The 55,323-nt window shown below is 69.5% G+C and carries 51 protein-coding genes (1 of these 51 cut by a window edge); 23 read left to right on the top strand and 28 right to left on the bottom strand.

The genetic code is table 11. The annotated features are described in order from the left end of the window. Window positions 1-1,960, bottom strand: the 5' portion of a protein-coding gene (locus ABTV91_RS00540) for a membrane-bound PQQ-dependent dehydrogenase, glucose/quinate/shikimate family (protein WP_433852706.1). It extends 395 nt beyond the left edge of the window; only the first 1,960 of its 2,355 coding nucleotides appear in the window; the start codon lies at window positions 1,958-1,960; its stop codon lies beyond the left edge, outside the window. 279 nt (window positions 1,961-2,239) lie between these two features. Here ABTV91_RS00540 and ABTV91_RS00535 point away from each other — a divergent pair, with 279 nt between their 5' ends. Next, complete coding sequence (locus ABTV91_RS00535) at window positions 2,240-2,368, top strand: hypothetical protein (protein ID WP_433852705.1); 129 nt, start codon at window positions 2,240-2,242, stop codon at window positions 2,366-2,368. A gap of 72 nt (window positions 2,369-2,440) precedes the next feature. On the opposite strand, the gene ABTV91_RS00530 is transcribed toward ABTV91_RS00535, so the two are convergent. Beyond that, window positions 2,441-2,830 (bottom strand): DUF6165 family protein, encoded by a 390-nt coding sequence (locus ABTV91_RS00530; RefSeq protein ID WP_343199434.1) that lies wholly within the window; start codon window positions 2,828-2,830, stop codon window positions 2,441-2,443. A gap of 147 nt (window positions 2,831-2,977) precedes the next feature. Here ABTV91_RS00530 and ABTV91_RS00525 point away from each other — a divergent pair, with 147 nt between their 5' ends. Further along, window positions 2,978-3,403 carry a hypothetical protein gene (locus ABTV91_RS00525; RefSeq protein WP_433852704.1) on the top strand — a complete coding sequence of 142 codons (426 nt, stop codon included), beginning with the start codon at window positions 2,978-2,980 and terminating at the stop codon, window positions 3,401-3,403. An 89-nt stretch (window positions 3,404-3,492) separates the two neighbouring features. Here ABTV91_RS00525 and ABTV91_RS00520 read toward each other — a convergent pair whose 3' ends face one another. Then, a complete protein-coding gene (locus tag ABTV91_RS00520) occupies window positions 3,493-3,690 on the bottom strand; it encodes a heavy-metal-associated domain-containing protein (RefSeq protein ID WP_433852703.1) in 198 nt (65 codons plus the stop codon). 254 nt (window positions 3,691-3,944) lie between these two features. Here ABTV91_RS00520 and ABTV91_RS00515 point away from each other — a divergent pair, with 254 nt between their 5' ends. From ABTV91_RS00515 to ABTV91_RS00505, 3 genes are all read left to right on the top strand, one after another. Next, complete coding sequence (locus ABTV91_RS00515; RefSeq protein ID WP_433852702.1) at window positions 3,945-6,452, top strand: heavy metal translocating P-type ATPase; 2,508 nt, start codon at window positions 3,945-3,947, stop codon at window positions 6,450-6,452. Window positions 6,453-6,534: 82 nt separating this feature from the next. Beyond that, entirely contained in the window at window positions 6,535-7,017 is a 483-nt protein-coding gene (gene cueR / locus ABTV91_RS00510; protein WP_433852701.1) for a Cu(I)-responsive transcriptional regulator, read from the top strand. Between the two features lie 134 nt (window positions 7,018-7,151). Continuing rightward, entirely contained in the window at window positions 7,152-7,727 is a 576-nt protein-coding gene (locus ABTV91_RS00505; RefSeq protein WP_433852700.1) for an OmpO family porin, read from the top strand. A 297-nt stretch (window positions 7,728-8,024) separates the two neighbouring features. Here ABTV91_RS00505 and ABTV91_RS00500 read toward each other — a convergent pair whose 3' ends face one another. Next, window positions 8,025-8,495: a DUF1456 family protein gene (locus tag ABTV91_RS00500; RefSeq protein WP_433852699.1), complete on the bottom strand. Its 471-nt coding sequence runs from the start codon at window positions 8,493-8,495 to the stop codon at window positions 8,025-8,027. A 108-nt stretch (window positions 8,496-8,603) separates the two neighbouring features. Between ABTV91_RS00500 and ABTV91_RS00495 the strand changes: the two genes are divergently transcribed. Beyond that, window positions 8,604-9,650: an NAD(P)-dependent alcohol dehydrogenase gene (locus ABTV91_RS00495; protein ID WP_433852698.1), complete on the top strand. Its 1,047-nt coding sequence runs from the start codon at window positions 8,604-8,606 to the stop codon at window positions 9,648-9,650. A gap of 5 nt (window positions 9,651-9,655) precedes the next feature. Next, entirely contained in the window at window positions 9,656-9,979 is a 324-nt protein-coding gene (locus ABTV91_RS00490; protein ID WP_433852697.1) for a DUF6122 family protein, read from the top strand. A 34-nt stretch (window positions 9,980-10,013) separates the two neighbouring features. On the opposite strand, the gene ABTV91_RS00485 is transcribed toward ABTV91_RS00490, so the two are convergent. From ABTV91_RS00485 to ABTV91_RS00475, 3 genes are all read right to left on the bottom strand, one after another. Next, window positions 10,014-10,448 carry a hypothetical protein gene (locus ABTV91_RS00485; protein ID WP_433852696.1) on the bottom strand — a complete coding sequence of 145 codons (435 nt, stop codon included), beginning with the start codon at window positions 10,446-10,448 and terminating at the stop codon, window positions 10,014-10,016. Between the two features lie 98 nt (window positions 10,449-10,546). Then, complete coding sequence (locus ABTV91_RS00480) at window positions 10,547-11,758, bottom strand: NAD(P)/FAD-dependent oxidoreductase (protein ID WP_433852695.1); 1,212 nt, start codon at window positions 11,756-11,758, stop codon at window positions 10,547-10,549. Window positions 11,759-11,779: 21 nt separating this feature from the next. After that, window positions 11,780-12,271 (bottom strand): lipocalin family protein, encoded by a 492-nt coding sequence (locus ABTV91_RS00475; RefSeq protein WP_433852694.1) that lies wholly within the window; start codon window positions 12,269-12,271, stop codon window positions 11,780-11,782. A 132-nt stretch (window positions 12,272-12,403) separates the two neighbouring features. Between ABTV91_RS00475 and ABTV91_RS00470 the strand changes: the two genes are divergently transcribed. Next, window positions 12,404-12,652 carry a hypothetical protein gene (locus ABTV91_RS00470; protein ID WP_433852693.1) on the top strand — a complete coding sequence of 83 codons (249 nt, stop codon included), beginning with the start codon at window positions 12,404-12,406 and terminating at the stop codon, window positions 12,650-12,652. Between the two features lie 126 nt (window positions 12,653-12,778). Then, window positions 12,779-15,226, top strand: a complete 2,448-nt coding sequence (locus ABTV91_RS00465) for a DUF3772 domain-containing protein (RefSeq protein ID WP_433852692.1) — start codon at window positions 12,779-12,781, stop codon at window positions 15,224-15,226. A gap of 347 nt (window positions 15,227-15,573) precedes the next feature. On the opposite strand, the gene ABTV91_RS00460 is transcribed toward ABTV91_RS00465, so the two are convergent. Beyond that, entirely contained in the window at window positions 15,574-17,676 is a 2,103-nt protein-coding gene (locus ABTV91_RS00460) for a phosphoglycerol transferase I (RefSeq protein WP_433852691.1), read from the bottom strand. A 310-nt stretch (window positions 17,677-17,986) separates the two neighbouring features. Beyond that, entirely contained in the window at window positions 17,987-19,708 is a 1,722-nt protein-coding gene (locus ABTV91_RS00455) for an ABC1 kinase family protein (RefSeq protein ID WP_433852690.1), read from the bottom strand. A gap of 110 nt (window positions 19,709-19,818) precedes the next feature. Here ABTV91_RS00455 and ABTV91_RS00450 point away from each other — a divergent pair, with 110 nt between their 5' ends. Beyond that, window positions 19,819-20,727, top strand: a complete 909-nt coding sequence (locus ABTV91_RS00450; RefSeq protein ID WP_433852689.1) for a DUF808 domain-containing protein — start codon at window positions 19,819-19,821, stop codon at window positions 20,725-20,727. A 56-nt stretch (window positions 20,728-20,783) separates the two neighbouring features. Here ABTV91_RS00450 and ABTV91_RS00445 read toward each other — a convergent pair whose 3' ends face one another. Next, the gene (locus tag ABTV91_RS00445) at window positions 20,784-21,149 is read right to left on the bottom strand and encodes a helix-turn-helix transcriptional regulator (protein WP_433852688.1); all 366 of its coding nucleotides are present in this window, start codon (window positions 21,147-21,149) and stop codon (window positions 20,784-20,786) included. Between the two features lie 286 nt (window positions 21,150-21,435). Between ABTV91_RS00445 and ABTV91_RS00440 the strand changes: the two genes are divergently transcribed. From ABTV91_RS00440 to ABTV91_RS00425, 4 genes are all read left to right on the top strand, one after another. Beyond that, window positions 21,436-22,701 (top strand): HlyD family secretion protein, encoded by a 1,266-nt coding sequence (locus ABTV91_RS00440; RefSeq protein ID WP_433852687.1) that lies wholly within the window; start codon window positions 21,436-21,438, stop codon window positions 22,699-22,701. 338 nt (window positions 22,702-23,039) lie between these two features. Beyond that, the gene (locus ABTV91_RS00435) at window positions 23,040-23,993 is read left to right on the top strand and encodes a M23 family metallopeptidase (RefSeq protein WP_433852686.1); all 954 of its coding nucleotides are present in this window, start codon (window positions 23,040-23,042) and stop codon (window positions 23,991-23,993) included. Between the two features lie 41 nt (window positions 23,994-24,034). Next, window positions 24,035-26,161: a peptidase domain-containing ABC transporter gene (locus ABTV91_RS00430; protein WP_433852685.1), complete on the top strand. Its 2,127-nt coding sequence runs from the start codon at window positions 24,035-24,037 to the stop codon at window positions 26,159-26,161. 304 nt (window positions 26,162-26,465) lie between these two features. Continuing rightward, window positions 26,466-29,162 carry a M16 family metallopeptidase gene (locus ABTV91_RS00425; RefSeq protein ID WP_433852684.1) on the top strand — a complete coding sequence of 899 codons (2,697 nt, stop codon included), beginning with the start codon at window positions 26,466-26,468 and terminating at the stop codon, window positions 29,160-29,162. Between the two features lie 99 nt (window positions 29,163-29,261). On the opposite strand, the gene ABTV91_RS00420 is transcribed toward ABTV91_RS00425, so the two are convergent. Beyond that, window positions 29,262-30,854, bottom strand: a complete 1,593-nt coding sequence (locus tag ABTV91_RS00420) for a diguanylate cyclase domain-containing protein (protein ID WP_433852683.1) — start codon at window positions 30,852-30,854, stop codon at window positions 29,262-29,264. A gap of 111 nt (window positions 30,855-30,965) precedes the next feature. On the opposite strand from ABTV91_RS00420, the gene ABTV91_RS00415 reads away from it, so the two are divergent. Then, window positions 30,966-31,598, top strand: coding sequence for an NAD-dependent dehydratase (locus ABTV91_RS00415; RefSeq protein WP_433852682.1), 633 nt, complete (start codon window positions 30,966-30,968; stop codon window positions 31,596-31,598). Window positions 31,599-31,649: 51 nt separating this feature from the next. Here ABTV91_RS00415 and ABTV91_RS00410 read toward each other — a convergent pair whose 3' ends face one another. Beyond that, complete coding sequence (locus ABTV91_RS00410; protein WP_433852681.1) at window positions 31,650-32,408, bottom strand: SDR family NAD(P)-dependent oxidoreductase; 759 nt, start codon at window positions 32,406-32,408, stop codon at window positions 31,650-31,652. 487 nt (window positions 32,409-32,895) lie between these two features. On the opposite strand from ABTV91_RS00410, the gene ABTV91_RS00405 reads away from it, so the two are divergent. After that, window positions 32,896-33,276 carry a hypothetical protein gene (locus ABTV91_RS00405; RefSeq protein WP_433852680.1) on the top strand — a complete coding sequence of 127 codons (381 nt, stop codon included), beginning with the start codon at window positions 32,896-32,898 and terminating at the stop codon, window positions 33,274-33,276. Between the two features lie 345 nt (window positions 33,277-33,621). On the opposite strand, the gene ABTV91_RS00400 is transcribed toward ABTV91_RS00405, so the two are convergent. The 7 genes from ABTV91_RS00400 to pdhA all read right to left on the bottom strand — a co-directional run bounded on the left by ABTV91_RS00400 (window position 33,622) and on the right by pdhA (window position 39,222). Continuing rightward, the gene (locus ABTV91_RS00400) at window positions 33,622-34,008 is read right to left on the bottom strand and encodes a VOC family protein (protein ID WP_433852679.1); all 387 of its coding nucleotides are present in this window, start codon (window positions 34,006-34,008) and stop codon (window positions 33,622-33,624) included. Between the two features lie 30 nt (window positions 34,009-34,038). Then, on the bottom strand, window positions 34,039-34,671 hold the full coding sequence (locus tag ABTV91_RS00395) for a DUF998 domain-containing protein (RefSeq protein WP_433852678.1): 633 nt from the start codon (window positions 34,669-34,671) through the stop codon (window positions 34,039-34,041). Between the two features lie 31 nt (window positions 34,672-34,702). Next, the gene (locus ABTV91_RS00390; protein WP_433852677.1) at window positions 34,703-35,041 is read right to left on the bottom strand and encodes a hypothetical protein; all 339 of its coding nucleotides are present in this window, start codon (window positions 35,039-35,041) and stop codon (window positions 34,703-34,705) included. Between the two features lie 266 nt (window positions 35,042-35,307). Continuing rightward, window positions 35,308-36,711 (bottom strand): dihydrolipoamide acetyltransferase family protein, encoded by a 1,404-nt coding sequence (locus ABTV91_RS00385; protein ID WP_433852676.1) that lies wholly within the window; start codon window positions 36,709-36,711, stop codon window positions 35,308-35,310. 1 nt (window position 36,712) lies between these two features. Next, window positions 36,713-37,063, bottom strand: coding sequence for an SH3 domain-containing protein (locus ABTV91_RS00380; RefSeq protein WP_433852675.1), 351 nt, complete (start codon window positions 37,061-37,063; stop codon window positions 36,713-36,715). 1 nt (window position 37,064) lies between these two features. Further along, window positions 37,065-38,141, bottom strand: a complete 1,077-nt coding sequence (locus ABTV91_RS00375; RefSeq protein ID WP_433852674.1) for an alpha-ketoacid dehydrogenase subunit beta — start codon at window positions 38,139-38,141, stop codon at window positions 37,065-37,067. Continuing rightward, window positions 38,134-39,222, bottom strand: coding sequence for a pyruvate dehydrogenase (acetyl-transferring) E1 component subunit alpha (gene pdhA, locus ABTV91_RS00370; RefSeq protein WP_433852673.1), 1,089 nt, complete (start codon window positions 39,220-39,222; stop codon window positions 38,134-38,136). Before pdhA ends, ABTV91_RS00375 begins: the two co-directional genes overlap by 8 nt. Before the next feature lie 280 nt (window positions 39,223-39,502). Here pdhA and ABTV91_RS00365 point away from each other — a divergent pair, with 280 nt between their 5' ends. Beyond that, a complete protein-coding gene (locus tag ABTV91_RS00365; protein ID WP_433852672.1) occupies window positions 39,503-40,360 on the top strand; it encodes a tryptophan 2,3-dioxygenase in 858 nt (285 codons plus the stop codon). Between the two features lie 309 nt (window positions 40,361-40,669). Here the strand turns inward: ABTV91_RS00365 and ABTV91_RS00360 are convergent, their stop codons facing one another. Then, window positions 40,670-41,614, bottom strand: coding sequence for a GGDEF domain-containing protein (locus tag ABTV91_RS00360; RefSeq protein ID WP_433852671.1), 945 nt, complete (start codon window positions 41,612-41,614; stop codon window positions 40,670-40,672). A 205-nt stretch (window positions 41,615-41,819) separates the two neighbouring features. Between ABTV91_RS00360 and ABTV91_RS00355 the strand changes: the two genes are divergently transcribed. The 3 genes from ABTV91_RS00355 (at window position 41,820) to ABTV91_RS00345 (ending at window position 45,150) form a co-directional block, all read left to right on the top strand. Continuing rightward, window positions 41,820-43,310 carry a peptide MFS transporter gene (locus ABTV91_RS00355; protein ID WP_433852670.1) on the top strand — a complete coding sequence of 497 codons (1,491 nt, stop codon included), beginning with the start codon at window positions 41,820-41,822 and terminating at the stop codon, window positions 43,308-43,310. Window positions 43,311-43,320: 10 nt separating this feature from the next. Further along, window positions 43,321-43,917 carry a thioredoxin family protein gene (locus ABTV91_RS00350; protein WP_433852669.1) on the top strand — a complete coding sequence of 199 codons (597 nt, stop codon included), beginning with the start codon at window positions 43,321-43,323 and terminating at the stop codon, window positions 43,915-43,917. 114 nt (window positions 43,918-44,031) lie between these two features. Next, on the top strand, window positions 44,032-45,150 hold the full coding sequence (locus tag ABTV91_RS00345; RefSeq protein ID WP_433852668.1) for a hypothetical protein: 1,119 nt from the start codon (window positions 44,032-44,034) through the stop codon (window positions 45,148-45,150). 81 nt (window positions 45,151-45,231) lie between these two features. Here the strand turns inward: ABTV91_RS00345 and ABTV91_RS00340 are convergent, their stop codons facing one another. Beyond that, window positions 45,232-45,726, bottom strand: a complete 495-nt coding sequence (locus ABTV91_RS00340; RefSeq protein WP_433852667.1) for a MarR family winged helix-turn-helix transcriptional regulator — start codon at window positions 45,724-45,726, stop codon at window positions 45,232-45,234. A 126-nt stretch (window positions 45,727-45,852) separates the two neighbouring features. Between ABTV91_RS00340 and hppD the strand changes: the two genes are divergently transcribed. The 3 genes from hppD (at window position 45,853) to hmgA (ending at window position 48,776) form a co-directional block, all read left to right on the top strand. Continuing rightward, window positions 45,853-46,968, top strand: coding sequence for a 4-hydroxyphenylpyruvate dioxygenase (gene hppD, locus ABTV91_RS00335; RefSeq protein ID WP_433852666.1), 1,116 nt, complete (start codon window positions 45,853-45,855; stop codon window positions 46,966-46,968). Window positions 46,969-47,053: 85 nt separating this feature from the next. Continuing rightward, window positions 47,054-47,452: an endonuclease domain-containing protein gene (locus ABTV91_RS00330; RefSeq protein WP_433852665.1), complete on the top strand. Its 399-nt coding sequence runs from the start codon at window positions 47,054-47,056 to the stop codon at window positions 47,450-47,452. 25 nt (window positions 47,453-47,477) lie between these two features. After that, entirely contained in the window at window positions 47,478-48,776 is a 1,299-nt protein-coding gene (gene hmgA / locus ABTV91_RS00325; protein WP_433852664.1) for a homogentisate 1,2-dioxygenase, read from the top strand. Window position 48,777: 1 nt separating this feature from the next. On the opposite strand, the gene ABTV91_RS00320 is transcribed toward hmgA, so the two are convergent. From ABTV91_RS00320 to ABTV91_RS00290, 7 genes are all read right to left on the bottom strand, one after another. Continuing rightward, complete coding sequence (locus tag ABTV91_RS00320; protein ID WP_433852663.1) at window positions 48,778-49,275, bottom strand: hypothetical protein; 498 nt, start codon at window positions 49,273-49,275, stop codon at window positions 48,778-48,780. A 109-nt stretch (window positions 49,276-49,384) separates the two neighbouring features. Then, on the bottom strand, window positions 49,385-49,756 hold the full coding sequence (locus tag ABTV91_RS00315; protein WP_433852662.1) for a Na+/H+ antiporter subunit G: 372 nt from the start codon (window positions 49,754-49,756) through the stop codon (window positions 49,385-49,387). Then, complete coding sequence (locus ABTV91_RS00310; RefSeq protein WP_433854223.1) at window positions 49,753-49,995, bottom strand: K+/H+ antiporter subunit F; 243 nt, start codon at window positions 49,993-49,995, stop codon at window positions 49,753-49,755. Before ABTV91_RS00310 ends, ABTV91_RS00315 begins: the two co-directional genes overlap by 4 nt. 38 nt (window positions 49,996-50,033) lie before the next feature. Continuing rightward, entirely contained in the window at window positions 50,034-50,540 is a 507-nt protein-coding gene (locus ABTV91_RS00305) for a Na+/H+ antiporter subunit E (RefSeq protein ID WP_433852661.1), read from the bottom strand. Further along, window positions 50,537-52,081, bottom strand: a complete 1,545-nt coding sequence (locus ABTV91_RS00300; protein ID WP_433852660.1) for a monovalent cation/H+ antiporter subunit D — start codon at window positions 52,079-52,081, stop codon at window positions 50,537-50,539. Before ABTV91_RS00300 ends, ABTV91_RS00305 begins: the two co-directional genes overlap by 4 nt. Beyond that, a complete protein-coding gene (locus tag ABTV91_RS00295) occupies window positions 52,078-52,440 on the bottom strand; it encodes a Na+/H+ antiporter subunit C (RefSeq protein WP_055766408.1) in 363 nt (120 codons plus the stop codon). The genes ABTV91_RS00300 and ABTV91_RS00295 overlap by 4 nt, the downstream gene beginning before the upstream one ends. Next, window positions 52,440-55,268, bottom strand: a complete 2,829-nt coding sequence (locus tag ABTV91_RS00290) for a monovalent cation/H+ antiporter subunit A (RefSeq protein WP_433852659.1) — start codon at window positions 55,266-55,268, stop codon at window positions 52,440-52,442. Before ABTV91_RS00290 ends, ABTV91_RS00295 begins: the two co-directional genes overlap by 1 nt. Window positions 55,269-55,323: the final 55 nt, after the last annotated feature.

Raw genomic sequence — 55,323 nt, 5'->3', positions numbered from 1 at the left:
GCACCTGGCAGGGCACGCCCAGCGGCGACAGGAACGGCTTGAGCTCCACCGCGTAGTCGGCGCCCCTGTTCTCGTTCAGGCCGTGCTCGCCGGTGTTCATCGCCTGCCCCTCCTGGAGCTGTGCCTTGGGCACCAGGGTGGAGACGAAGGCCAGGTAGGTCGGCATGCCGAACATCACCTGGCGCTGTGGGTCCACCGCCACGCCGCCCCAGTTGAACGTGCCGAAGTTGCCGGGGTAAACCAGCGAACCGCGCAGCGACGGCGGGGTATAGCGGCCCTCGTAGCGCAGGCGGCGGAACTGGATGCGGCACAGCATCTGGTCGACCAGGCTGGCGCCCCACATGTCGGCCTCGCGCAGCGGCGGCGGCTCGAAGCTGAGCGTCGAGTACGGCTGCCGCGCGGCCACGCTCTGGCAGGGAATCTCGGTGCCCTGCGGTGCGGCGCGTTCGCCGTCCGGCAGCAGCGCGCGCCCGTCGCGGCGGTCGAGCACGTATACGTCGCCCTGCTTGGTCGGTATCACCAGCGCCGGCGTGCGCCCCTGCGGCAGGTCCAGGTCCAGCAGCGACGGCTGCGCCGGCGTATCCATGTCCCATAGATCGTGGTGCACGAACTGGTGCACCCAGCGCAGCTGGCCGCTGGCCAGGTCCAGCGCGACCACGGAAGACGCGTACTTTTCCTCGGCCGGGCTGCGGTACATGCCGAGCTGGTCCGGGGTACGGTTGCCCATCGGGAAGTACGCCAGCCCCAGCGCCTCGTCGGCGCTGGCCACCGCCCAGCTGTTGGGCGAACTGGCGGTGTAGACCTGCGTTGGATCGGCCGGATCCAGCGGCGCGGTGCGCGCCGGGTCGCCCGAATCCCAGTTCCACAGCAGCCTGCCGCTGCGCGCGTCGTAGGCGCGGATCACGCCGGACGGCGAATCCACCGCGTAGTTGTCGTTGACCGCGCCGGCCACGATCACCTTGCCGGCGGCCACCAGCGGCGGCGAGGTCGAGTAGTAATAGCCGGCTTGTTTGAACGGCATGTTGTGGGTCAGGTCGAGCACGCCGTGGTCGGCGAAATCCTCGCAATGGCGGCCGGTGGCCGCATCCAAGGCATGCAGCCTGGCATCGGCGCTGGCCAGGAACACGCGCGTGGCGCAGGCGCTGCCGCCGGCGGCGGCCGGTTCGGCGAACCAGGACAGCCCGCGGCAGCTCTGGTGCTGGCGCTGCGGCTCCATGCCCGCGCCCGGATCGAAACGCCAGCGCACCTTGCCGGTATCCGCGTCCAGCGCCAGCGCCCAGCTGTGCGGCGTGCACAGGTACAGCATGTCGCCGATCTTCAGCGGCGTGGCCTCGTAGGTGGTCTCGCCCACGTCCTGCGGCAGGCGCATGTCGCCGGTGCGCATCTGCCACGCCAGCTGCAGCCGGCCGACGTTGGCCGGAGTGATCTGCGCCAGCGGCGAATAGCGCTGGCCGTAATCGCTGCGGCCGTAAGCGCGCCATTCGCCGGGCGGCGGCGCGTCGTCGCCCAGCCGCGGCGCCGCGGCGACGGCGGCCATCGGCAGGGTGCCGTGGATTTCGTGCAGGTGGCGCGGAATGCCGGCCAGCGCCACCGCCGTCAGCAGCAGCGAGGCCGCCAGCACCGGCCAGCCGGCCGGGCCGGTGTAGCCGCGTGGCGCCGAGCGGCGCGCCGCCGGCAGCGACAGCAGCAGGCCGAGCAGCACCGGTACGCCCAGCCGGGTCGCCAGCGGCCACCAGTACAGCCCGGCTTCCCACAGCGACCAGGCCAGCAGCACCAGCAGCCACGCCGCGTACAGCCAGCTCGCCCAGCGGCGGTGTCGCCACAGGCCCCAGGCCACCCACAGCAGCACCAGCCCGCTGGGCAGGTAGAACGCGCTGCCGCGCAGCGCCAGCAGCCAGCCACCGCCGACGGCCAGCGCCAGGCCGAACAGCACGATCAGGCACAGAGTCAACACGCGCATGGCGCACCCGCATGCCACGGAAAGTGCGGCCATGGTGCGCGCGGCGATGTCTGCGCCGCGTCACGCGCCGGTGGGGCGCAGGCGCCCGCCGCTGGCATGCGGCGCGCGCCGCGGAGGCCTGAAAAACGGCAGGACAGCCGTTTTCACGGCGAAGCCGCCCGAAGCGCGGCGCAAGGGATGCGCGTCTTGAAAAAGCGGGTTGGCGCCGCGATATTGCAGGATCGGACAACGATCAAGAGAGGGCTCATGGAAGCCATCACGACTGGAATGGTCCAGTGCATGAAGTGCAATACGGTGTACCAACCCGCGATCAAGGTGCTGGAGAGCGTCTGCCCGATGTGCCTGTCGATCAAGACCGCACCGGTGCCGGCCGAACGCGCGCGCGACGCCGCGGCCACCCTGCGCTGAACCACCTCCACGCATGCAACCCCGCGGGCCAGGTCATCGACCTGGCCTTTTCATTGCGCGCGGCCGGGCGGCCTATTCGCCCTGGTACTGCTTTTCCTCGACCAGCGCCGAGCCGGCGACGCGGTTGATCTCGTTCTTGACCGCCACGCGCTCGCCGTTGGTGCCGTAGACACCGCGCGCCAGGGCGATGAAGCCATCGCCGAAATCCTGCGCGGTCTCCTTGGCGCGCAGCTGGTCCTGGATGTCCCACATGCGCTCGTTGATCGCCTTGAGCTGCTGCTTGAGCGCGGCCAGTTCCGGGCGCGCGGCCTGCTGCTGCAGCCACAGCGGCCACAGGCCGTCCAGCTCGGTGCGCACGTTGCCCAGCTTGGCCGCGTCGGCGATGCGTTCGGCCTTGATTTCGAGGATGGTGATCTTGTCGATCAGTTCGCCGATCGATACCGGGGTAAGGATGGTCTGCACGCGCGTGTCGCCGGGGAAGAGTGGCGGCCATGATACCGCCCCGCCGCGCGTGCCCCGGCAGTGCGCCGGAAAGTTGCCGATGAACCGGTGCTGGTGGCGCCGTGCCGCGGCCGCGCACAATGCCGCGTCCCCACACAGGAGAGCTCCATGCCGATACGCCCGTCCCTGCGCCTGCTTGCCGCCACGCTGCTGTGCGCCGGTTCCATCTTTGCCGCCGGCGCCGCCGACCTGTCGCGCCTGCAGGGCGCCTGGCAGCTGCAGTCGGGCGAGTCCGTCGACGGCGACGGCGCGCGCGTGGATTACGCCAGCCGCGGCCTGGCCGGCACCAAGGTGCTGGCCGATGGCCGCTTCGCCTTCACCACCACCAGCAACGGCGTGTTCTGGGCCGGCGGTTCGGGCACCTACGAGGGCGATGGTTCGCGCTACGTGGAGCGGCCGCTGATGGCGTCCTACCCGCTGGAGAACGGCGGCAGCTACGAATTCCGCTACACGCTGGAAGGCGATGTCTGGACGCTCGAGCGCTGGGAGGGCGGACGCCGTGTCGAGCGCGAGGTGTGGAAGCGCCTGCCGTAACCCGGATCGATCCGGTGCCGGTCGGTAGATGCGCGGCTTGCCGCGCATGGGACGTCACCGGGAAAGCGTCATGTGGGGCAGGCCCGCCGTTACGGGTCCTGCCGCGCCGGGAAGCCGGCGTCGTCCAGCGCCTGGGTGAAGCGCTCGGCCGGCTGCGCCGATTCGATGCGCACGCGCTTGCCGGGCAGGTCGATCTCGACCGTCGCGGCCGGGTCCACGTCCTTGACCGTGGCGGTGACGCTGCGCGCGCAGCCGCCGCAGGTCATGTTCTCGATATGCAGGTTCATGGCGGATTCTCCTTGAGGGGAGGGCAGTCTGGAGCTTGCCATGGTGGCAAGGTCAAGGAGCCGGAGGCCGGAGACCAGAGACCAGAGACCAGAGGCCGGAGGTCAGAGGTCAGAGGTCAGAGGTCAGAGGCGAAGGGCCGGGAACATGGAAGGCAAAGCAGGGGCCATGCGCTCCCACTACGTTTCTGGTTCCTGTCCTCTGGTTCCCACCCTGTTGACCTTCCCACGATGGGAAGCTTCAAGATGCCGCCATCATGGACAACCCAGGTGAGCCGGCGATGCGCCAGAACAGCCAGAATCCCGCCCACGACGGCGGACAGACGCAGGATCTCGCGGTCGTGGGCATGACCTGCGCCTCGTGCGTGGGTCGGGTGGAACGCGCGCTGGCCGCCGTGCCCGGCGTGGCCAGCGCCGCGGTGAACCTGGCCACCGGCCGCGCCACGGTGCGCGGCGACGGCGTGGACCGGCAGGCGCTGGTGCGGGCGGTGGAGAAGGCCGGTTACGAAGTGCCCGCGCCGGCGCCGCTGGAGCTGGGCATCGACGGCATGACCTGCGCTTCGTGCGTGGGCCGCGTCGAGCGCGCGCTGGCCAAGGTGCCGGGCGTGCGCTCGGCCAGCGTCAACCTCGCCACCGGCCGTGCGCAGGTGCAGGGCGAAGCCGCGCTGGACACTGCCGCGCTGCTCGCCGCGGTCACCAGGGCCGGCTACGAGGCGCGCGTGCTGGAAGCGGCCGTGGACGGCGACCGCGAAGCGCAGCGCCGCGAAGAAGAACTGCGCGGGCTCCGGCGCGACCTGCTGCTGGCCGCGGCGCTGACCCTGCCGGTGTTCGTGCTGGAAATGGGCGCGCACCTGGTGCCGGCCTTTCATCACGCCATCGCCCGCACGCTGGGCACGCACAACAGCTGGCTGCTGCAGTTCGCGCTGACCACGCTGGTGCTGGCGATCCCCGGCCGCCGCTTCTACCGCGCCGGCATCCCCGCGCTGCTGCGCGCCGCGCCGGACATGAACTCGCTGGTCGCGGTCGGCACGCTGGCCGCCTACGGTTTCTCGCTGGTGGCGACCTTCCTGCCGCGGCTGCTGCCGGCCGGCACCGTCAACGTGTATTACGAAGCGGCGGCGGTCATCGTCACCCTGATCCTGCTCGGGCGCATGCTCGAGGCGCGCGCCAAGGGCCGCACCTCCGAGGCGATCAAGCGCCTGCTCAAGCTGCAGGCCAGGACCGCGCGCGTGCGCCGCGACGGCGGCGCGGTGGAGGTGCCGCTGGCGCAGGTGGCGGCCGGCGACGTGATCGACGTGCGCCCCGGCGAGCGCATCGCCGTCGATGGCGAGGTGGTCGATGGCGACAGCTACGTGGACGAATCGATGATCACCGGCGAACCGGTGCCGGTGGCCAAGGCGGCCGGCGCGCGCGTGGTCGGCGGCACCGTCAACCAGACCGGCACGCTCGGCGTGCGCGCCACCGCCGTTGGTGGCGCCACCGTGCTGGCGCAGATCATCCGCCTGGTAGAACAGGCGCAGGGCGCCAAGCTGCCGATCCAGGGCCTGGTGGACCGCATCACGATGTGGTTCGTGCCGGTGGTGATGGGCCTGGCGCTGCTGACCTTCGCCGCGTGGTGGTGGTTCGGCCCGTCGCCGGCGCTGACCTTCGCCCTGGTCAACGCGGTGGCCGTGCTGATCATCGCCTGCCCGTGCGCGATGGGCCTGGCGACGCCGACCTCGATCATGGTCGGCACCGGCCGCGGCGCCGAACTGGGCGTGCTGTTCCGCAAGGGCGAGGCGCTGCAACTGCTGAAGGAAGCGGCGGTGGTGGCGGTGGACAAGACCGGCACGCTCACCGAAGGCCGGCCGCTGCTGACCGACCTGCACGTGGCCGGCGGCTTCGACCGCGCGCGCGTGCTCGCGCAGGTGGCCGCGGTGGAAGACCGCTCCGAGCATCCGATCGCGCGCGCGATCGTGGGTGCCGCGCAGGCCGAAGGCCTGTCGCTGCCGCCGGTGCAGGCCTTCGAATCGGTCACCGGCCATGGCGTGCGCGCGCAGGTGGACGGCGCGCGCGTGGACGTGGGCGCGGACCGCTTCATGAGCTCGCTCGGACTGGACGTGGCGCCGTTCGCCGAAGTCGCCGCGCGGCTTGGCGAGGACGGCAAGACGCCGCTGTATGCCGCCATCGACGGCCGGCTGGCCGCGGTGATCGCCGTGTCCGATCCGATCAAGGCAGACACCGCCGCGGCCATCGCCCACCTGCACGCGCTGGGGCTGAAGGTGGCGATGATCACCGGCGACAACCGCCGCACCGCCGAGGCCATCGCGCGCCAGTTGGGCATCGACGAGGTCGTGGCCGAAGTGCTGCCGGAAGGCAAGGTCGATGCGGTGAAGCGGCTGAAGGCCGGATACGGCCGCCTGGCCTACGTGGGCGACGGCATCAACGACGCGCCGGCGCTGGCCGCGGCCGACGTCGGCCTGGCGATCGGCACCGGCACCGACGTGGCGATCGAGGCCGCCGACGTGGTGCTGATGTCCGGCAGCCTGCAGGGCGTGCCCAACGCCATCGCGCTGAGCCAGGCGACGATGCGCAACATCGGCCAGAACCTGTTCTGGGCGTTCGCCTACAACACCGCGCTGATCCCGGTGGCGGCCGGCGTGCTGTATCCGTTGTGGGGCGTGCTGCTGTCGCCGGTGTTCGCCGCCGGGGCGATGGCGCTGTCCTCGGTGTTCGTGCTGGGCAATGCGCTGCGGCTGCGGCGCTTCACCCCGGCCAACCCATAGCCGCCGGGTGCCGCCCGGCGGGACAATCGGGGCGTTCGGCAACGTTCCGGCGGGCAGGCCCCGCCGCTGCGAGGAGAAAGCGATGGAAGACGCCATGAACATCGGCCAGGCGGCCCGGGCCACCGGCATCTCGGCCAAGATGATCCGCTACTACGAGGACAGCGGCCTGATCGGCCCGGTGGCGCGCACCCAGGCCGGCTACCGCGTCTACGGTCCGCGCGACATCCACACCCTGGGCTTCATCAAGCGCTCGCGCGACATGGGCTTCAGCGTGGAGCGCATTGGCGAACTGCTGCAGTTGTGGCGTGATCGTTCGCGCCACAGCGCCGACGTCAAGCGCATGGCGCTGGAACACGTGGCGGTGCTGCAGCAGCGCATCGCCGAACTGCAGGACATGGTGACCACGGTCCGCACCTTGGCCGACTGCTGCGCCGGCGACGAGCGGCCGGACTGCCCGATCCTGAGCGACATCGCCACAGGCGCGCCGCTGCATCGCCCGGCCGGGAAAAGCCCGATGAAGGAAAAACGTGTCAAGCCGCGCGCGTGCCAGAAAACGCCTGAATAAAGGCCTAAAAACGCCGTTGGTGGGGCGGCGGAACTTCAGGAAGGGTTGAGCTGGATAACGGAAAAATTACATCCGGACGCAGGCAGCCGCACGAGCCGCCGCGCCACAGACAGTAATTTTGAAGGTGTACCCCCATGAAGACTTCCCCGATTGCCCTGGCCCTGGCGGCCGCCCTCCCGTTCGCCGCTTCCGCTGCCGACAACCTTTCCTACAACTATGTCGAAGGCGACTACGTCAAGACCGACGTGTCCGGCCCCGACGCCGACGGCTGGGCGCTGAAGGGCTCCTGGGCCTTCCACCCGAACTTCCACGTGTTCGGCGACTTCACCCAGCAGAAGGTCGACCACACCGACGCCAAGTTCGACCAGTGGCGCATCGGCGCCGGCTACAACCGCGCCATCGCCACGAGCACCGACCTGGTCGCGCGCGTGGGCTACCAGAAGTTCGACCCGCACCACAGCAACCTGGACTTCGACGGCTACAACGCCGAAGTGGGCCTGCGCAACGCGTTCGGCGAACACGCCGAGGTGTATGCCTTCGCCGGCTACCAGGACTACACCAAGAAGCACGGCGTCAACCCGGACGGCGCCTTCTACGGCCGCCTGGGCGGCCAGGTGAAGTTGAACCAGAACTGGGGCATCAACGGCGACATCAAGATGGACCGCCACGGCAACAAGGAATGGTCGGTCGGCCCGCGCTTCAGCTGGTAAGCAGCCCGCGCGTGTCGAAACGCAGAAAGCCCGGCAATGCCGGGCTTTTTCTTGCATCCGTAGAGGCGGGCTCACCCCGCACGAGGCTCGACCGGCGACACCATGGCCGCCGCTACCTTGGCCCCCGGCTCATCGTTCCCCACACATCCCACGCGCCTGTCGGCGCGCCCCCTTGACTCAAGGGAGGCTCTTCGTCGGTCGCACATGGCGCCATGTCATCGCTCCTACGGAAGGGTGAGGCACATCGGCGTCCAGCCGATCGGATTACGTGGCGATGCGCCGGTTGGCGCGGTTGCTTCACGCGGCGCGCAGGCGCGCGGTCAAGCCCTTGAGGAAGTTGCGCAGCAGCTGGTCGCCGCAGGCGCGGTAGTTCTTGTGGTCCGGCTGGCGGAACAGCGCCGACAGCTCCGGCTTGGACAACGGCAGGCCGGCGGCGGCGAAGATCGCGTGCATGTCCACGTCCTTGAGCTGGAAGGCCACGCGCAGCTTCTTCAACACCAGGTTGTTGGTGATGCGCGTTTCAGGCGCGCGCTGCGGCTGCGATTCGTCGCGGCCGCGGAAGTGGTAGATCAGGCCGTCGAGGAAACGCGCCAGCACGGCGTCCGGGCAGGCCTCGAACAGCGGCTCGTCGTCGCGGCGCAGGAAGTCGTGCACCTGCGCCTGGTCCACGTCGAACGCCGGGTCGGCCAGCTGGATCAGGTCCACCACGTGCCTGTCGCCCAGGTCGAGCATGTAGCGGATGCTGCGCAGTACGTCGTTGTTGATCATCACCACTCCGGAACGGCCGCGGCGCGACTGCCCGGCAGGCGCACAGTGTAACGCCGCCGCCGGGTGCGGCCGGTACAATCCGCTGCGATCCATCCCCCGGGACATGCCATGCACACCCCCGCCTACGCCGCGCTTTCGGCCGGCGCGCCGCTGCAACCCCTGGCCATCGAACGCCGCGCGCTGCGCCCGGACGACGTGGCCATCGACATCCTGTACTGCGGCGTCTGCCACTCGGACCTGCACCAGGTCCGCAACGACTGGGGCGGTTCGCGTTACCCGATGGTGCCGGGCCACGAGATCATCGGCCGGGTGCGCGCGGTGGGCAGCGCCGTCGCGCGGCTGAAGGTGGGCGACGCGGTGGGCGTGGGCTGCATGGTCGACAGCTGCCGGCAGTGCGACCAGTGCGCGCACGGCGAGGAGCAGTTCTGCCGGCAGGGGCCGACGATGACCTACAACGGCCGCGACCGCATCAGCGGCGAGACCACCCAGGGCGGTTATTCGCGCATGATCGTGGTGCGCGAGGAGTTCGCCATCGGACTTTCGCCGCAGCTGGACCTGGCGCGCGCCGCGCCGCTGCTGTGTGCCGGCATCACCACCTGGTCGCCGCTGCGCCATTACGGCGCCGGTCCCGGCACGCGGCTGGGCGTGGTCGGCCTGGGCGGGCTGGGGCACATGGCGGTCAAGCTCGGCGTGGCGCTGGGCTGCGAGGTCACCCTGGTGACCGGCAGCGCGGCCAAGGCCGACGACGCGCGCGCGCTCGGCGCGCACCGGGTGCTGTTGTCGCGCGATGCCGAGGCGATGAAGGCGGCCGCCTCGTCGATGGACCTGATCATCGACACGGTGCCGGTGGCGCACGAGCTGGACCCCTACGTGCGCCTGCTCGACGTGGAAGGCCGCATCGTCGTGGTCGGCGCGCTGGAGCAGATGCCGGTCAACGCCGCGGCGCTGATGCGCGGCCGCCGGCAGGTGTCCGGCTCGCTGATCGGCGGCATCGCGCAGACCCGCGAACTGCTGGAATTCTGCGCCGCGCGCGGCGTCTACCCGGAGTGCGAGTCGATCCCGATCCAGCGCATCGACGAGGCCTTCGCGCGCATGGAGCGTTCGGACGTGAAGTACCGCTTCGTCATCGACATGGCCTCGCTGGCCGGCGCCTGAGCGGCATGGGACTGCGCGCGATCCTGCATCTGTGCCTGCACGCGGCGGTGCCGGCGCTGCTCGCCTGGCTGTTCTGGCGGCCGCGGTTCACCCGCGCCTGGCTGCTGATGCTGCTGGGCTGGGTGATCGACCTGGACCACCTGTTGGCCGATCCGGTCTATGCGCCGGACCGCTGCAGCATCGGCTTCCACCCGCTGCACACCGCGCCGGCGGCCGCGGTCTACGCCGGCCTGCTGCTGCCGCGCCGCACCCGGCTGTTCGGCATCGGCCTGCTGCTGCACCTGGCGCTAGACGCCATCGACTGCGCGTGGATGCGCTGCGGCGGTTGATCGTTTCCCGGGAGCGGGGCGGTGACGCCGGCGGTCACCAGCCGTACCACGGGCCCGGGCCGTAGCCGAACGGACCGGCGCCCTTGCCCTGGCTGATGTGGATGTTCAGGTCCACGCGGCGGGTCTTGCCTTCGTCGGTGTTGTAGTTCTTGCCGAGGTTGATGTCGGCCGAACTCCAGTGGCTGTTGCCGTAGGCCTTGGAGTAACCGATGCCGGTGCTGAGCGTACCGTGCACCTGCAGCTTGTCGTCGACCACCGTCGCGGTGGTGGCGTCCCTGCGCGGCGCCGGGCCGCTGTGGTCGCCGTAATAGGTGCCCGGGGCATCGGCCTGGTAGGACGGATCGTTGAGATAGCGCATCGGCGCCTGCGGCACGCTCAGGTCCAGCGAACCCGGCGCGTTGCCGGCCGGCTGGGCCATCGCCAGGGTCGGCGCCAGCAGGCAGGCAAGCATCATGGGGAACCGGTTCATCGCGCTGGCGCTCCTGGCTGGGGCCGTCATCGTGGCAGGTGGGACACGCCGACGCTAGCGCGGCGGCGGTGAACCGGGCCTGTCGTGGCCGGCGCGGCTCAGTCCAGGCGCGCGAACCCGAACAGCCGCGCCAGCCGGTGCCGCCGCCGTTCGATGGCCGCGCGCAGCAGGCCGGCGCCGACCATCGAATAGGTGATGCCGTTGCCGCCGTAGGCCATGGCGAACAGCACGCGCGCGCCCCACTGCGGGTGCGCGCCGAAGAACGGCAGCCCGTCGCGGGTCTCGGCGAAGGTGCCAGCCCAGGCGAAGGCCGGCGTCACCGGCAGGTGCGGGAACAGCCGCCGCACCTTCGCCGCCAGCCCGTGTGCCTTGCGCTCCACGCGCGCATCGCGTCGCGCCGGTATGTCCACGGCGTCGTCCTCGCCGCCGACCAGCAGGCGCAGATCGGCGGTGCTGCGCAGGTACAGATAGGGGCGCGCCGATTCCCACAGCATGGTCCGGCGCAGCGGGCCGAGCGCGTCGGCCGGCAGCGGATCGGTGACGAAGGCGTAGCTGCTGCGGTTGCGCGCCACGCGCTGGTCGAGCCAGCGCTCGTTGGCGTAGCCGGCGGCCAGCACCACGTGGCCGCAGCGCACCTGCACGCCGTCGCTGGTGGTCGCGACCACGCCGCGCGAGGTCGGGTGCAGCTGCGCGATGGTGGTGCGGTCGAACACCTGCGCGCCGCGCCGCTGCACGCGCGCCAGCAGGCGGTGCGCCATGCGGTACGGGTCCAGGCTGGCGGCCAGGTCGCTGAGGATGGCTGCAGACGCCTGGAAGCCGTACGCGGCCAGCAGGTCGTCCGGCTCCAGCCAGTGCACGGCGAACCCGTGCTTCCGGCGCAGTTCGTACTCGGCTCGCAGGTCGGCGCGGTGACGCCGGCGGCTGGCGTAGTAGAGGCTGTCGCCGCGGCGGAAATCGACGCCGCGCACCTCCGCCGCCAGGGCCTGCAGCGCCGGGATCGCCTCCGCGCAGGCGCGGTAGGCCAGCACCGCGGCGTCTTCGCCGTAGCGAACGGCCAGGTCGATCATGTGCGTGTCGATCTCGTACTGCAGCAGGGCGGTGCTGGCCGCGCTGGAACCCCAGCCGATGTCGCGTTGTTCCACCACCGCCACGTCGTGTCCGTGGCGGACCAGTTCGTCGGCCACCAGCGCGCCGGTGATGCCGCCGCCGACCACCAGGACATCGCAGCGCAGCGCCCGCGCCAGCGGCGGATAGGCGTGCATCAGCCCGTTCCTGACCGCCCAGAACGGATAGCCGCTTTTCAGGTCCATGGGGCGCGGCGCGGTGCCGGGTCAGGCGGTGGGGTGGCCGGTGTGCGGCGTGTGGATCAGGCGTTCCACGTCGAACCCCTGCTGGCGCGCGTAGGCGATGTAGTGCTGGCGCGTGGTCTCGTCCATGCGCGGCTCGCGCGCCAGCAGCCACAGGTATTTGCGGTCCGGGCTGCCGACCAGCGCGGTGGTGTAGCCGCCATCGACCAGGATCACCCAGTAGTCGCCCTTGGTGAACGGAATCCAGCGCAGTCCTTCGGGCAGGAAGCTCACCTCCAGGCGGCTGTTGGAGGCATCGACCGGCCTGGCCTGGCCGATGGCTTCCTCCAGTTCGCCGCCGCGCAGGCAGCGGTTGCGCACGCGCACGCTGCCGTCCTCGTCGAGCGTGTAGTGCGCGCTGACGTCGGTGGCCTCTTCCGGCTCGTGGCGCATCGGCAGGCGGTCGATCTCGTACCAGGTGCCGAGATAGCGCGGCAGGTCGAGGGCGGCGACGGTGGGCAGGGGCGGATGGTCCATGACGGCTCCAGTGGGGGGAGGGCCCTGCAGCTATAGGCCAGCGGCGGTGAATGCGGCGTGCGGGCGGCGGCGCCGTATCCGTCAACGGCGCGCTTGCGCTAGGCTTGCAGGCTGCGAAAACGGGAGAGCCCGATGTACGCCGTGATCCTTCTCAAGGGCCCGGAGCGCTATGCGCGCGAACGCTGGGAGCAGGTGCCGGACCTGGTCGATTACGAGGGCGAAAGCTATTCGCTGCGCGCCGGGCCGCGGCAACCGCTGCCGACCGACCGGCAGTGGGACCCGGTGGCGGTGTACGCGCCCGACGAGCTGACCGAGGAAGAATTCCAGGACCTGTACGAGTCGCTCCGCGCCCAGGTCGCCGAGCTGGGGCTGAAGTACTGAGCGAGGCACGGCGCCGCTGACGCCGCGCCCGCGCCGGGTCGATCCGCCATTGTCGGAGCGTGGACGCGCGCTGACTTATAGTCCGTGCACGCGCGGTGGTCCGCGCCCGTCCATGGATGCGCCGCCTTGTTCTTCCGCCGCCGTTTGCCGCTGTTGCGCGCGTTGTTGCTGGTGTTCCTGCTGGCGGGCGGGGCATCGCCCTTGGCGGCTTTCGCCGCCGATGCCGTCGCCGCCGACGCGGCCTCGCCACAGGCGCGCATCGGCCAGGCCGAGCGCGCGCTGCAGGCGGTACGCCGCTCGCTGGACGATGCCGACGCGCCCGAGACGCTGAGGACGCTCGCCGAACAGGCGCTGCAGGCCAAGCGCGACGCCGATGCCGCGGTGGCCGCGCTGATGCCGCAGCTGGAACAGGTCGACGCGCGCATCGCCCAGCTCGGTCCGCTGGACGACGGCGCCACCGAGGAGCGCAGCATCGGCCGCCAGCGCAGCGCGCTGGACCAGCAGCGCAGCCAGCTCGACGCGGACATCAAGCGCGGCAAACTGCTGGCCGAGGACGCCAGGCAGCTGAGCGATTCCATCGAGAAGACGCGCAGCCAGCAGTTCGGCGAGCAGCTCGGACGCAGGGTCGGTTCGCCGCTGTCGCCGGCACTGTGGCGGGAGTTCGCGACCCGCCTGCCGGACGACCTGGTACGCCTGCAGGGCCTGTACCGGCAGGCCGCCGGCGGCTTGAGGAGCGCCGTGGCCGCGCATGGCTGGACCTCGCCGCTGCTCGGAGCGGCGCTGGCGCTGCTGATGGTGTTCCCGCTGCGCTGGTGGCTGCGCCACCTCGGCCGCCGCTACGCCGCGTCCGGGCATGCGCCGGACGGACGCCTGCGCCGTTCGGGCCTGGCCGTCTGGCTGCTGCTGGTCGGCACGCTGCTGCCGGGTTTCGCCGCGGTCGTGCTGCTCGCCGGCCTGCGCGGGATCTCGGCGATTCCGCCGCGGCTGGAATCGGTGGCCGACATCTTCGTCCTGGCTACCTTCGTCGCGGCGTTCTACGCGGCGCTGGCGGGCAGCCTGCTGGCGCCGGACCGGCCCTCGTGGCGCCTGCTCAACATCGATGACGTGGCCGCGCGGCCCCTGTGCCGGTTCGCCTGGGGCGCGGCCGGCGTGACCTGGCTGAGCGCGCTGCTGCGCGAGATCAACCGGTCGGCGCGCACGTCGACCGTGAGCACGGTGACGCTCGACGGCCTGGTCGCCCTGGCCTACGTGGCGCTGATCATGGCGGTGCTGGTGACGCTGGCGCGGCTGCATCGTCGTCGCGCCGCCGAGGCCGCGCTGGCCGAACGGCAGGCAGACGCGTCGACCGGCGCGCGGCCGCCGCGCGCCGCGCGCAGCGGTTGGCTGGTGCTGGCGCGCCTGGGCGGCCACCTAACCGTGCTGTCGGCGCTGGTGGCGACCCTGCTGGGCTATCTCAACTTCGCCCTGTTCGTGGCGCAGCAGATGGTGTGGGTCACCGTGGTGGTCATGGCGGTATCGCTGCTGACCCGCTTCGCCGACGATGCGTCGCTGTGGCTGTTCGCCCCGGACAGCGCCTTCGGCCGTACCCTGCGCCTGTCCACCGGCGTGCAGGCCGCGCGGCTGGAACAGGCCGGCGTGCTGCTGTCGGCGGTGCTGCGGATCGGCGTGGTGGTGCTGGGCGCGGCCGCGGTGGCGGTGTGGTTCGGCAACGCCGCGGCCTTGTCCGCCTGGGCCGATACGCTGAACGCCGGGCTGCAGATCGGCGGGCAGGCGCTGCGCCCGTCGGCGGTGCTGTGGGCGGTGGTGGTGCTGCTGCTTGGGCTGGGCCTGATGAAGGTGCTGCAGCAGTGGCTGGTGGATACCTGGCTGCCGAAAACCGGCCTGGATACCGGCGCGCGCAATTCGATCAGCACCGTCGCCCGCTACCTGGGCATCGCGCTGGCGGTGCTGTGGGCGCTGGCCACGCTGGGCATCGGCTTCGAGAAGCTGGCGCTGCTGGCCAGCGCGCTGTCGGTGGGCATCGGCTTCGGCCTGCAGGCGATCACCCAGAACTTCGTCTCCGGCCTGATCCTGCTCGCCGAGCGCCCGGTGAAGATCGGCGACTGGGTGAAGATCGGCGACCAGGAAGGCGACATCCGCCGCATCTCGGTGCGTTCGACCGAGATCCAGGTGGGCGACAAGTCCACGCTGATCGTGCCCAACTCCGAGCTGATCACCAAGACCATCCGCAACATGACGATGGCCAACGCGCTGGGCCGCATCCAGATCCAGTTCTCGGTGCCGCTGGGCACCGACGTGGCGAAGGTGCGGCAGCTGCTGCTGGACATCTTCGCCGGCAATACGAAAATCCTGGCCGACCCGGCGCCGTCGGTATTCATCGACGCGATCGGCGGCGGCCTGGTGGCGCTGAACTGCTTTGCCTACGTATCCAGCCCGCGCGATGTCTACGGCGCGCGCAGCGACGTGCTGTTCGAACTGCTGCGCGCCACGGCCGAGCAGGGCATCGCGCTGGCGACGCCCACCGACGTGCGCCTGGTGCGCGGCGACCCGCAGGCGCCTGGATCGGCGGTGTAGGACCCCGGCACGTCGTTGTCGTAGGAGCGGCTTCAGCCGCGAACGCCTTCCGGGCAGGCCGCAGGAGCGTTCGCGGCTGAAGCCGCTCCTGCGGGATGTGCGTGCGCGTTGCTGTTTCCTGCTTCCACGTGCCACGCATGGCGTGCGCGGCGATCCTGTCGCGCAGAATGATCGCGCTGGTGGCGCCCCCCGACACGCGGCAACCCAGTAATCGCGCGAATCGGAGATGCGGAAACCTTGACATGTCGTAGGAGCGGCTTCAGCCGCGAATGCTCCTGTGGCCTGCCCGGAAGGCGTTCGCGGCTGAAGCCGCTCCTACGACGTGCCGGTCGACAGGACGGCCGGGCTCAGGAGCGCGGCCGGCCGCGGATCGCCGGTACCAGGGCGTAGCTGTCCACCGCCAGTTTCTCGGCGTGGCCCAGCCAGGCGCGGATCTCCAGGTCGTCGATCTCCTCGTCCAGCCCCAGCGGCAGGGTGATGCGGCCGTCGCTGTCGGGCGTCACCCATTGCTGGGCCACCACCACCCTGCGCTGCGAGGACACGGCCTCGACCCAGAACGCGCGCTCGGGGCGCTGGCTGGCGTAGAGCTCGAGCACGTAGCGGCCCGGCCGCGTGTGCTGTGCCTGGCGGCTGATCATGCGCGACTGGCGCACGCTCGGGCGCGGGCCGTGGAACGGCTCCAGCGGCGCGTCGACGGCGATGCCGCGGCGCAGTTGCGCGTCGCGGTACAGGCGCATGCCTTGGTCGCTGTCCACCAGCAGCGCGCACCATTGGCCATCGGCCGAGGCGTCCTCGAAGGCGGTGCAGCGGTCCACGTAGGCCAGGCGGTGGCTGGGGTCGGCTTCGTCGAACCGGCGCGAGGTGTTTTCCAGGTACACCGATTCCAGCGCCCACTGCGCGTCGTACTCCAGCAGCACCGGCGGCTGCACCTTCTGCACGCCGACCAGCACCTGGCCGTCGTCCAGGCGCAGCATGCGCGTCTTCTCGCCCAGCCACAGCGAGCGCGCGAAGGCGCGGTAGCGCGCGTAGTCGGCCGGGTCGGCCTTGAGCGCGGCGACGCTGGCGCTGGCCGCGCGCGGGGTGGCCAACAGCGAGCGGCCGAAGCCGATCGCGTCGATGGCCGGGTCCAGCAGCTGCAGCAGGGTCGCGCCCGAGTCCAGGGTGGTGCCCGCGCCGGCGGTCAGCTGGCGCGGCGCGATGTCCTTGCCCAGGAACAGCAGCAGGTTCTCGCGCTGCAGGGTTTCCAGCACGTGGCTCAGGTCGTTGGGCATGGCCAGGTGGTCGGAGGCGACCACCACCAGCGTGTCGTCGCCGAACTCGCTGGCGCGGATGCGGTCCACCAGCCGCGCGATCAGCCGGTCGCTGCACTTGAGCGCATTGAGCAGGCCGATGTCGCCATGCTCGCTGCGGTAGCGCGTGCCCTTGCAGGCCACCGGCAGGTGCCCGGCCGGATGGTGCGTGTCCATGGTCAGCGCGGTGAGCATGAACGGCTGGCCGGCGCGCGAGAGTTCGATGAAGCGGTCGAAAGCGCGCTCCAGCAGCACGTCGTCGTGGATGCCCCAGTTGGAGAAATGCCTGGCGGCGATGCGCTGCTGCCTGAACCAGGCCAGGTCGCGGATGTCGTCGAAGCCATGGCTGGCGAGGAAATCGGCCTTGGCCGCGAACTGGCCGTTGGCGCCGCCGATGTAGTGGTTGCCGTAGCCCTGCCGCTTGAGGTAATCGCCCAGGCAGACCGCCTCGGGCAGGAAGTGGCCCATGCGGCCCATGCTGTTCTCGTCGCCCTGCGCGGTGGTCAGCGGCACGCCGCACATCGACGAGACCAGCCCGGCGATCGTCCAGCCGCTGCCGTCGGCCGACGCGATGCCGCGGAAATCCAGCGCCTCGCCGGCGAGCCGGCGCAGGTTGGGCATCAGCCCGGGGAACACCGTTTCGTCCAGGTAAGTGCGTTCCAGGCTCTCGCCGTAGATCCACACGATGTTCTTCGGCCGCGCCAGCGCCCGCGTCGGGACCACGTACTCCGGCGCCACCGCGCTGTAGTCGACCGGCTTCGCCTGCTGGTACAGGCGGCGCGCGTCGCCATACAGGGGGCTGCCGAGCGTGGTCGCGACCAGCAGCGCGGCGAACGCCGTGCTCAGCGCGCCGCCATGCCGCGGCAGGCGGAAACGGCGCACGCGCACCAGCAGCAGCGGGCTCAGCGAAAGCAGGAAAAGGGCCACGAACGCGGCGATGTAGCCGTTGAAATCAGCGACGCCGGCGCCTTCCATGTCGCTGCGCAGGTGGTAGAGCGTGGCCGAATTGATGCCGTCGCCGCTGAGCCGGTCGATCAGCCACCAGGCGCTGAAGGCCAGCAACAGCAGCGACAGCAGGCCCGCCTTGAGCCGCGCCAGCGTGGAGGTCGTCAGCAACAGCAGGAACAGCGCGGGCAGGTACAGCCAGAAGGTCCAATGCATGCGGTCGCTTGGTAGTGGAAACGAAGGCGCCCGGTGCGGGGGAGGAGGGCGCGATCCACGGCTTCATACAGGCGCATGAAACGCGGACGACCGAATCATGCACAGACGAACCTGACTGAAATGTTTGCTGGAAACGGCACAGTGCGCATCGTGTCGGGCACCGTGGAACCGCCGCCGATTCGCGGGCGAAGATCGCTCTGTCGCAACGCATCGCGTGTTGCAGCGTGGTGGAGCGATGATGCGATGCGCCTGCGGGACACGCCGGATAGGGCCGGTTCGCCGCGGCTGCCGCGTGCCTCGCGGGATGCCGTCAGCGGTGCCCGCGTTCCTCGCGCGCGCGTGCGCGGGTGCGGCGGTCGAACAGCAGCGCGCTGAGGATCAGGCCAAGGCCGATCACCACGCCCACCAGGAACAGCAGCATCGCGAACGCCGGGTAGCCGAACAGCGAGAAGCGGCTGGGCACGCGCATCAACAGCGCCGAGGACAGCAGCAGCGCGGCGGTGATCAGGCCGGCGGCGATGCGGTTGGCGACCTTCTGGATGTTCTCCATCAGCCGCGATTCCTCCAGCCCGGTGACCTTCATCTGCAGGCGGTTCTCGGCCACGAGGCTGAGGATGTCGGACATGCGCCGCGGCCCGGTGCGCAGCAGTTGCTGCAGTTCCATCGCCTCGCTGGCGAGGTTGGCCACCGACAGCGACTTGCCCAGGCGCGCGCGCATCACGTGCTGCAGCTGCTGCTCCACCACGCGGCGCGTATCCAGCTCCGGCGCCAGCAGCCGGCACGCGCCCTCCAGGTTGAGCAGGGCCTTGCCCAGCAGGCTCAGCTCCGGCGGCGTGCGCAGGTCGCAGGCGGTGGCGATGCGCACGATCTCCAGCACCACGCGGCCTTCGGACAGGGTGCCGTTGGCGGCGTAGCGGGCGATCATCTGCCCGGTCAGGCGCAGGTAGCGTTCCTCGTCGTAGTCCTCCAGGCGCGTGCTGATGCCGATGATCTCGTCGGCCACTTCCTCGCCGCGCCCGTCCACCGCGGCGAACAGCACCTTGAGCAGGCGCTCGCGCAGGCGCGGCGGCACGTGCGCGACCATGCCCAGGTCGAACACCGCCAGGCGCTGGTCGTCGGTCACGCGCAGGTTGCCCGGGTGCGGGTCGGCGTGGATCTCGCCGTGCACGAAAATCTGGTCGAGATAGCCGCGCACCAGCGCCGCGGCCAGCGGCTGCATCGACTGCTCGGTGCGCCGCACCGGCGGAATCGCGTCCACGCGCACGCCGTGCACCAGTTCCATGGTCAGCACGCGCCGCCGGCACAGGTCCCACAGCGGCTGAGGCACCCACAGCTCCGGGTACGGCGCCAGGTGCTGGCCGAAGCGCGCCAGGTTCGCCGCTTCCGCCTCGTAATCCAGCTCCATGCGCAGGGTCGTGGCGAACTCGTCCAGCCAGTCGGCGAAGCGCACGCGGCGACCGACGCGGGTCAGGTGGTCGGCGGCGCTGGCAAAGCTGCGCAGCACGGCGATGTCCGAGCGCAGCTGCGCGGCGACATCGGGCTTCTGCACCTTGATCGCCACCTCGCGGCCGTCGTGCAGCACGGCGCGGTGGACCTGGGCGATGGACGCGCAGCCCAGCGGCTCGGGGTCGAACAGCGCGAACAGCTTGTTGACCGGCGCGCCCAATTCCTCCTCGATCACCTCGCGGATCTGCTCCACCGGGATGGGCGCGACCTGCTCCTGCATGCGTTCCAGCGCGGTGACGTACTCGGGCGGGATCATGTCCGGGCGCGTGGACAGCACTTGGCCGAGCTTGACGAAGGTCGTGCCCAGCGCCTCCAGGTCGCGCACGAACTGCGCCGGGTCGGCGTCCTCGGGGAGCTTGGCGTTGCGCGGCAGTTCGCCGTCCAGCTGCAGCCCGGAGAACACGCCCGAATTGCGGTAGCGCAGCAGCAGCTTCAGGATCTGCTGGCGCCGGCTCATGCCGCCGACGGTCGTGGGTGCGCCCTGTTCGTGTTTCGCAGCAGTCAAGACACTCTCCCCGCTCGGCATGATCGGGCAGTGTCGCCGCCGGGTGGTGGTCGAGGAGTGAACGCGCGCCCCCATGTCGCGACGGCCCGCGATGCGGGACAATCCGCGCGTCCCCCTACCCACGGTGCCCCATGGCTGGAGCCGGCCTGTTCGCCCTGCTAGACGATATCGCCACCCTGCTTGACGACGTTTCCATCCTGACCAAGGTCGCGGCCAAGAAGACCGCCGGCGTGCTCGGCGACGACCTGGCGCTCAACGCGCAGCAGGTTACCGGCGTCAGCGCGGCGCGCGAACTGCCGGTGGTATGGGCGGTGGCAAAGGGGTCGCTGCTCAACAAGGCGATCCTGGTGCCGGCGGCGCTGGCGATCAGCGCGTGGCTGCCCTGGGCGATCACGCCGTTGATGATGCTCGGCGGCGCCTTCCTCTGCTACGAGGGCGTGGAGAAACTGGCGCACAAGTTCCTGTACGGCAAGGAGGACGAGCAGCGGCACGCCGAACGCGTACAGGCGCTGGCCGATGCCGACGTGGACATGGTCGCCTGGGAAAAGGACAAGGTGCGCGGCGCGATCCGCACCGATTTCATCCTCTCGGCCGAGATCATCGTGCTGTCGCTGGGCGTGGTGGCGCACGTGCCGTTCCTGCAGCGCGTGCTGGTGCTGGCGGCCATCGCGCTGGCGATGACCGTGTTCGTCTACGGGCTGGTGGCCGGCATCGTCAAACTCGACGACATCGGCCTGTGGCTGCTGCGCCGCGGCCGTGCCGCGGCCGCGTTGGGCCGCGCCATCCTGCGCGCGATGCCGTGGCTGATGCGCGGCCTGTCGATCGCCGGCACCGCGGCGATGTTCCTGGTCGGCGGCGGCATCCTCGTGCACGCTATACCGGCCCTGCACCACCTCGTGGTGGGCTGGATTCCCTCGCCGTCCTGGGAGATGGCCGCCAACGCGCTGGGCAGCGTGGTGGTGGGCATCCTCGCCGGCGCGCTGGTGCTCGCTGCGGTGACAGGGATACAGCGCCTGCGTGGCGGGAAGTCCGCGCATTGAGCGTTACGCACCCCATGGGATGAGGATTCCGCAGGGTGCCGTTTCGATGGCGCTTCTCAGGTGCGTGACGTCGTGCGCGCCTCAAGCATCTGCAACACCATCCTGCGCGTGGCCGAGCGGGCGTTGCGGAACGCCAGCAGCAGACGCCGTTCGACAGGATCGTCGACCAGCTCGGCGTCGGCGGCCGGCGTCCAGTCTTCGCACAGCGAGGGTTCTCCCCGCCCCGTCGCCAGCCACTCATACGAGACTTCCGTGGCCAGGGCGATGGCGATCAGGCGCGCGCTGCTGGGCGAAATGCCGGTAACGCTTTCCCAGTTGCCGACCGCGCTGCGGCTGACCCGCAGTTCCGCGGCCAGTTCGCCCTGCGTCATCTTCTTCCGTTGCCGCGCCATGCGGATTCGTATTCCCAGGCTTCCCGCCATATCACTTCCTTCCCCCTACAGGAACATGGCCATTATAGGCATGGCCGGGCTGGGGCCGCCTCATGAAAGCTCACGCCTGATTCCGCGATGGCATGTCGCCAGGTCGAATATGCATGTCAGCGATATTGGCGCATTTGGTCATTAAGGCTGACAGATGTCCCATAAGCCCTGTCGTGCTTGATGTATGAACCGGCTGTGTCAACGGATGTGGCATGTACCGGGGCTTGCCGCATCGCTGCGGATGGGAAAGAGTCATTCCCGTCCGATAACGACGCATGGGGATGCAATGTCGCAACCGTTGTTCCGCGATGAGGTGCTCAAGGCCCGCCGCACCAGCTGGCTGGGCGGCATTTCGTTGGCGCAACCGCTGCGGCTTTGGGTATTGACGGGGCTGGCGGTAATGGCTGCTTCCGTCATCGTGCTGTTCGTTAGCCTGGGTACCTATACCCGGCGTTCCACTGTCACCGGGCAGCTGGTGCCGATGAAAGGACTGGCGACGGTCGTAGCGCCCGCCAGCGGCGTGGTAACGCGGCTGGATGTCCCCGAAGGCGGACAGGTCGCTGCCGGCGGCACGTTGGCGCTGGTCTCCGTACCGCGTGCCACCCAGGGCAGCGGCGATACACAAAGGGCGTTGGAACAACGCCTGCAACAACGACAGGATGGTTTGCTCGCCACGCAACAGGCCCAGCATGCGCAGTTGCAGGCGCAGGCGCAGGGCATCGCCAGTCAACTGGCGAACGCGCAGCGCGAACTGGCGCAGGTGGAGGCAGAAGTGGTCACCCGCCAGCAGCAGATCCGTATCGCCAGCGAAACCCTCGAACGCCTGCGCCGGCTCGAAGGCGGCCAGTTCGTGAGCGTGCTACAGATCAAGCAGCAGGAAGCGCTGGTGCTGGACTACACCGGCCAGATGCAGACCCTGCAGCGGCAGGCCATCGGCACCCGCCGGCTGATGGCGCAACTGCAACAGGCCCAACGCGAACTGCCGGGCCAGCAGCAGGCCAGCGACGCCGGTTACCGGCGCGATCTGGCGCAACTGGAACAGGAGCGGGTGCAGACGCAGGCGAGTGGGGCGCTGCTGGTAAAGGCGCCGGTAAGCGGTGTGGTCGCCACGCAGATCGTCAAGCCGGGACAGGCGGTGCAGGCCGGCCAACCGTTGCTGAGTCTGTTGCCGGGCGACGGAAAGCTGGAAGCCGAGCTGCTGGTGCCCAGTCGCGCAATAGGTTTCATCGCTCCCGGCGATACCGTGCTGCTGCGCTACCAGGCGTTTCCGTACCAGAAATTCGGTCACCAGAAGGGACGGGTGGCGCGCATCAGCCGCAGCGCATTGAGCAGTGGCGAACTGGGGGCATTGATAGGTAATGCTCAGCAAAGCGAACCGCATTACCGCATTACCGTTGCGCTGGCACAGCAGGCCATCACCGCCTATGGCAAGCCAGAGTCGCTCAAGCCCGGCATGTTGCTGGATGCCGATGTGATGGGGGAGCGGCGTAGATTGATTGAATGGATACTCGAGCCGCTGTATTCGCTCTCCGGCAAAATTGGCAATGGGTGATTCTGCCGGAGACAACAAGATTGCCGGGTGTGCCTCGGCTAATTAGGCGCAAGTGCGCCATCTATAGAGGGTGTAGGTTATGCGAGAGATTAATTCTGTCGAGATCGATGAAGTTTCCGGAGGCAAGGGGGGGAGCATTGTTGATAAGGTGGTGGAGGTGGCGGAGACTGTGGTCAATGGTGTAGTGGCCATTGTTGATCGAGTTGTAGATGCTCTTGTTGGTGATGATTCTGCTCGATCTGGTACGACCAGTTGCGCTCCGGGACAGGATCTTCGTCAGACCTCGAACGGTCCTGAATGCGTGACCCCGGGTGGCAAGTAATCTGAAATTTCGACTTATGAGGACTGCTGCCTGTGCGGCAGCAGTCCTTGCTTTTATTTTTCTTTTTGCAGGGTCATGTTGGGCTATTTATCTGACGTGGTGGGAGATGGACGAGTGGCGGTATGTGGATGCCGCTTGTTTGATTGATATGCGCAATAGATCGGAAAGAGATGGCGTATTTAAGTATCGGACCTTGGAGTCTATTGGTGGAGCGCGTTGGGAGTTGGATGTAGGGCCGGTAAACTACGATATGTGGTTCGTCCACGGAGAGACCTCGCCGGGGGTTTTTCCGGGGCTGGCTGGAGGCAAGGTTGTCCACTTGGAAAAGGGTGGGCGAATGGCTTTTCTTTCTAATTCCTTTGATGGTGGTTCAAATTATCGGCCATTTTCATATGAGTATTCTTATTCGATTGAGAGTGGTTTAAGTGGGAGCGTTGATGCCGGAGTTGAAGTCGCGTTTCCTGTGCGCGGTGAGAGCCGGGTGATGCAATCTGCAGCTGATGGCGCTGCGCGGAACTACTTTGGCTTTAAGGACTGGCCAAGATCACATGCGTCCTTGGCGGATATCAATGCGATTGATGTCATGGCTCCTCAGGGGACGGAGATCTTTGCCGCAGCCGCCGGGACTGTGGTGGAGGTGAGTCAGGAAAATCGTGATTTGGGCTGTCGCGGGGATATTTATTCGGCGCTTTCAAATTTGATAATAATTCTTGGTGATGATGGGTTTCAGTACGTTTATGCTCATGTGCAAAAAAATTCTTCGTTTGTAAAGATTGGGGACAGGGTTGGTGTGGGGCAAAAATTGGCCCTTATTGGAAGAAGTGGCGGATCGCGTGAGGCGCATCTGCATTTTTCGGTACAGACGATGTTGGATCGAGGAGGCTTGGCTTCAGTCCCACTTTCTTTTGTTGCATGTCGCGGCGGCTATGCGGGGGGGCGGGTGCGAAATGGAGTGGTGAGGTGCGAATAGGTATGGCTTGGATGATGGTGTTGGGGTGATTCGTTTCCTATATGTCTAGATATCACACGATTATTCAGTCCGAAGCTGCAGAATGTGGTGTCGCCTCAATAGCGATGATCGCCTCAGCCCATTGCCTGCACCTTGATCTGCCGGAGTTGCGCCGCCGTTTCCCGTTGTCGCTCAAGGGAGCAAAGCTGTCTCATCTGATTCAGATCGCCCAGCAGTTGGATTTTTCCACCCGTCCGCTGCGGTTGGACATGGAAGACTTGGGCAAGCTGAAACTGCCCTGCATCCTGCATTGGGATTTGAACCACTTCGTCGTGCTGGCCAAGGTGCGTCGCGGCAAGATCACGATTCTCGATCCGGCCATTGGCGAGCGGGTGTTATCGCTGGCCGAGGTTTCCGAACATTTCACCGGCGTGGCGCTGGAGCTGTCCCCGAGCGCTGAGTTCAAGCCGCGGAAGGCGGTGCCGGCGATCACCGCGCGGCAGTTGACCGGCCCGGTGCGGGGTCTGTGGCGGGCGCTGGGGCAGATCCTGCTGCTGTCGGTGGCCTTGCAGGTGTTCGTGGTGCTGGCCCCGTTCTTCATGCAGTGGGTGGTGGACCAGGTGCTGGTGTCGGCCGACCGCGACCTGCTTACCGTATTGGGGCTGGGCTTCGGCCTGGCACTGCTGTTGCAGATCGGCATCGGCCTGCTGCGCGGCGTGGCGGTGGTGCATCTGTCGTCGCGCTTGGGCTTGCAATGGATGGGCAATGTGTTCGCGCATCTGCTCAAGCTGCCGCTGGACTTCTTCGAGAAGCGTCATCTGGGCGACGTGACGTCCCGCCTGTCGTCGGTACAAGCCATCCAGCGCACGCTGACTACCAGCTTCGTGGAAGCCCTGATCGATGGCCTCATGGCGGTGGTCACGCTGGGGCTGATGCTGGTCTACAGCTGGAAACTTGCGCTGGTGACCATGCTGGCGGTGGTTCTATATGCCGGCATCCGCGCACTGGCCTACCGCCCGCTACGCGATGGCACCGAGCAGCAACTGGTGGCCGGGGCGAAGCAGCAGACGCACCTGTTGGAATCCTTGCGTGGCATGCAGAGCGTGAAGGTCGCCGGCGAGGAATCGCGGCGGCGCAGTACCTACGACAATTTGATGGTAGAAACGGTCAACAAGGACGTGAAGCTGGCGCACTTGGGGCTGGGTTTCAACGGTGCCAGCCAGCTGGTGTTCGGCATCGAGCGCATCGCGGTGATCTGGATCGGCGCGGTGCTGGCGCTGGGTAATGTATTCTCGGTGGGCATGTTGATCGCCTACCTGGCCTACAAGGATCAGTTTGCCGGGCGTATGAGTGCTTTGATTAACAAGTGGGTGGAGTTCCGGATGCTGCGCCTGCACGGCGAGCGCCTGGCCGATATAGTGCTTACGCCGCCGGAGGAGGATCACGCGCTGCCGGAGGCGCTGCCGCCGCAGGACGTACGCATCGAAGTGCGCAACCTGTCCTTCCGCTATGCCGAGGGCGAGCCGTGGGTGCTGCGCGATTGCAGTTTCAGCATCGCGCCGGGCGAGTCGGTGGCGATCATCGGTGCGTCCGGGTGCGGCAAGACGACGTTGGTCAAGCTGCTGCTGGGCCTGCTCAAGCCCAGCGAAGGCAGCATCCACGTCGGCGGCCACGACCTGCACAGGCTCGGCGCGCGGAACGTGCGCGCCATCGTTGGCGCGGTGATGCAGGACGACCAGCTGTTCGCCGGCAGCATCGCCGACAACATCGGCTTCTTCGACCCCGAGTTCGATCTTGAGCGTGTCGAGCAGGCGGCACGGCTGGCGGCGGTGCACGACGATATCGCCGCGATGCCGATGGGCTACCACGGCCTGATCGGCGACATGGGCAGCTCGCTTTCCGGTGGGCAGAAACAGCGCATCATCCTGGCGCGCGCGTTGTACCGGCAACCAAAGCTTTTGTTCCTGGACGAGGCGACCAGCCACCTGGACGTGGGCAACGAGCAACTGGTCAATGCCGCGATTCGGCGCCTGAACGTCACCCGCGTGATCGTCGCCCATCGCCCGGAAACCATCGCCAGCGCCGATCGCGTGCTGGTGATGGAACAGGGCCGGATCGTGCAGGAGCTGCGTCAACAGGCTCCGCGGGGAGCGGAGGTAGCGGAACCCGAAGAAGCAGTGCCGGCGTAGCAGGGCGCATTCGTGCATGACGATGCCTCATGTCCACATGCCTGTTCGCAATGGATGCAGGCGAATGGCGATGTGGCCGCATGCCTGTGGCACAGGCGAGCGATGACGTCGGTGATGCTGTCAGTTCCGACAGTTGCGCACACGTGCGCGTTCCGGCTCAAATCGTCGGGTTTGCGGCGCATGCGCGCCATGCAGTGAGTGCCGGTGGAGTGTAGGCCGGCGTGTTGTATCGATCATCAGACAAGGGGAAATGATGCTGAAGCTGTCTTCCTGCGCCCTGAGCGTAGCGCTTTCGTTCGCGTTGATGCCGGCGGCGTATGCCAAGGGCGGGCCCGCGGCGCTGCCGCGCGCCGTGACGGCCGGGCCGTGCGTCGAGGGCATCTGCGAGTACCGCCTGCAAAATGGCCTGCGGGTGCTGCTGTTCCCCGATGCGAGCAAGCCCACCGTCACCGTCAACCTGGTCTACGGCGTGGGCTCGATGCAGGAGAACTACGGCGAGACCGGCATGGCACACCTGCTGGAGCACCTGCTGTTCAAGGGCACGCCGAAGCATCCGGACATCCCCGGCGAGATGCAGCAGCGCGGGGTGAACAAGAACGCCACCACCTCGCTGGACCGCACCAATTACTTCGCCTCGTTCCCGGCCAACGACGACACGCTGGACTGGCTGCTGGCGCTGGAAGCGGACCGCATGGTCAATTCCCGGGTCGCCAAGGCCGACCTGGACAGCGAGATGACCGTCGTCCGCAACGAGATGGAAGCCGGCGACAACAATCCCGCCGGCGTGCTGATGAAGCGCATGCGTTCGGTTGCCTACGACTGGCACAACTACGCCAACCTGCCCATCGGCGCGCGGTCGGACGTGGAGAACGTGCCGATCGGCAACCTGCAGGCGTTCTACCGCACCTGGTACCAGCCGGACAACGCGCTGCTGATCGTGGCCGGCCGCATCGACGCCGACAAGGCGCTGGCGCGCGTGGCCGCGCATTTCGGGCCGCTGAAGAAGCCGGCGCGCGTGCTGCCGGCGTTCCATACCGTCGAGCCGACCCAGGACGGCGAACGCGAGGTGACGGTGCGCCGCACCGGCGATCTGTCGCTGGTGGCCACCACCTACCACGTGCCGGCGCTGGCGCAGGCCGACAGCGCGGCGCTGGCGTTGCTGGGCAATGTGCTCGGGCATACGCCCAGCGGGCGCCTGCACAAGGCGCTGGTGGAAACCAAGCTGGCGGCGGGCGCGGGAGCCGGCAGCGGGAGCATGCGCGATCCGGGGCTGTTCAACGTGATCGCGGTGCTGCCCAAGGACGGCGACGCGGCCAAGGCCGAAGCCGAGCTGCTCCGGCAGGCCGAAGCCATCGCGGCCCGGCCGGTGACCGGGGAGGAAGTGGAGGCGGCGAAACAGCGCATCGCCAACGACCAGGAAAACCTGCTCAACAATGTCAACGCGGTGGCGATGGCGTTGTCGGAGTACCAGGCGGCCGGCGATTGGCGCCTGCTGTTCGTGCAGCGCGACGCCATTGCCAGGGTGACGGCCGCGGACGTCAACCGCGTGGCCGCGGCCTACCTGAAGCCGAGCAACCGCACGCTGGGCCGGTTCGTGCCCACCGATGCGCCGGACCGCGCCGAGGTTCCCGCCGCGCCGGCGATCGCCAGCGTGGTCGACGGCTACACCGGCCGGGCGGCGGTGGAGGCGGGCGAGACGTTCGAGGCGACGCCGCAGAACATCGCCGCGCGCACGCAGACCTTCACCCTGGGCGAGGGCCTGAAGGTGTCGCTGCTGCCGCGCCGGACGCGCGGGCAGACGGTCACCGTCAACGCCAGTTTCGAGTTCGGCAACGAACAGGCCGTCACCGGGCGCGACATCGCCGCGCAGTGGGTGGGATCGATGCTGCTGCGGGGCGCGGCGGGGCAGAGCTACGAGCAGCTCGTCGCCCGTTTCGATGCGCTCAAGACCGAGGCATCCATCGGCGGCAACCTGCAGGGCGCGCAGATCCGCCTGGCCGGCAAGCGCGAAACCCTGGCCGAGGCGCTGGCGCTGGCCGCGCAGGTGCTGCGCCAGCCGGACTTCCCGCAGGACCAGTTCGAGCAGCTGCGCCTGCAGACCATCACCGGCATCGAGGCGCAGCGCAAGGAGCCGGGCATGCAGGCGTCGATGGCCATGGCGACGTACTTCGATCCGTGGCCGGCCGGCCATCCGCTGCACGCCGATTCACTGGACGAGTCGTTGGCCAAGCTCAAGGCGTTGAAGCTGGAAGACCTGCGCGCCTGGCACCGCGATTTCTACGGGACCGCCAGCGGCCAGATCAGCGTGGTGGGCGACTTCGACCCCGATGCGCTGAAGGCGCAGCTGCAGGAACTGTTCGCCGGCTGGAAGTCGCCAGCGCCCTACGCGCCCATCGCCACGCGCTACCAGCCGCGCGCCGCGCACCGCGAGAGCTTCACCACGCCGGACAAGCCCAACGCGGTGCTGCTGGCGCGGCAGAACGTGTCGCTCAACGTGGCCGACGCCGACATGCCAGCGCTGAGCATCGCCGTGGACATCCTGGGCGGCGATCCGCTCAAGTCGCGCCTGGCCGACCGCATCCGCCAGCGCGAAGGCCTGAGCTACGGCGTGAGCGCCGGCCTGCGCGCGGACGACAGCCGTGTCGGCCGCGACGACAACGGCAGCCTCACCGTGCAGGCCATCGCCGCGCCGGAGAACATGGGCAAGGTCGAGACCGCATTGCGCGAGGAACTGTCGCGGCTGGTGGCCGACGGCGTGACCGCGCAGGAAGTGCGCGATGCCGTCGCCGCGCGCATCGTGCAGCGCGAACAGTCGCGCGCCAGCGATGCCGCGGTGGCCGGCCTGCTGCAGGGCCTGCTCGATTACGACCGCACCATGGCGTTCGTGATCGAGCGCGACGCGGCCTACCAGGCCTTGACGGTCGAGCAGGTCAATGCCGCGATCCGCAAACACCTCAAGCCGGAGAGCCTGAGCGTGTTCGTGGCCGGCGACTTCAAGTAACGCCGCTTCAAGCAAAGGGATGCCAGGGCGGCCACGTGCCGCCCCGGTCGTAGCGATGGAGGCGCGTCCGCGGGGCCGCGGTCCGTGCCGGCGGCGGGGTCAATCGGCGTTGCCCACCCGATCGCGGCCGGCCTGCTTGGCCGCGTAGAGCGCGCGGTCGGCGCGCTGCAGCAGGGCGTCGGCGGATTCGCCGGCGCGCCACTGCGCGATGCCCGCGCTGAAGCGCACATGCACGCGCTGGCCGTCGTGCAGGAACGGCCGGTGGGCCAGGGCCTCCTGCAGCCGGCGCAGCTGCGCGTCGGCCTGTTCCTGCGGCATGCCGGGCAGGATCAGCACGAACTCGTCGCCGCCCAGGCGTGCGACGTGGCCGTGGCTGCCCAGCCGCGTCTGCGCGGTCGCCACCAGGTGGCGCAGGGCATGGTCGCCGCCGGCGTGGCCGTAGTCGGCATTGGTCTGGCTGAAGTGGTCCAGGTCCAGCATGGCGACGCTCAGCCGCGCCTGCGGGTTGGCCATCGCGTCGGCCAGCTGCTCCTCCAGCCCGCGCCGGTTCAGCGCGCCGGTCAGCGGATCGGTACGCAGCTGGCTGCCCGCTTCCTCGAGTTCGCGTTCGAGCTGCTGCACGCGCTGCTCGGCCGCCATCGCCTCGGCGCGCGCGCTGGCCAGCCGGTCGCGCGCGCGCAGCGCCTGCGCCTGCAGCCGCGCGGTGTCCTGCAGCACGTTCTGCAGCAGCTGGCCGAGATCGGCGATGCTGCGCGCCTGGCGCACGGTGGCCGCGTAGCTGGCGATGCGGTCGTGGTACTCGCCCGTCTCCGAGGCCATGCCCTCGACCTGTTCGACGAAATCGACCATCAGGTCGCGCATCGCCGCCTTGGATTCCTCGATGCCCTGCTTGAGCACGCCCTGCCGGTAGATCACCTCGCGCAGGTCGCTGCGGGTGCGCTCGAGCGAGGTGCGGTCCAGCGGCCCGGCCAGCATCTGCCGCACGTTGCCGATCTGGCCGTGCAGCCAGCTGCCGCCGTCGATCAGCTCGGCGATGTTCTGCAGCAGCAGATCGAACAGGTTCAGCAGCAGGTCGTGCTGTTCGTGCAGCACGTCGTTGCGCACGCCGACCTGGTGGCAGAGTTCGCGCAGGTGCTGCTCCACCGGCTCCAAGGGTTGCCCGGCGCGCCAGCCGCGCAGTTCCTCGCCCATGCGCCGGGCCTGGGCTTCCAGTTCCGGCGCCTGCTGCAGCAGGCTGGACAGCACCGCGCCGAGGGTATTGCGCAGCATGTCGCGCAGGCGTTCGGCCTCGCTGTTGCCACCCGGCGCGGCACCCAGGTCGATGGTGCGGATGTACTTGTCGATCAGCTGGCGCAGCAGGCGGCCGTAGCGCTCCCATTCCTGGCGGTCGTGCGCGCTCTGCAGCAGGCGGCCGAGGTCGCCCAGTTCGCCGGGCAGGGTGGACATGCCCTCGGCGAAGGCGTGCAGCAGCGCTTCCGGTCCGTGGGCGCTGCCGAACACGCGCTGCAGCGGCGCCGCGCCGTGTCCGTGCGATGTCTTCGCCTTTGCCGCATCTGCAACCGGAGCCGGAGCCGGAGCTGGAGCCCGGGCCGCGGGAGCGGACGGCGGCGTGTCGGCCATGGCCTGGCGGCGTGACAGGATGCGCCCCAGTCCGGCAGGCTTGGGCGGCGGTGTGTCGGTGCTGTCGGCCATCGCGGGGCGGTTCCGGGCGGGAGGCGCGGCCGGGCCGCGGGCGGGGATCGATGTCCCATTATCGGCGAGGTGGATGCCGGCTTGAACAGCCCGGCGCGGAGGAGGAACGACATGCGCGTACTGCTGGCCGGCGCGACCGGACTGGTCGGTTCACAGGTCCTGCGGCTGCTGCTGGCCGACCCCCGCTGCTCGGCGATCGTCGCCCCGGTCCGGCGGCCGCTGGCGCTGCACGCGCCAAGGCTGATCGCCCCGGTGCTGGATTTCGAGCGCCTGCCGGAGGACGCGCCGTGGTGGCAGGTGGACGCGGCGATCTGCGCCCTGGGCTCGACCCTGCGCCAGGCCGGTTCGCGCGAGGCGTTCGGGCGCATCGACCACGATTACCCGCTCGCCATCGCGCGCGCGGCGCGGACGCGGGGCTGCGCGGTCTTTGCGCTGAACTCGGCGATGGGCGCCAACCCGCGTTCGTGGTTCTTCTACAGCCGGGTCAAGGGCGGGCTGGAGCGCGACCTGCGCGCGTTGGGCTTCCCTTCGCTGGCGCTGGTGCGGCCGGGATTGATCGGCGGCGAACGCGCCGAACCGCGGCCGGGCGAACAGGCCGCGGCGAGGGTGCTGGGCGCGCTGGCGCCGGTGCTGCCGAAGGCATGGCGCATCAATCCGGCCGGGCGCATCGCCGACGCTTTGGTGGAAGCGGCGCTGGCGCCGCAGCCGGGCGTGAGGGTGATCGGGTCGGCGCAGCTGGTGTAGGCGCGGCGCGCGCCGGCCTGTCGCACGCCGGGTCGGACGGCGCGTCGCCGCTCAGGCCGGCAGCGACTGGCCGCCATCCACGGCCAGCACCTGCCCGGTGATCCAGCGCGCGGCGGGCGAACACAGGAACACCGCGGCCGCGGCCACGTCGTCGGCGTCGCCGAAACCGCCGAACGGAATCCGGTCACGGATGCGCGCGTACAGCGCCGGCTCGGCGGTGCGGCGCTGGTCCCACAGGCCGCCGGGGAACTCGATGGAGCCCGGAGCGATGGCGTTGACGCGGATGCGTTCGCGCGCCAGCTCGGTGGCCAGGGTGACGGTGTAGTAATCCAGCGCCGCCTTGGCGGTCGAGTAGGCGGTCGCGCGCGGCGTCGGCATGCGCGCGTTGATCGAGCTGACGTTGAGGATGGCCGGCGCCGCGCTGCGCCGCAGGTAGGGCAAGGCCAGGCGGTTGGTGCGCACGGCGGCCATCAGGTCGATGTCGAAGCCGGCCTGCCAGCTGGCGTCGTCGTCGCCGTTGCCGAAGCCGGAGGCGTTGTTGACGACGATGTCGATGCCGCCCAGCGCGGTCGCGGCCGCCTCTACCCAGGCCTCGATCCGCGCCGGATCGGCCAGGTCGCAGGCCTGCACGTGCACATCGGCACCGCCGGTCCGCAGCGTTTCGCGCGCGCGTTGCAGCCCGTCGGCGCCGCGCGCGCACAGGCTCAGCCGCGCGCCCTGCCGCGCGAACGCGGCGGCGATGGCCAGGCCGATGCCGCGGCTGCCGCCGGCGATCAGGACGCGGGCATCGCCCAGGTCGGTAACAGGCATCAGGGTTCTCCGCAGGGACAGGCGGGCATTGTCGCGCAATGGCCGCGGCCTGCTTCAGGAAAAGCCCCTCTCCCACCGGGAGAGGGGTTGGGGAGAGGGGGGGCGACGCCTTCGAGCACGACGCGGAAGCGGTGGCCGGTCGTTGCTTTCATCACCGCCAGCGTTTGATGAGGCCTGCGCGGCGCGCGCCCAGCGCTTCGCGCAGGGCCGTTGGCCCCTGGCAGGCACGTTCCGTCGCCGGAAACGCGGTTTCGTCGCATGGCCGCTTCCGTCGGCGCGCCGCCCGGCTATCCTCGCCGCAGTTCCGCGCACAGCCTTCTTCGATGCCCAGGACCCTGTTCGATCGATCATCTTTCGTCCTGTGCGTTGCCAGGGGGGTTGATGGTCGGGAGTTTCCGTACCCAGGCGCTGCAACGCGCGTCCGGAGCATCGCGGCGAAGCCGTGGCGGCTAATGGTTGTTCAAGCCCATGTGACCGGAGCAATGCCATGACCACGATAGTCTCCCTGCCCCGATTGGTCGTCCTGCTGCAGTTCCTGGTGATGTTGTCCGGCTGTTCGGCGGGCGGCACCACCTTCACCAGCGAGGTGGATTCGGATGCCGAAACCCTGAGCAGCAGGGTCCGCGTGCAGGATGGCGTGTCCCGCTTCGAATGCCGCGCCAGCAGCAGCGGCCGGTGCTACTACACGCTGTACTCCCATGCCTGCAACGGCAAGGCCGACTGCAGGCTCGCGCCGCTGCGGCACTTCGCGGTGGCGCGTGGCGACAGCAGGCAGATCGCCGGGCTCAGCGATTTCCGCCCGTGCGTGAGCGCCCGGAACGTGAGGGTGGGGGCGGATTGTCAGCCTGCCGCAAGCGTGGCGCGCTGATGTCGCTGCGCCGCTTCCTGCGCCCGCTGCCGAAGGTATTGCTCTGGCCAGGTATCGCCGTGTGGCCAAGGCCATGGGCGTGCGCAGGAGGAATGTCGCCGTACAACCACGTGGCAGCTTCCATTCCGGCTGCTACGTTCACATCCCGGTCCGTTGCACCGCGATGCCGACCAGGATGGTGCGGACGTGGTCGAAAGGACGCACCTCAGGCGACTTCGCCACACACCGACGCGACGCGCGCAGGGCTGGCTTCGAGCGCAAACGCATCGCCGAAGCTGGACCGATTGATGGTGTCGTCGCACAGTTCCGGGAGCGCGATGCTGCGACCCTCAACCTGCGCGCGGCCTATTCCCAGGTCGTGGCGGGTCGCCCGTCGTCGGCCTGCTTCATGCGCACCACGCAGAAGCGGTGGCCGGTGGGCGCTTCCATCACCCACCAGCGTTTGACGAAGCCGATGCGGCGCGCGCCCAGGGCTTCGAGCCGGTCGGCCTCGGCGTCGATGTCGTCGGCCTCGATGTCCAGGTGCACGCGCGAAGGGTGGCTCACCCGCTGCACTTCGACGTGCAGCCCGCCCGGCGCATCGCGCAGTTCGGCGTACTGCGCGCCGTCGGTATCGGTCTCGGCCGGTCGGGACGGAAGGCCGAGCGCCGCGCTCCAGAACGCGGCGGCGGTGTCGCTGTCGGTGTCCTGGCAATCGATGATGAAGCCGGCCAGGCGGCTGCGATGGGCCATGGGAGCGCTCCTGCGTCGGGAACGGCGAGCTTACGTCCGCGCCGTCGAAGCGCGTGTGTACGCGTCGCCGCGCACCGCTCCGCCGAGGCGCCACGCGGCGGCGCACAGCGCGCCGTAGACCAGCCATTCGGCCAGCCGCTGCAGCAGGCCGCGCCAGGGCGCAAGTCCCGGCGCGGCCATCAGCACGAACAGCAGCAGCCACGCCGCCGCCAGCACGAACCAAAGCAGGCGGAAGCCGGTGCGCAGGCGTGGCGCGGTCGCCAACAGCAGCAGGCCCAATGCGGTTCCGCCGTAGGTGAACACGCCCAGCAGCGTATGCAGCTGCTGGCTGGCGCTGCCGCCCGCCGGGCAGCCGAGGTCGCAGGGCGCCAGCGCCGAGCCGATCCAGGCCAGCGGCTCGCACAGCAGCAGCCAGTAGCCGAAACGGCTGGCGCCTTCGACGGGCGCGAAGCGCGCGGTGGCGACCAGCAGCCAAGCGGCGATCAGCCCCACCGGCACGAAGCCGGCCAGGCCGATCAGCCGCGCATGCGCGCTGCCGCTGGCGCCCAGTTCGCTGATGTACTGCGCCAGGTGCGAATAGCCCGGCTTGAGCAGCCCGCCGCCGAACAGCATGCCGAGGTAGACCAGGGCGAACAGCACGACGATCCGGCGGGGATGGCGCATGGCGGCTTCCGGGTGCGAGGGTTGCGCCGGATCAGCGCGGGGCGTTGGCAAGAAACAGTTCGACCTTGCCGCAGGACGGGCAGGCATGCAGATCGAATTCCTCGCGGTTGACCAGCAGTTCGCCGATGCCGCCCAGCAGGAACGGCATGGCCTGCGAACCCTCGTGGAAGCGCTTGCGACCGGCGTACACCAGGCGCGTGCCGGGGCAGCGCAGGCAGTCGAGCAGGGGCGGCGGCCAGGTCCGCGCATCGGCGTTGTCGGGCCGGAAGGCCGGGTCGGCGCTGCCATCGGCGCGCGTGCCGCATTTCCAGCATTGCTCGAAACCGTCCTCGTTGCTTTCCCTGCAGTTCTGGCAGATCCAATGGGTCATGGCGGTATCGGGTGGAGACGATTCCGCATCGTAGCTCGACAGGGCTTCGCCGCGATGGCCGGAGTTTCAATCGATGCGCTTCCCGGCAGCACCGGGCCGGCGACACGAAGGCCGCCCCCGCGGAACCCGGCAACAAGGAATCGCCGGGAGCGATTCCTGACATCGCGTGTCGATGGCCCGCAGGGTTGCCGCCATGGAGGGCGGCAACAAAAAAAGCCCGCATCGCTGCGGGCTAAAGTCTTGCTGCAGAACATCCGCCGTCGGCGTCAGTTCGGCCTGGCCAGGTCGTCGATCAGCACGCGCAGGAAACGCGCGGCTTCGCCGCCGGTGCAGGCGCGGTGGTCGAAGGTGACCGACAGCGGGATGACCTTGTGCGTTTCCACGCCGCCCATCACCGGCGTCACCTGGAAGCGGGCGCGGCCGGCGGCGACGATGGCCACGCACGGCGGCACCACCACCGGGGTGGCGTAGCGGCCGGCGAACATGCCGAAGTTGGACAGGCTGATGGTGTAGCCGCTCAGTTCCGACGGCGCGATGCTGCGGTCTTCCACCTGCTGGCGCAGGCGGTTGATGCCTTCGCGCACGCCGCGCGCGTCGAGCATGTCGGCGTTGCGCAGCGCCGGCACGAACAGGCCGTCGTCGGTGTCCACGGCGATGCCGATGTCCACCTGCGCGTGCAGGGTGCGGGTGAGGTTGTCGCCGTCGAACCAGGCGTTCATCGCCGGCACCGCCTGGCAGGCGGCCACGATGCCGCGCACCAGGCGCGAGGTCATGTCGTTGCCTGGCGCCCAGGCATGGATGTCGGCGTCGTCGGTCAGCGTGGTCGGCACGACCTTGCTGTGCGCATCGGCCATCACCCGCGCCATGTTGCGGCGCACGCCCTTGAGCGGTTCCGGCTGGCCCTTGGCGACCACGCCCGGAGGCGCGGTGCGCATCGGCTTGCCGGCGGCCGAGAGAGGCGTGCGCGCGGCTTCACCCCTTCCACCGCCTGCGGGGGAAGGTGCCCGCAGGGCGGATGGGGGAGCGCCCTCACCCGGCGCACGCTGTGCGCCGACCTCTCCCGCATGCGGGAGAGGTGCGCCGACGCGGGCGGTGCCGGCTTCTGCCGCCTGCTTCACATCGTTCATCGTCACCGCGCCGTCGGCGCCGGTGGCGCGCACCCGCGCCAGGTCCACGCCGAGCTTGCGCGCCATCGCGCGCACCGCCGGCACCGCCTTGACCCCGCCCACGGCCACGGCCTGTTCGGTGTGCACGGCGTTGGAGCTGACCATCGCGCCGACCACGGTGCCTTCGTCGGCGCGTTCGGCAGCGGCGGCGGCAGGCGCCGGGGCGGGAGCCGCCGCGGGCGTCGGCGCCGGCGCGGCCGCAGCCGGGGCGCCGTGGTGATGGCCGGTGTCCTGGCCTTCGGCGCGCTGCGGCAGGTTCGGGTCGATCTCGAACTGGGCCAGCATGTGCCCGGTCACCACGATGTCGCCGGCGGCGCCGGCCAGCTTCAGTACCTTGCCGGAAACCGGCGAGGGCACTTCCACCACGGCCTTGGCGGTCTCCATCGACACCAGCGGCTCGTCCAGCTTGATCACGTCGCCTTCCTTGACGAACCACTCCACGATGGTCGCGTCCGGCAGGCCTTCGCCCAGGTCGGGCAGGTTGAAGTTCTTGGTCTGGCTCATTTCAGGGGGTTTCTTCCAGTAGTTCCAGGTCGCGTGCCGGCAGCCAGCCGAGCGCGCCGTTGGCGCGTTCGGCCCACCACCAGCCGCCGTGTTCGTGATGCAGTCGCACCATCTCGCCGCTGTCCACGTCCAGCTCCTGCGCGGTGTAATCGCGCAGCGCTTCGGCGCGGCCGTCGCCGAGCACGCGCAGCCACGCCACCGGCGCCCAGCCGGCGCGGCCTTCGGCGGTGCGCACCCAGGCGAAGTCCGGCCATTCCTCGTCGCGCACGCCGAGCTGGACGATTTCCCCGGCGCGGAAGCGCAACGGCACCGGGTACTGGCTGCGGTAGGCGCTGAGCAGTCGCGCGCGCATGTCAGCCCGCCGCCACCGCGCGCCTGGCCGCCGCCACGATCCGCTCCACGCTCGGCAGGTACTTCATTTCCAGGCGGAACAGCGGGATGTGGGTGTCGTAGCCGGTGACGCGCTCGACCGGCGCCAGCAGGTCGTACATCGACTCCTCGGCCAGGCGTGCGGCGATCTCGGCGCCGAAGCCGGCGGTCTTGGGCGCTTCCTGCACGATCACGCAGCGGCCGGTCCTGGCCACCGATTCGGCGATGGTGGCGAAGTCCAGCGGGCGCAGCGTGGCCACGTCGATGACTTCGGCGCTGATGCCTTCGCCGGCCAGCTTGTCGGCCGCTTCCAGCGCTTCCTTGACCTGCGCGCCCCAGGCCACCAGGGTCACGTCGGTGCCGTCGCGCAGCACGAAGCACACGTCCAGCGGCAGCGCCTCGCCGTCGTTGGCGACCACTTCCTTGTACTGGCGGTAGATGCGCTTGGGTTCCATGTAGATCACCGGATCCGGCTCGCGGATCGCGGCCAGCAGCAGGCCGTAGGCGCGCTGCGGGCTGGACGGCAGCACCACGCGCAGGCCCGGCACGTTGGTGAAGATCGCCTCGTTGGCTTCGCTGTGGTGTTCCGGCGCGCGGATGCCGCCGCCCCACGGCACGCGCAGCACCATCGGGCAGTGCAGGCGGCCACGGGTACGGTTACGCAGGCGCGCGGCGTGGCAGATGATGTGGTCGACCATCGGGTAGACGAAGCCGTCGAACTGGGCTTCGGCCACCGGCTTCATGCCCTGCGCGGCCAGGCCGACGGTCAGGCCGGCGATGGTGGTCTCGTCCAGCGGGGTATCGAGCACGCGCTGCGCGCCGAACTGCTGCTGCAGGCCGGCGGTGGCGCGGAACACGCCGCCGTTGACGCCCACGTCCTCGCCCAGCACCAGCACCGACGGGTCGTGTTCCATCTCCCAGGCAAGGGCCTGGGTCACGGCTTCGATCAGGGTGATGGGAGTGGCGGTCATGGGGGTTTCTCCGCTGGCGCCCGCGGCGCCGTGGTCGCTGACGGGATCGTGGCCGGCGTGCGCGCCGGCGCTGCGCTTCATGTCATCCATGGCGCTGCTCCAGGGCGATGGCGGCGGCGCGCTGGGCCAGCAGGTCCGGCGGCGGATCGGCGTACAGGTAGTCGAACATGGCTTCCACCGGCTGCACCGGGCAGTTGAGGTAGGCGTTGACCTCCTCGTCCACGCGCGCGCCGCATTCGGCGATCCAGTTCCTTTCTTCTTCCTCGCTCCATACGCCCTGCGCGGTCAGGTACTTGCGCAGGCGGATCAGCGGTTCCTTCAGCCACGCGGCCTTGACCTCGGCGTCGTCGCGGTAGCGGCGGGCGTCGTCGGCGGTGGTGTGGTCGGACAGGCGGTAGGTGAGGAACTCCAGCACCGTGCCGCCCTGGCCGGACAGGGCGCGCTCGCGCGCCTGCTCCATCGCCGCCAGCACCGCGATCAGGTCGTTGCCGTCCACCTGCAGGCAGAACAGGCCGCCGGCCAGGCCCTTCTGGGCCAGGGTTTCGGCGCCGGTCTGGGCCGCGCGCGGCACCGAGATCGCCCAGCCGTTGTTGACCACGCACAGGATCAGCGGCAGCTGGTAGGCGCCGGCCGAGTTCACCGCGGCGTAGAAGTCGGTCTTGGAACTGCCGCCATCGCCGCACACGGTCACCGCCACCTGCGGCTTGCCCTGCAGCTTGAACGACAGCGCCGAACCGGCCGCGTGCAGGCACTGGGTCGAGATCGGTACGCAGATCGGGAAGTCGCGCGCCGCGTCGCTGCTGCGGTCGTAGTCGCTGCCGCGCTCGTCGCCGCCCCAGTACATCAGCACGTCGCGCGGGCGCACGCCGCGCATGAACATCGCGCCGTACTCGCGGTAGCTGGGGGCGAACACGTCGCCGGGCTTCATGGCCGCGCCGATGCCGACGTGGGCCGCTTCATGGCCCAGGCAGGAGGCGAAGGTGCCGAGCTTGCCGGTGCGCTGCAGCGCCACGGCCTTGGTGTCGAACACGCGGGTGGCCAGCATCTGCCGGAACAGGGGCAGCAGCGCGCGCGCATCGCGCAGCGACGGCGGCAGGTCGTCGCGCACCAGGGTGCCGTCGGCATCCAGGTACTGCAGGTATTCGATGTGGAACTGGGCGGAAACCGTCATTGCAGCAACACCTTGGACAGATGGTTTCAAATGATAGGAATTGCGCATGGTAAGGACTCGGCGCGAAAAAGCCGTCCTGCGCCGCAACACGAAATTCCGCGCGCCGGCCGATCCGCGGCCGGGACGGCGCATGGATGCAGCGCATTCAGCCGGTCGTGGCGGCCGCGGAGGGATTGTCGCGCCGGTTGCGCCTGCAAGTGTTGGCATTCCGTTTGCGCGGGAGCGGCGGCGCCCCGCCGCGCTGCGTTACCCTTTGCGCCCCGCGCAGATGGCAAGGCCGATGACCGTAGAACAGAACCAGCGTGAGCTCGAAGCCGGTATCCACACCGACCTGCACGGCAGGCTCACCTATGGCGGCTACCTCTGCCTGGACCAGCTGCTGTCGGCGCAACAGCCGCTGTCCAATCCGCCGCACCACGACGAGATGCTGTTCATCATCCAGCACCAGACCTCGGAGCTGTGGCTGAAGCTGCTCGACCACGAACTGCGTGCGGCCATGGGGTTCCTGCAGCGCGACCAGGTCTGGCAGTGCCGCAAGGTGCTGGCGCGCGGCAAGCAGGTGCTGCGCCAGCTGACCGAGCAGTGGTCGGTGCTGGAGACGCTGACCCCGTCGGAGTACATGGGTTTCCGCGACGTGCTCGGCCCGTCCTCGGGCTTCCAGTCGCTGCAGTACCGCTGCATCGAGTTCCTGCTGGGCAACAAGAACGCGGACATGCTGCTGGTGTTCGGCCACGACCCGGCCGGGCAGGCGAAGCTGCGCCAGGCGCTGGAGGCGCCGAGCCTGTACGAGGAGTTCCTGCGCTACCTGGCGCGTTTCGGCCATGCGGTGCCGCCCACCTACGAAGGCCACGACTGGACCCTGCCGCACGTCAGCGACCCGGCGCTGCGCCCGGTGTTCGAGAACATCTACCGCGACACCGACCGCTACTGGCGCGAATACTCGCTTTGCGAGGACCTGGTGGACCTGGAGAGCCAGTTCCAGCTGTGGCGCTTCCGCCACATGCGCACGGTGATGCGCATCATCGGCTTCAAGCGCGGCACCGGCGGCTCCAGCGGCGTGGGCTTCCTCAAGCAGGCGCTGGAGCTGACCTTCTTCCCGGAGCTGTTCGAGGTGCGCACCAGCATCGGCGTGGCGTAAGCGCGCCGGAATGCGGCCCTTGTAGCCCCTCTCCCCGCGGGAGAGGGGTTGGGGTGAGGGCTGGGGCGAAGCCCCTCGCAGCAACAGCGGCCTTGGTCGTTCCCTCGGAAGCATGCCGACACGTTCGTCATCGCGGCCGAGGTTCCTCGCGGCACGGCCGTGCTCCTGGGTTCCCCTCCATGCCTGGCTTTCGTGCTGCCTCGTCAACCTGCCCACGGGCAAGGCGCCGCAACCGCTATTCCCGCGCCTTCCTACACGCGGTTCCGCCGTACCGTCCGGCCTCCCTCCCAGCCAGAGAGGAAGGAATGCTCAGGCCGCCGGCTCCAGCTCGCCGATCACCGTGCAGTTGCGGCCGGCGTGCTTGGCCCGGTACAGCGCGCGGTCCACGGCGTGCAGCTGTTCGCGCGGCAGGCGCGCCTGCCGCACGGCGATGACGCCGGCCGAAAAACCGGGCGTCAGCCGGGCGCCGGTGTTCGGCAGTTCGATTTCGGGCATGCCGGCGCGGATGCGCGCCAGCAGGGCGTCGGCCTGCGCCGCGTCGGTGTCGGGCAGGACCAGCAGGAATTCCTCGCCGCCGTAGCGGCCCAGGAAATCCGCCGGCCGCATCCGCGACTGCGCGTGGCGCACGAACCGCCGCAGCACCTCGTCGCCGGCGTCGTGGCCGTGGCCGTCTTTGATCAGCTTGAAATGGTCCAGGTCCAGCAGCACCAGCGCGTAGCCGCGCCCTTCGGCGGGCAGGCGGACGCAGGCGTCCTCGAGCGCGGCGAGGATGCCGCGCCGGTTCAGGGTGCCGGTGAGTTCGTCGGTGCGGGCCACGCGCAGGGCGATGTCCCGGTCCAGCCACGCCTGCCGTTCCTGCCCGGCGTGCGCCGAATAGGTCACGTCGGCGGCGACGGTCAGCATCCAGCCGTCGGCCTCGATGACCTCGGTGATCCACAGCCAGCGGCCGTCCTTCAGGTCCACCTCGAACGCGCGGAACGGCTGCTTGCCGCGGCGCGACAGGGCGGCGGTCAGCCATTTCTCGAAATCGTCGGTGTGGGCGAGGGGGCCGCCGGGGTTGTCCTGGTTGCCGCGCATCATCTGCGCCCAGCCCACCGCCTGGCCGGGCTCGACGCCGAAGGTCCGGCGGAAGGCCGGGTTGGCGTACCGCAGCACGTCGCCGGCGTCGAACAGCGCCACCAGCAGGCCGCTGCCGGCCAGCAGGTCCAGCAGGCGCACGCCGTGAATGCCCAGCCGGCCCGCGTCGTCGTCCATCCCGGCCTCGTCCTGCATCAACTGCCCGACACGATACCGCGCGCGGGCGGACACCGGCAGGGCCGGCCGGCGCCTGTTCAGGGCATTGGTTGCAGATGAGCGAAATTTGACGCCGGGCCGGGCCGTCGGTGATCCTCCCCGCGCCCCGGCCCGCGCCGGGGTCCGGCTTTTTTCACCGTATCTGCCTTAACAGGGGGAACCCCGCATGAGCGCTGCCGCGCCGAATTCCGCAACGACCCCGGCGCCCGTGCCGGAGTTCAAGAACCTCCTCGGTCACCCGCGTCCGCTGTGGATGCTGTTCATGACCGAGTTCTGGGAACGCTTCGCGTTCTATGGCATCCGCTGGGCGCTGGCGCTGTACATCGTCGCCCAGTTCTCCGAAAGCCAGGCCGGAGCCAGCAAGCTGTACGGCGCCTACCTGGCGCTGGTCTACGCGGCGGCGCTGTTCGGCGGCTTCGTCGCCGACCGCATCATCGGCTACCAGCGTTCGATCCTGATCGGCGCGGCGGTGATGTCGCTGGGCCTGTTCCTGATCGCCATTCCCGACGACCGCGTGTTCCGCATCGGCCTGGCGACCATCATCGCCGGCAACGGCCTGTTCAAGCCCAACATCTCCAGCATGGTCGGGCAGCTGTACGGGATCAACGACTCCCGCCGCGACTCGGGCTTCACCATCTTCTACATGGGCATCAATGCCGGCGCGCTGGTCGCCCCGGTGCTGACCGGCATCTTCGCCGACAAGCTGTTCGGCACCGAGGCCATGCCGGCCTACAAGTACGTGTTCATCGCCTCGGGCATCGGCATGCTGATCAGCCTGGTGTGGTTCTGGATCGGCCGCCGCCAGCTCGGCAGCGTCGGCGCCGCCCCGGCCGGGGCCGGCATCGGCCGCACCATCGCGGTGCTGATCGGCGCGCTGGTGGCCGTGCCGGTGGCCTACGGCCTGCTGTCGATCGACGCCGGCATCCTGGGCTGGATCCTCGGCGCGCTGTTCACCGTGCTGTGCGTGATGATCCTGGTCGAGGGCGTGCGCGAGGGCAAGATCGCCCGCGACCGCTCCATCGCCATGCTGATCATCTTCGTGTTCAACGTGCTGTTCTTCATGTTCTTCGAACAGGCCGGCAGCTCGTTCAACTTCCTGGCGCAGAACATCGTCAACCGCGACCTGTCCGGCTGGATGTTCCCGGTGGGCTGGTTCCAGTCGGTGAACTCGGTGGCCATCCTGGCGCTGGGCCCGGTGTTCGTGTGGCTGTGGACCGCGCTGGGTTCGCGCAACCCGTCGATCCCGCGCAAGTTCGGCCTGGGCCTGATCTTCAACGGCCTGGCCTTCGCGCTGCTGATGTACGCGCTGTCCTCGCTGGTCGACGACGCCGGCAAGATCCCGTTCTGGACCCTGTTCATGGTCTACGTGATCCAGACCGTGGGCGAGCTGTGCCTGTCGCCGATCGGCCTGTCGATGACCACCAAGCTGGCTCCGGTCAAGGTCGTCGGCCTGGCGATGGGCGGCTGGTTCCTGTCCACCGCCATCGGCAACAACCTGTCGGGCATCTTCGCCGCGGTGGTCAGCGGTGAAAGCGGCATGACCGTCGAATCGGCCCTGAAGGGGTATACGTTCGGCTTCTGGTCGCTGCTCGGCGCCGGCGTGCTGCTGTTCCTGATCGCGCCGCTGGTGCAGAAGCTGATGCATGGCGTGAAGTGAGGAAGCAACGATGAAGCGGATGTCCGGTGGAATCTCCCTGCTGCTGGCCGCAGCGCTGGGCGGCTGCTCACAGCCGCCGGCGCAACCGGCGGAGAAGGCGCAGCCGCTGGACACCTCCGAGCAGAAGGCGCCGGTGGCCGACACCAGCCAGCCGGTCGCCTCGGGCAATACCCCGGCCGCGGCGGACATCGCCGCCGTGGCCGCGCTCAACGCGCAGTTCGACCCGGCGCGCGACCCGGTCGCCGATCTGGAGACGGCCAAGGTCGAGGCCCAGCGCGGCGGCAAGCGGATCGTGCTGGACGTGGGCGGCGAGTGGTGCTCCTGGTGCCACCTGATGGACGCCTTCATGGAAGGCGACTCGGAGATCCGCCGCTTCCGCGACGCCCACTACGTGTGGATGAAGGTCAACTACAGCGAGGACAACGAGAACGCGGCGTTCCTGTCGCGTTTCCCGGCCATCACCGGCTACCCGCACCTGTTCGTGCTCGATGCCCAGGGCCAGCTGCTGCATTCGCAGTTCACCGGCGAGCTGGAGAAGGGCAAGGGCTACGACCGCGGAAAGTTCTTCGCCTTCCTCAAGGAATGGGCGCCGCCGCCTTCGCCCTGAGCGGGCGATGTGACGAAAACGGCGCCGTTTGGCGCCGTTTTCGTTCGCGGGCTTCATTTCCGCCGCCGGTGGCCGCTAACGGGAGCATTCCCATGCTCGCGGGGTCCGTTCCCCATGCCGTTTCCTTCCGACGCCACTCCCGATGCCGCCGTCCAGGCCGCCGCCGACGCGGCGGGCACCGGCCTGCCTACGGTGGATGCGCTGATGGACGAGCAGCCCGCCGCCGATGGCGACGGGCCGCCGCCGCGCTACCGCCTGCCGCAGGCCGCGGTGCCGCCGAACATCATGCTGCAGGCGGCGGTGACGCGGCTGGTCGAGCAGAAGGAGCGCATCGACCGGCTGGCCCGCGAAGGCCTGCTGGACGGCCTGTTCCCGGCCGAATGGAGCGCGGTGCCGGGCAACGAGCTGCGCGCGTTCGTGGCCTCGGTGGTGCCGTTCGCCTCGGACAGCGTGCGCGGCGAAACCATCGCCGCGCGCGTGCCGCTGAAATACCTGTTGGGCCAGTCGCACCGCTGGGGCAGGGACGACGTCGCCGAGCCGCGCTCGCTCAGCGCGTTCCTGGCCAGCGACGAGCGCGCCGGCGCCGGCGCGGCCGACGCGGCCGAAGTGATGCTGCTGGGACCGCTGGGGCTGGGCTGGGCGCAGGTGGGCCGCAGCCGGGTCGGTTTCCTGCGCGCGATGGGGGCCGAATCGCTGGCCGCGCGTGTCACCGCGCTGCCGTATCCGGCGCCGGAACAGCTGGCGCTGTACCACGTGACCGTGGCCGGCGCGTCGCAGGTGTGGTGCGTGCTGGACAACCGCCGGCTGCGCGCGCTGTCCGCGCCGTCGCTGACAGTCCCGCTGCTGACCGCCTATGGCGTGGCCGCGCCGCAGCCCTGGCCGGCGCAATGGCCCGACCCGGTCGAGGTGGATGCGGAAATCGGCCTGGCCCGGTCCGGCAAGGGGGCCCACGAGGTCGACCTGGTCAGGCTGGTGGACAGGATCCAGCGCAGCCGGGCCGGCGAGGCCTGGAGCAGCGCGAGCCTGATGCAACTGCATACCTGGGTGCCGCGCTGGCGCTTCTTCCTGGCCTCGTTCATCGGCCTGCCGGTTGCGCTGCTGCTGATCGCGGCGCTGGCCCTGCCTGGCCGCGTGGAGGCGGCCGCGGTGGCCGCGGCGCTGGGTTTCGCCGGCGGCGCCATCGCCGCGCTGGCCGCGCCGTGGATCTATGCCCGCCGCAAGTTCCTGAGCTGAGCGGGGCGGTGGATGCGGGGCTTGCCCCGCATGGGCTCCACCGGGACCGTCTTATCGCAGCTACGAGAACCTCCGGGAGTTTCAGTCCAGGGTCATCTGCGCCAGGCCGACATCGGCCAGCCGGGTGATGAGCCGCTCCAGCACCTGCTCTTCTTCCTCGGTCAGCACCGACATCAGCTTGCGGGTGATCTCCATCACCATCGGCGCCACGGTCTCGTAGACCTCGAAGCCCGCCGCCGACAGGGCCAGCACCGAACGGCGGCGGTCGTCGCCATGGGTTTCGCGGCGGATGAAGCCGCGCTCCAGCAGGCGCGCCACCGCGCGGCTGACCGCCACCTTGTCCATCGCCGTGCGTTCGGACACCTCGCTCGCCGACGAGCCCGGGTACAGCGCCAGGATGGTGATCACCCGCCATTCGGGGATCGACAGGCCGTAGCGTTCGCCATACAGCCGCGCGATGTTGGCGCTGACCCGGTTGGACAGGACGCTGATGCGGTACGGCAGGAATTGTTCAAGATCGAGCAGCACGTGCGAGGCACGGATGCTGGTGGACTTGCTGTAGTCGGAAGAGCTCATGCTGCAGTGCACCTTGATGGTGGTTTCATGTGAAACTATAACCTTCGGTCCTGACCCGCGTTCGCCACGGGTCTTCCTGTCCCCCGCCGCCGGCACCGGCGACGGCCCCACTTCCGGAGGCAACCCATGAATACCCAAGTCCACGCCGCATCCAACGCGCCCAACCTGGGCATGCAGGTGACCACCTTCGAGAACCCGATGGGCATCGACGGCTTCGAGTTCGTCGAATTCGCCGCGCCGGCCGGGCAGGCGGCACAACTGCACGACTACTTCAGGAACATGGGATTCACTGCCGTGCTCCGCCACCGGCAGCGTGCTATTACCGTCTACCGTCAAGGCGGCGTCAACTTCCTCGTGAACGAGGAGCCGGACTCCTTCGCCGCCGACTTCGCCGCCAAGCACGGCCCCTGCGCCTGCGGCTTCGCCATCCGCTTCCAGAAGCCCGCCGCCGAAGTGCTGGCCGCCGCGCTGGGCAACGGCGCCGAGGAAGTGACCCTGCTGGCCGACACCCGCGCCGTGCCGGCGCCGGTGATCAAGGGCATCGGCGACTGCATGCTGTACCTGGTGGACCGCTACGGCGCGGCCGGCAGCATCTACGACACCGACTACGTGCCGGTGGACGGCGCCGAGCAGAACCCCAAGGGTTTCGGCCTGACGTTCATCGACCACCTGACCCACAACCTGTACCTGGGCAACATGCAGCAGTGGTCGGATTACTACGAGCGCCTGTTCAACTTCCGCGAGATCCGCTACTTCGACATCAAGGGCGCCAAGACCGGCCTGGTGTCCAAGGCGATGACCGCGCCGGACGGCATCGTGCGCATCCCGCTCAACGAGTCCTCCGACCCGAAGAGCCAGATCAACGAGTACCTGGACGCGTACAAGGGCGAGGGCATCCAGCACATCGCCTGCTTCACCGACAACATCTATGAAACCGTCGAGGCCATGCGCGAGCGCGGCATCGAGTTCCTGGACACGCCGGACACCTATTTCGACGTGGTCGACCTGCGCATCCCGGACAACGGCGAGGACGTGCCGCGCCTGCGCAGGAACAAGATCCTGATCGACGCCGACCCGGAAACCAAGCAGCGCAAGCTGCTGCAGATCTTCACCCAGAACTGCATCGGCCCGATCTTCTTCGAGATCATCCAGCGCAAGGGCAACGAAGGTTTCGGCGAGGGCAACTTCCAGGCGCTGTTCGAGAGCATCGAACGTGACCAGATGAAGCGCGGCGTGCTGTAAGGAAAGCGCTCCAAGCCCCTCTCCCCCCGGGAGAGGGGTTGGGGAGAGGGTAGGCTCCAAGGGTGTAAAACCCGGAGGACGCCAGATGATCAGGACGATCAAGCCCCCGCTCCCTGGCACCACGCTCGACATCGCCCGGTCGCTGCGGAGGACGATGACGGACGCGGAGCGTCGTTTGTGGCAGTACCTGCGCGCGGGTCGCCTGTCCGGTTTCAAGTTCAGGCGCCAGCATCCCGTGCCGCCCTACGTCGTGGATTTCTGCTGCATCGCGTCGGCGCTGGTGGTCGAACTGGATGGTTCGCAGCACGGTACGCATGCGGATGCCGTGCGGACGCGATATCTGCAGGCGCGCGGGTGGTGGGTGGCGCGCTACTGGAACAACGAGGTCCTGTTGCAAACGCAGGCGGTACTGGACGAGATTGAGCGCATCGCGCGTTGTCGCACCCTCTCCCCAACCCCTCTCCCGGAGGGAGAGGGGCTCTGAAAACAGCAAACAGGCAGGCAGCCCCATGCTCAGCAACGCTTATCAATCCGGCTTCGGCAACGAGTTCGCCACCGAGGCGGTGCCCGGCACCCTGCCGGTGGGACGCAACTCGCCGCAGCGCGTCGCCCACGGGCTGTACGCCGAGCAGCTGACCGGCACCGCGTTCACCGCGCCGCGCGGCAGCAACCGCCGCAGCTGGCTGTACCGCATCCGCCCGGCGGCGATGCACGGCGAATTCACCCCGTTCGCGCAGCCGCGGCTGCATGGCGATTTCAGCCACGGCGCGGTGTCGCCGAACCAGCTGCGCTGGAATCCGCTGCCGCTGCCGGACGCGCCCACCGATTTCGTCGAGGGCCTGTACACCATGGGCGGCAACGGCTCGTCCGAGGCGCACGCCGGCGCCGGCATCCACCTGTACGCCGCCAACGCCGACATGCGCGGCCGCTATTTCTACGACGCCGACGGCGAGCTGCTGATCGTGCCGCAGCTCGGCCGGCTGCGCCTGCGCACCGAGCTGGGCGTGGTCGAGATCGAGCCGCAGCAGATCGCGGTGATCCCGCGCGGCGTGCGCTTCGCGGTGGAACTGCCGGACGGGCAGGCGCGCGGCTATGTCTGCGAGAACTTCGGCGCGCTGCTGAAGCTGCCGGACCTCGGCCCGATCGGCAGCAACGGCCTGGCCAACCCGCGCGATTTCGAAACCCCGGTGGCCGCGTACGAGAACGTCGAGGGCGACTTCGAACTGGTCGCCAAGTTCCAGGGCCGGCTGTGGCGCGCCGACATCGGCCATTCGCCGCTGGACGTGGTGGGCTGGCACGGCAACTACGCGCCGTACCGCTACGACCTGCGCCGCTTCAACACCATCGGCTCGATCAGCCACGACCATCCGGACCCGTCGATCTTCCTGGTGCTGCACTCGGCCAGCGACACGCCCGGCACCAGCAACCTGGACTTCGTGATCTTCCCGCCGCGCTGGCTGGTGGCGCAGGACACGTTCCGCCCGCCGTGGTTCCACCGCAACATCGCCAGCGAGTTCATGGGCCTGGTCCACGGCGCCTACGACGCCAAGGCCGAAGGCTTCGTGCCCGGCGGCTGTTCGATCCACAACTGCATGACCGGCCATGGCCCGGACGCGGCCACCTTCGACAAGGCCTCCCATGCCGACCTGTCGCGGCCGGACGTGATCACCGACACCATGGCCTTCATGTTCGAGACCCGCGGCGTGATCCGCCCGACCGAACAGGCCATCGCCGCCGCGCACCGCCAGCGCGACTACCAGGCGTGCTGGAGCGGGCTGCGCGGCAACTTCGTGCCGCCGCAGGCATGAGTCAGGCCGGCAGCGGCGTTTCCAGCACCGCTGCCAGGTGCGATTCGGGCAGCACTTCGCGCAGGCGGTCGCGCACGCGCTGCACGTAGCCGTCGGAGGCCATCGCCGGCAACTGCGCCAGCGCCAGCCGCAGCGCGTGCAGGGTGTCGGTTTCCTCGCGCGTGGCCTGCAGCAGCTGGTGCAGGCGCGCCGCGGTCGGATTGCGCTGCAGCGCGAGCATGTCCAGCAGATAGATGCGCGCGGCGACCAGCGAACGGCGCCGCGCCGTCGCGGACGCCGCGTCGGTTGCCGGCGTCGGCGCCGGCTGCTCAGCGTGCAGGTAGCCGTCGCGCTGCAGTTGCGCCACCAGCGCCGGCGCATCGTCGCCGAGCAGCGCGCGCAGTTCGCCAAGGCCGCGCCGGCCGTCGCACAGGATCAGGGCACGGCGCTGGCGCAGGTCCAGCGGGGCGCGGTGGGCCTGGAGGGCGGCATGCGCGAGGTCGGTCTTGCGCGGTTGCATGGGCGGGAAGGACGATGCGGCGCGGAGCCCCAAGCCTGCCGGCCGCAGGTGAAAGCGTGATGACAGCGGGCAGTCGCGCCGGCGGGCGACACCTAGCTTGGCGCGGCCTTCAGTCGCCGTCGCAGCCTTCCGGCGGCGGCAGCTGTTCCTTGCGCGCGCTGCTGTCGCCCGGTACCTCCGGCCGGCTCTCCATCATCAGCGACAGCGCCGCCTTGGCCATCATGTGCGCGCTGATCGGCGCGGTGATGAACAGGAACACGGTGATCAGCAGCTCGCGCGGCTGCGGGTCTTCGCCGAGGAAGATGTGGTAGGCCACCGAGCACACCAGCACGCAGCCCACGCCCAGCGTGCTGGCTTTCGTCGGCGCGTGCAGGCGCTTGAAGAAGTCGGACAGGCGCACCAGCCCGAGCGCACCGACCAGGATGAAGAAGCAGCCGAACAGCAGCAGCGCCGACAGCAGGATCTGGAAGAAGGCCATCATTCGACGATGTCCCGGCGCAGCACGAACTTGCTCAGCACCACGGTGCTGCAGAAGCCGAGCATGGCGATCACCAGCGCAGCCTCGAAGTAGACCGCCGAGTTGATGTGCATGCCGAACAGCATCAGCTCGGCGATGGCGGTGACCGAGAGCGTGTCCAGGGCGAGGATGCGGTCGGGCACGGTCGGGCCGCGCAGCAGGCGCCACAGCGCCAGCAGCATCGCCACGCCGACCATGTGCATGCACACCACCAGGGTGGTCTGGAAAACCAGGTGTCCGGTCACGGGAAGATCTCCATCAGCGGCGCTTCGTAGCGGGACTTGATCTCGGCGATCAGGGCCTGCGGGTCCTCCAGGTGCAGCACGTGCACCAGCAGGTAGCGGCGGTCGTCGGACAGCGCCGAGGACACCGTGCCCGGGGTGAGGGTGATCAGGCTGGTGAGCGCGGCGATGCCGTGGATGTTGCCGATGTCCAGCGGCACCCAGATGAAGCCGGGCGTCAGCCGGCGCTCGGGTCCCAGCACCTGTGCGGCGACGCGGAAGTTGGACAGCAGGATGTCCCACAGCATCACGCCCACCAGCCGCGGCAGCGGCCGCAGCGTGCCGATGCGGGCGAACTCGCGGTCCAGGCGCGCGGCGAACAGCGGGATCACCACGCCCAGCAGCATGCCCAGCAGCAGCTGGCCGAGGTCGAAGCTGGCCGACATCACCATCCAGAACGCGACCACGATGATCGACAGCGCGGGCGACGGGAACAGCCGCCGCAGCAGGGGCCGGCGCGCGCTCATGGCTGCCTCGACTGCGGCGCGGTGCCGCGTACGTCGTGCAGGTACTGCTGCGGCGCCAGCAGCTGCGCGGCGATGGCGTCGGTCTGCCGCATCAGCGGCGCGGCGAACACGCTCATCGCCACGGCGAAGGCCAGCAGCAGGGTGGTGGCGGCGGTCTCGAACGGCCGCGCCGGCGCATCGGGATCGGGCGGCGGCGGGGCGTCGTCATCGCCGGGCACGTGCCAGAACAGGCGGATGCCGCTGCGCGCCAGGCCGATGATCACCAGCAGGCCGCCGCCCAGCACCACCGCCCACACCAGGGCCGTGTGCGCGGCCGGCACCGCCGACAGCAGCGCGGCCTTGGCCAGGAAGCCGGCCAGCGGCGGCAATCCGGCCACCGCCACCGCGCCGACCAGGAACAGCAGGCCGGGCACGGTCTTGCCCGGCAGTGCCGCGGCCAGTTCGCGTTCGCCGCGCTCGCCGGCACGGAAGCGGCGGCGGCGGATCAGGTCGGCCACCAGGAACAGCGCGGCGGCAGTGAACGTGCTGTGCGGCAGGTAGTACAGGCCGGCGGAGATCGTGCCGGCGTTGCCCAGCGCGAAGGCGATGAACAGCGTCGCCGCCGAGACCACCACCAGGTAGGCCACCTGCACCCGCAGCCGGGTCGCCGCCAGCGCGCCGAGCGCGCCCAGCAGCAGCGTCGCCGCGCCGGCCCACAGCAGCCAGTCGGCGCCGTAGCCGGCCAGCGCGCCGGCGCCTTCGCCGAACCACAGCGTGCCCACCCGCAGCACCGCGTACAGGCCGACCTTGGTCATGATCACGAACAGCGCCGCCACCGCCGCCGGCGCGCGCGCGTAGGACTCGGGCAGCCACAGGTACAGCGGCAGCAGCGCGGCCTTGGCGCAGAACACCACCAGCAGCAGGCCCAGCGCGGCCTTGGCCAGCTTCAGGTGCGAGGGCGGCAGCGCGGCGATGCGCTGGCCGATCTCGGCCATGTTGAGCGAGCCCAGCGTGGCGTAGAGCATGCCCAGTGCGACCAGGAACACGGTCGAGGCCGAGACGTTGAACACCACGTAGTGCAGGCCGATGCGCAGGCGCAGGCCGCGGCCGCCGGACAGCAGCAGGCCGTAGGAGGCGATCAGCAGCACCTCGAAGAATACGAACAGGTTGAAGATGTCGCCGGTCAGGAAGGCGCCGTTGAGGCCGACCAGCTGGAACTGGAACAGCGCATGGAAGTGCGGCGCGCGCCGGTCCCAGCCGGTGCAGGCGTGCAGCAGGCAGGCCACGGCCAGCAGCAGGGTGGTGCCGAGCATCCAGCCGGACAGGCCGTCGGCGACCAGGGCGATGCCCAGCCGCGCCGGCCAGTCGCCGAGCAGGTAGACCATCACCTCGCCCTGGCGGGTGGCCCCGATCAGCAGCGCCTCGACCAGCGCCAGCAGCGCCAGGCTGGTCCACGCGACGCTGCGCTGCACCTTGGGCCCGTAGCGGCGGTGTTCGACGAACAGCGACAGCGCCGCGCCCAGCAGCGGCACCAGGATCGGCAGGATCGGCAGGTGGTTCATGCGCCGCCCCCGTGGCCGGCGTCGGGCTCGTGCGCGTCGACGTGGTCGCTGTGGTTGTCGCTGCGGCTGCGCATCGCCAGCACGATGCTGACCGCGGTCATGGCGAAGGCGATGACGATGGCGGTGAGCACCAGCGCCTGCGGCAGCGGGTCGGTGTAATGCGCCAGGTCCGAGGCCACGCCGTCCTTGAGCACCGGCGCCTTGCCGCTGACCAGCCGCCCGGCGCTGAAGATCAGCAGGTTGGTGGCGTAGGACAGGAAGGTCATGCCGAGGATGACGTCGAAACTGCGCGCGCGCAGCAGCAGGTACACGCCGATCGCGGTGAGCACGCCGATCGCGCTCGCCAGGGCCAGTTCCATCAGTGCATCTCCCCGGTGCGCGCCGAACGGCGGTGGATGTCGATCTCGCCGTGGCGCGCGCTGCGCGTGCGCGACGGCTTGATGGTGCCCATCATCGACAGGATCAGCATCACCCCGCCGAACACCACCAGGTACACGCCGGTGTCGAAGCCCATCGCGCTGGCCAGCGGCACCTCGCCGATCAGCGGCAGGTGCAGGTCGAGGTGGCCGCTGGTCAGGAACGGCACGCCGAACAGCATCGAGGCCACGCCGCTGAGCAGGGCGATCAGCAGGCCCAGGCCGATGCAACGGATGTAGTCGAAGCCGAAGCGCGATTCCACCGACACGGTGCCCTGGATCACGTACTGGATCAGCAGCGGCACCGCCAGCACCAGGCCGGCGATGAAGCCGCCGCCCGGCGCGTTGTGGCCGCGCAGGAACAGGAAGATCGACACCGTCAGGGTCAGCGGGAACATGATCTGCGCCAGGTCGGCCGGCACCGGCAGCTTGATCGGCGGGCCCGGCATGATCTGCTCCGGCGCCATGCGCGAGCGGCGCAGCAGCGCGTGCACCACCAGCGCGGCGATGCCGAACACGGTGATCTCGCCGAAGGTGTCGAAGCCGCGGAAGTCGACCAGGATCACGTTGACCACGTTGTGGCCGTAGGCCTCGGGCAGGGCGCGGCGCAGCATCTCGCCGGCCATGGTGTTCGGCGGCAGGGTCATCATGGTGTAGGCCAGCGCAGCCAGGCCGCCGCCGGCGACGACGGCGATCAGCGCGTCGCGGCGCTTGCGCCATGCCGCGCGTTCGGGCGGCGACTGCGCCGGCAGGTAGTTCATGCCCAGCAGCATCAGCGCCAGCGTCACCGTCTCCACCATCAGCTGGGTCAGGGCCAGGTCCGGCGCGGACAGGAATACGAAGGCCAGCGCCACCATCAGCCCGGTACCGCCCACCACGATCACCGCCAGCAGGCGCTGCCGGTACAGGAACAGCCCGCCCAGCGCGCACGCCAGCATCACCAGCCACAGCGCCCACCCCAGCAGCGGCATCGGCTGCGCCGCCGGCCAGGCCGGCCACGACGGCGCGGCGACGAACGGCGCGGCGGCCGCCACCACCGCCACCAGCACCAGCGCCAGCAGCATGCGCTGCAGGCTGCCGTTGGCCAGCGCGTGTGTGAGGCGCTGGGCCAGGCCGAACAGCGCGTCCATGCCGCGCTGGAACAGCTGCTTGCCGACCGGGCGGTTGCGGGCGGCGTACAGGTCGGTGAGGCGGCGAAGGCCGAAATACAGCGCGATGCCGCCGGCCACGCCGACCGCGCTCATCGCCAGCGGCAGGTTGAAACCGTGCCAGACCGACAGGCTGTAGGCGGGCATGGCCGCGCCGAGGATGGCCTGCGCGGCGGCGTGCAGCACCGGCGCCACGGTCAGCGCCGGGGCGATGCCGACCGCCAGGCAGATCAGCACCAGCACGGCCACCGGCATCTTCATCCAACGCGGCGGCTCGTGCGGCACGACATCGATGTCGAGCGGGCCCTTGCCGAAGAACGTGTCGTGCACGAAGCGCAGGCTGTAGGCCACGCCGAGGATGCCGGCCAGCAGCGCCGCCGAGCTCATCGCCGTGCGCATCCACTGCGGGCCGCCGGTGGCCAGCGCCTCGGCGAACAGCATTTCCTTGGACAGGAAGCCGTTGAGCAGCGGGATGCCGGCCATCGCCAGCGAGGCGATGATCGCCAGCGCGCTGGTGATGGGCATCAGCCGGCGCAGGCCGCCGAGCCGGCGCATGTCGCGGGTGCCGGTCTCGTGGTCGATGATGCCGGCGGCCATGAACAGCGAGGCCTTGAACGTGGCGTGGTTGAGGATGTGGAACACGCCGGCCACCACCGCCATCGGCGTGGACAGGCCGAACAGCAGGGTGATCAGGCCCAGGTGCGAGATCGTCGAATACGCCAGCAGACCCTTGAGGTCATGCTGGAAGATCGCGTTCCAGGCACCGACCAGCAGGGTCGTGGCGCCGATGCCGCTGACCACGTAGAAGAACAGCTCGCTGCCGGCCAGCGCCGGGTGCAGCCGCGCCAGCAGGAACACGCCGGCCTTCACCATCGTCGCCGAATGCAGGTAGGCCGATACCGGCGTCGGCGCGGCCATCGCATGCGGCAGCCAGAAGTGGAACGGGAACTGCGCGCTCTTGGTGAAGATGCCCGCCAGCACCAGCAGCAGCGCCCACGGGTACAGCGCGCTGCGGCGGATCAGCTCGCCCGAGGCCAGCACCACGTCCAGGTCGAAGCTGCCGACGATGCGCCCGATCAGCAGCACGCCGCCGAGCAGCGCCAGCCCGCCGCCCGCGGTGACCACCAGCGCCATGCGCGCGCCTTCGCGTGCGTCGCGGCGGTGCGACCAGAAGCCGATCAGCAGGAACGAGCTGATGCTGGTCAGCTCCCAGAACACCATCAGCAGCAGCAGGTTGCCGGACAGCACCATGCCCAGCATCGCGCCCATGAACAGCAGCAGGCAGCTGTAGAAGCGGCGCGCGCTGTCCTGCGCGGAGAGGTAGTAGTGCGCGTACAGCACCACCAGCGCGCCGATGCCCAGCACCAGCCCGGCGAACATCCAGGCCAGCCCGTCCAGGCGCAGGGTGAGGTCCAGCCCGATCTGCGGCAGCCACGCCCAGCTCTGGCGCAGCACCGCGCCGTCGAGCACGGCCGGCGTCATCGCCCCCAGCAGCGCCAGGCCCAGCAGCGGCGCCGCGCCGGCCAGCCATGCGGCCGCCGTGCGCGAAAGGCGGGCGTGCAGGGCGATGAGCGCGGCCATCAGGAATGGCAGCGCGAGCAGCAGGGGGAGAACGGATGTCATGCAGGGAATGCGGGATTCGCGAGCAGGTTTTGCAGTCTAACAGGCGCTTTTTTGC

It is taken from the genome of Stenotrophomonas nitritireducens (genome assembly GCF_050984405.1).
Taxonomy (GTDB): Bacteria; Pseudomonadota; Gammaproteobacteria; order Xanthomonadales; family Xanthomonadaceae; genus Stenotrophomonas; species Stenotrophomonas nitritireducens_B.
Note: the sequence above shows the minus strand (reverse complement) of the source record. Positions and strands in the feature narration are given on the sequence as shown.

Coding starts and splice junctions, on each gene's coding strand:
- ABTV91_RS00535 (WP_433852705.1), top strand. CDS start 2,240: ATGAAGTGCAATACGGTGTACCAACCCGCGATCAAGGTGCTGGAGAGC.
- ABTV91_RS00525 (WP_433852704.1), top strand. CDS start 2,978: ATGCCGATACGCCCGTCCCTGCGCCTGCTTGCCGCCACGCTGCTGTGC.
- ABTV91_RS00520 (WP_433852703.1), bottom strand. CDS start 3,690: ATGAACCTGCATATCGAGAACATGACCTGCGGCGGCTGCGCGCGCAGC.
- ABTV91_RS00515 (WP_433852702.1), top strand. CDS start 3,945: ATGGACAACCCAGGTGAGCCGGCGATGCGCCAGAACAGCCAGAATCCC.
- cueR (WP_433852701.1), top strand. CDS start 6,535: ATGGAAGACGCCATGAACATCGGCCAGGCGGCCCGGGCCACCGGCATC.
- ABTV91_RS00505 (WP_433852700.1), top strand. CDS start 7,152: ATGAAGACTTCCCCGATTGCCCTGGCCCTGGCGGCCGCCCTCCCGTTC.
- ABTV91_RS00500 (WP_433852699.1), bottom strand. CDS start 8,495: ATGATCAACAACGACGTACTGCGCAGCATCCGCTACATGCTCGACCTG.
- ABTV91_RS00495 (WP_433852698.1), top strand. CDS start 8,604: ATGCACACCCCCGCCTACGCCGCGCTTTCGGCCGGCGCGCCGCTGCAA.
- ABTV91_RS00490 (WP_433852697.1), top strand. CDS start 9,656: ATGGGACTGCGCGCGATCCTGCATCTGTGCCTGCACGCGGCGGTGCCG.
- ABTV91_RS00485 (WP_433852696.1), bottom strand. CDS start 10,448: ATGAACCGGTTCCCCATGATGCTTGCCTGCCTGCTGGCGCCGACCCTG.
- ABTV91_RS00480 (WP_433852695.1), bottom strand. CDS start 11,758: ATGGACCTGAAAAGCGGCTATCCGTTCTGGGCGGTCAGGAACGGGCTG.
- ABTV91_RS00475 (WP_433852694.1), bottom strand. CDS start 12,271: ATGGACCATCCGCCCCTGCCCACCGTCGCCGCCCTCGACCTGCCGCGC.
- ABTV91_RS00470 (WP_433852693.1), top strand. CDS start 12,404: ATGTACGCCGTGATCCTTCTCAAGGGCCCGGAGCGCTATGCGCGCGAA.
- ABTV91_RS00460 (WP_433852691.1), bottom strand. CDS start 17,676: ATGCATTGGACCTTCTGGCTGTACCTGCCCGCGCTGTTCCTGCTGTTG.
- ABTV91_RS00455 (WP_433852690.1), bottom strand. CDS start 19,708: ATGCCGAGCGGGGAGAGTGTCTTGACTGCTGCGAAACACGAACAGGGC.
- ABTV91_RS00450 (WP_433852689.1), top strand. CDS start 19,819: ATGGCTGGAGCCGGCCTGTTCGCCCTGCTAGACGATATCGCCACCCTG.
- ABTV91_RS00445 (WP_433852688.1), bottom strand. CDS start 21,149: ATGGCGGGAAGCCTGGGAATACGAATCCGCATGGCGCGGCAACGGAAG.
- ABTV91_RS00440 (WP_433852687.1), top strand. CDS start 21,436: ATGTCGCAACCGTTGTTCCGCGATGAGGTGCTCAAGGCCCGCCGCACC.
- ABTV91_RS00435 (WP_433852686.1), top strand. CDS start 23,040: ATGAGGACTGCTGCCTGTGCGGCAGCAGTCCTTGCTTTTATTTTTCTT.
- ABTV91_RS00430 (WP_433852685.1), top strand. CDS start 24,035: ATGTCTAGATATCACACGATTATTCAGTCCGAAGCTGCAGAATGTGGT.
- ABTV91_RS00425 (WP_433852684.1), top strand. CDS start 26,466: ATGCCGGCGGCGTATGCCAAGGGCGGGCCCGCGGCGCTGCCGCGCGCC.
- ABTV91_RS00420 (WP_433852683.1), bottom strand. CDS start 30,854: ATGGCCGACAGCACCGACACACCGCCGCCCAAGCCTGCCGGACTGGGG.
- ABTV91_RS00415 (WP_433852682.1), top strand. CDS start 30,966: ATGCGCGTACTGCTGGCCGGCGCGACCGGACTGGTCGGTTCACAGGTC.
- ABTV91_RS00410 (WP_433852681.1), bottom strand. CDS start 32,408: ATGCCTGTTACCGACCTGGGCGATGCCCGCGTCCTGATCGCCGGCGGC.
- ABTV91_RS00405 (WP_433852680.1), top strand. CDS start 32,896: ATGACCACGATAGTCTCCCTGCCCCGATTGGTCGTCCTGCTGCAGTTC.
- ABTV91_RS00400 (WP_433852679.1), bottom strand. CDS start 34,008: ATGGCCCATCGCAGCCGCCTGGCCGGCTTCATCATCGATTGCCAGGAC.
- ABTV91_RS00395 (WP_433852678.1), bottom strand. CDS start 34,671: ATGCGCCATCCCCGCCGGATCGTCGTGCTGTTCGCCCTGGTCTACCTC.
- ABTV91_RS00390 (WP_433852677.1), bottom strand. CDS start 35,041: ATGACCCATTGGATCTGCCAGAACTGCAGGGAAAGCAACGAGGACGGT.
- ABTV91_RS00385 (WP_433852676.1), bottom strand. CDS start 36,711: ATGAGCCAGACCAAGAACTTCAACCTGCCCGACCTGGGCGAAGGCCTG.
- ABTV91_RS00380 (WP_433852675.1), bottom strand. CDS start 37,063: ATGCGCGCGCGACTGCTCAGCGCCTACCGCAGCCAGTACCCGGTGCCG.
- ABTV91_RS00375 (WP_433852674.1), bottom strand. CDS start 38,141: ATGGATGACATGAAGCGCAGCGCCGGCGCGCACGCCGGCCACGATCCC.
- pdhA (WP_433852673.1), bottom strand. CDS start 39,222: ATGACGGTTTCCGCCCAGTTCCACATCGAATACCTGCAGTACCTGGAT.
- ABTV91_RS00365 (WP_433852672.1), top strand. CDS start 39,503: ATGACCGTAGAACAGAACCAGCGTGAGCTCGAAGCCGGTATCCACACC.
- ABTV91_RS00360 (WP_433852671.1), bottom strand. CDS start 41,614: ATGGACGACGACGCGGGCCGGCTGGGCATTCACGGCGTGCGCCTGCTG.
- ABTV91_RS00355 (WP_433852670.1), top strand. CDS start 41,820: ATGAGCGCTGCCGCGCCGAATTCCGCAACGACCCCGGCGCCCGTGCCG.
- ABTV91_RS00350 (WP_433852669.1), top strand. CDS start 43,321: ATGAAGCGGATGTCCGGTGGAATCTCCCTGCTGCTGGCCGCAGCGCTG.
- ABTV91_RS00345 (WP_433852668.1), top strand. CDS start 44,032: ATGCCGTTTCCTTCCGACGCCACTCCCGATGCCGCCGTCCAGGCCGCC.
- ABTV91_RS00340 (WP_433852667.1), bottom strand. CDS start 45,726: ATGAGCTCTTCCGACTACAGCAAGTCCACCAGCATCCGTGCCTCGCAC.
- hppD (WP_433852666.1), top strand. CDS start 45,853: ATGAATACCCAAGTCCACGCCGCATCCAACGCGCCCAACCTGGGCATG.
- ABTV91_RS00330 (WP_433852665.1), top strand. CDS start 47,054: ATGATCAGGACGATCAAGCCCCCGCTCCCTGGCACCACGCTCGACATC.
- hmgA (WP_433852664.1), top strand. CDS start 47,478: ATGCTCAGCAACGCTTATCAATCCGGCTTCGGCAACGAGTTCGCCACC.
- ABTV91_RS00320 (WP_433852663.1), bottom strand. CDS start 49,275: ATGCAACCGCGCAAGACCGACCTCGCGCATGCCGCCCTCCAGGCCCAC.
- ABTV91_RS00315 (WP_433852662.1), bottom strand. CDS start 49,756: ATGATGGCCTTCTTCCAGATCCTGCTGTCGGCGCTGCTGCTGTTCGGC.
- ABTV91_RS00310 (WP_433854223.1), bottom strand. CDS start 49,995: ATGCACATGGTCGGCGTGGCGATGCTGCTGGCGCTGTGGCGCCTGCTG.
- ABTV91_RS00305 (WP_433852661.1), bottom strand. CDS start 50,540: ATGAGCGCGCGCCGGCCCCTGCTGCGGCGGCTGTTCCCGTCGCCCGCG.
- ABTV91_RS00300 (WP_433852660.1), bottom strand. CDS start 52,081: ATGAACCACCTGCCGATCCTGCCGATCCTGGTGCCGCTGCTGGGCGCG.
- ABTV91_RS00295 (WP_055766408.1), bottom strand. CDS start 52,440: ATGGAACTGGCCCTGGCGAGCGCGATCGGCGTGCTCACCGCGATCGGC.
- ABTV91_RS00290 (WP_433852659.1), bottom strand. CDS start 55,268: ATGACATCCGTTCTCCCCCTGCTGCTCGCGCTGCCATTCCTGATGGCC.